The organism is Salmonella sp. SAL4457 (assembly GCF_046548235.1).
In the GTDB taxonomy this organism is placed as follows: Bacteria; Pseudomonadota; Gammaproteobacteria; order Enterobacterales; family Enterobacteriaceae; genus Salmonella; species Salmonella enterica.
In genome coordinates this window covers 863,107-918,187 of record NZ_JBGDZO010000001.1, presented here as the reverse complement: position 1 = coordinate 918,187, position 55,081 = coordinate 863,107, and the positions used below count along the sequence as shown (strand labels likewise).

At 48.4% G+C, this 55,081-nt stretch carries 65 protein-coding genes and 2 tRNA genes (2 of these 67 running past the window's edge); 44 read left to right on the top strand and 23 right to left on the bottom strand.

Annotation, left to right across the window (positions count from 1 at the left end; translation table 11 throughout):
• On the top strand, window position 1 holds a 1-nt sliver of the coding sequence (fumD, locus tag ACLJNW_RS04760; RefSeq protein ID WP_000165779.1) for a fumarate hydratase FumD. Its footprint begins 212 nt before the window's first position; just 1 of its 213 coding nucleotides falls inside the window; its start codon lies beyond the left edge, outside the window; its stop codon straddles the left edge of the window (only 1 of its three bases is visible, at window position 1).
• Between the two features lie 95 nt (window positions 2–96).
• Here fumD and mlrB read toward each other — a convergent pair whose 3' ends face one another.
• From mlrB to ACLJNW_RS04740, 4 genes are all read right to left on the bottom strand, one after another.
• Window positions 97–1,056, bottom strand: coding sequence for a transcriptional regulator MlrB (mlrB, locus tag ACLJNW_RS04755; RefSeq protein WP_023204417.1), 960 nt, complete (start codon window positions 1,054–1,056; stop codon window positions 97–99).
• Window positions 1,057–1,227: 171 nt separating this feature from the next.
• A complete protein-coding gene (locus tag ACLJNW_RS04750) occupies window positions 1,228–1,956 on the bottom strand; it encodes a MerR family transcriptional regulator (RefSeq protein WP_000122320.1) in 729 nt (242 codons plus the stop codon).
• Between the two features lie 178 nt (window positions 1,957–2,134).
• Window positions 2,135–2,773 (bottom strand): two component system response regulator, encoded by a 639-nt coding sequence (locus tag ACLJNW_RS04745; RefSeq protein WP_000666335.1) that lies wholly within the window; start codon window positions 2,771–2,773, stop codon window positions 2,135–2,137.
• A gap of 30 nt (window positions 2,774–2,803) precedes the next feature.
• The gene (locus tag ACLJNW_RS04740) at window positions 2,804–5,566 is read right to left on the bottom strand and encodes a two component system sensor kinase (protein WP_024154577.1); all 2,763 of its coding nucleotides are present in this window, start codon (window positions 5,564–5,566) and stop codon (window positions 2,804–2,806) included.
• A gap of 400 nt (window positions 5,567–5,966) precedes the next feature.
• Here ACLJNW_RS04740 and spiC point away from each other — a divergent pair, with 400 nt between their 5' ends.
• The 30 genes from spiC (at window position 5,967) to ssaU (ending at window position 27,456) form a co-directional block, all read left to right on the top strand.
• Window positions 5,967–6,368, top strand: coding sequence for an SPI-2 type III secretion system protein SpiC (spiC, locus tag ACLJNW_RS04735; protein WP_001539910.1), 402 nt, complete (start codon window positions 5,967–5,969; stop codon window positions 6,366–6,368).
• A gap of 1 nt (window position 6,369) precedes the next feature.
• Window positions 6,370–7,863, top strand: coding sequence for an SPI-2 type III secretion system protein SpiA (spiA, locus tag ACLJNW_RS04730; protein ID WP_000261293.1), 1,494 nt, complete (start codon window positions 6,370–6,372; stop codon window positions 7,861–7,863).
• The gene (gene ssaD / locus ACLJNW_RS04725; protein ID WP_000323791.1) at window positions 7,844–9,055 is read left to right on the top strand and encodes a SctD family type III secretion system inner membrane ring subunit SsaD; all 1,212 of its coding nucleotides are present in this window, start codon (window positions 7,844–7,846) and stop codon (window positions 9,053–9,055) included. The genes spiA and ssaD overlap by 20 nt, the downstream gene beginning before the upstream one ends.
• 7 nt (window positions 9,056–9,062) lie before the next feature.
• Window positions 9,063–9,305, top strand: coding sequence for a YscE family type III secretion system co-chaperone SsaE (ssaE, locus tag ACLJNW_RS04720; protein ID WP_000210201.1), 243 nt, complete (start codon window positions 9,063–9,065; stop codon window positions 9,303–9,305).
• Between the two features lie 262 nt (window positions 9,306–9,567).
• Window positions 9,568–9,894 (top strand): SPI-2 type III secretion system chaperone SseA, encoded by a 327-nt coding sequence (gene sseA, locus ACLJNW_RS04715; RefSeq protein ID WP_000972855.1) that lies wholly within the window; start codon window positions 9,568–9,570, stop codon window positions 9,892–9,894.
• A gap of 6 nt (window positions 9,895–9,900) precedes the next feature.
• A complete protein-coding gene (sseB, locus tag ACLJNW_RS04710; protein WP_000094435.1) occupies window positions 9,901–10,491 on the top strand; it encodes an SPI-2 type III secretion system translocon protein SseB in 591 nt (196 codons plus the stop codon).
• On the top strand, window positions 10,488–10,961 hold the full coding sequence (gene sscA, locus ACLJNW_RS04705) for a SycD/LcrH family type III secretion system chaperone SscA (RefSeq protein ID WP_000711026.1): 474 nt from the start codon (window positions 10,488–10,490) through the stop codon (window positions 10,959–10,961). The genes sseB and sscA overlap by 4 nt, the downstream gene beginning before the upstream one ends.
• 2 nt (window positions 10,962–10,963) lie before the next feature.
• Window positions 10,964–12,418, top strand: coding sequence for an SPI-2 type III secretion system translocon protein SseC (gene sseC, locus ACLJNW_RS04700; protein WP_001079751.1), 1,455 nt, complete (start codon window positions 10,964–10,966; stop codon window positions 12,416–12,418).
• Window positions 12,419–12,433: 15 nt separating this feature from the next.
• Window positions 12,434–13,021, top strand: a complete 588-nt coding sequence (sseD, locus tag ACLJNW_RS04695) for an SPI-2 type III secretion system translocon protein SseD (RefSeq protein WP_000388329.1) — start codon at window positions 12,434–12,436, stop codon at window positions 13,019–13,021.
• A 2-nt stretch (window positions 13,022–13,023) separates the two neighbouring features.
• Window positions 13,024–13,440, top strand: coding sequence for an LcrR family type III secretion system chaperone SseE (sseE, locus tag ACLJNW_RS04690; protein ID WP_000249606.1), 417 nt, complete (start codon window positions 13,024–13,026; stop codon window positions 13,438–13,440).
• A gap of 51 nt (window positions 13,441–13,491) precedes the next feature.
• Complete coding sequence (sscB, locus tag ACLJNW_RS04685; RefSeq protein WP_000979963.1) at window positions 13,492–13,926, top strand: SycD/LcrH family type III secretion system chaperone SscB; 435 nt, start codon at window positions 13,492–13,494, stop codon at window positions 13,924–13,926.
• A 15-nt stretch (window positions 13,927–13,941) separates the two neighbouring features.
• Window positions 13,942–14,724 carry a type III secretion systems effector SseF gene (sseF, locus tag ACLJNW_RS04680; protein ID WP_000690720.1) on the top strand — a complete coding sequence of 261 codons (783 nt, stop codon included), beginning with the start codon at window positions 13,942–13,944 and terminating at the stop codon, window positions 14,722–14,724.
• Window positions 14,721–15,410, top strand: a complete 690-nt coding sequence (gene sseG, locus ACLJNW_RS04675) for a pathogenicity island 2 effector protein SseG (RefSeq protein WP_000805846.1) — start codon at window positions 14,721–14,723, stop codon at window positions 15,408–15,410. Before sseF ends, sseG begins: the two co-directional genes overlap by 4 nt.
• Before the next feature lie 93 nt (window positions 15,411–15,503).
• Window positions 15,504–15,719: a type III secretion system needle filament protein SsaG gene (gene ssaG / locus ACLJNW_RS04670; protein ID WP_000350226.1), complete on the top strand. Its 216-nt coding sequence runs from the start codon at window positions 15,504–15,506 to the stop codon at window positions 15,717–15,719.
• Window positions 15,697–15,987 (top strand): EscG/YscG/SsaH family type III secretion system needle protein co-chaperone, encoded by a 291-nt coding sequence (locus ACLJNW_RS04665; protein WP_000444713.1) that lies wholly within the window; start codon window positions 15,697–15,699, stop codon window positions 15,985–15,987. The genes ssaG and ACLJNW_RS04665 overlap by 23 nt, the downstream gene beginning before the upstream one ends.
• Before the next feature lie 11 nt (window positions 15,988–15,998).
• Window positions 15,999–16,247 carry a SctI family type III secretion system inner rod subunit SsaI gene (ssaI, locus tag ACLJNW_RS04660; protein ID WP_023204056.1) on the top strand — a complete coding sequence of 83 codons (249 nt, stop codon included), beginning with the start codon at window positions 15,999–16,001 and terminating at the stop codon, window positions 16,245–16,247.
• Window positions 16,244–16,993 carry an SPI-2 type III secretion system apparatus lipoprotein SsaJ gene (gene ssaJ / locus ACLJNW_RS04655; RefSeq protein WP_000862874.1) on the top strand — a complete coding sequence of 250 codons (750 nt, stop codon included), beginning with the start codon at window positions 16,244–16,246 and terminating at the stop codon, window positions 16,991–16,993. Before ssaI ends, ssaJ begins: the two co-directional genes overlap by 4 nt.
• A 17-nt stretch (window positions 16,994–17,010) precedes the next feature.
• On the top strand, window positions 17,011–17,559 hold the full coding sequence (locus tag ACLJNW_RS04650; RefSeq protein ID WP_001531605.1) for a type III secretion system domain-containing protein: 549 nt from the start codon (window positions 17,011–17,013) through the stop codon (window positions 17,557–17,559).
• Complete coding sequence (gene ssaK / locus ACLJNW_RS04645) at window positions 17,556–18,230, top strand: SPI-2 type III secretion system apparatus protein SsaK (RefSeq protein WP_000011203.1); 675 nt, start codon at window positions 17,556–17,558, stop codon at window positions 18,228–18,230. Before ACLJNW_RS04650 ends, ssaK begins: the two co-directional genes overlap by 4 nt.
• Window positions 18,196–19,212 (top strand): SPI-2 type III secretion system apparatus protein SsaL, encoded by a 1,017-nt coding sequence (gene ssaL / locus ACLJNW_RS04640; protein WP_000238880.1) that lies wholly within the window; start codon window positions 18,196–18,198, stop codon window positions 19,210–19,212. The genes ssaK and ssaL overlap by 35 nt, the downstream gene beginning before the upstream one ends.
• A gap of 57 nt (window positions 19,213–19,269) precedes the next feature.
• On the top strand, window positions 19,270–19,638 hold the full coding sequence (gene ssaM, locus ACLJNW_RS04635) for an SPI-2 type III secretion system apparatus protein SsaM (protein WP_000383702.1): 369 nt from the start codon (window positions 19,270–19,272) through the stop codon (window positions 19,636–19,638).
• Window positions 19,623–21,668, top strand: coding sequence for an SPI-2 type III secretion system apparatus protein SsaV (ssaV, locus tag ACLJNW_RS04630; RefSeq protein ID WP_001258231.1), 2,046 nt, complete (start codon window positions 19,623–19,625; stop codon window positions 21,666–21,668). Before ssaM ends, ssaV begins: the two co-directional genes overlap by 16 nt.
• Complete coding sequence (gene ssaN / locus ACLJNW_RS04625; RefSeq protein ID WP_000787216.1) at window positions 21,658–22,959, top strand: SctN family type III secretion system ATPase SsaN; 1,302 nt, start codon at window positions 21,658–21,660, stop codon at window positions 22,957–22,959. Before ssaV ends, ssaN begins: the two co-directional genes overlap by 11 nt.
• Window positions 22,960–22,961: 2 nt before the next feature.
• Window positions 22,962–23,339 carry an SPI-2 type III secretion system apparatus protein SsaO gene (gene ssaO, locus ACLJNW_RS04620; protein ID WP_000449089.1) on the top strand — a complete coding sequence of 126 codons (378 nt, stop codon included), beginning with the start codon at window positions 22,962–22,964 and terminating at the stop codon, window positions 23,337–23,339.
• Window positions 23,320–23,694, top strand: coding sequence for an SPI-2 type III secretion system apparatus protein SsaP (ssaP, locus tag ACLJNW_RS04615; protein ID WP_001223304.1), 375 nt, complete (start codon window positions 23,320–23,322; stop codon window positions 23,692–23,694). The genes ssaO and ssaP overlap by 20 nt, the downstream gene beginning before the upstream one ends.
• Window positions 23,675–24,643, top strand: coding sequence for an SPI-2 type III secretion system cytoplasmic ring protein SsaQ (gene ssaQ, locus ACLJNW_RS04610; protein ID WP_000944195.1), 969 nt, complete (start codon window positions 23,675–23,677; stop codon window positions 24,641–24,643). The genes ssaP and ssaQ overlap by 20 nt, the downstream gene beginning before the upstream one ends.
• A 67-nt stretch (window positions 24,644–24,710) precedes the next feature.
• Window positions 24,711–25,358, top strand: coding sequence for an SPI-2 type III secretion system export apparatus protein SsaR (gene ssaR, locus ACLJNW_RS04605; protein WP_000056367.1), 648 nt, complete (start codon window positions 24,711–24,713; stop codon window positions 25,356–25,358).
• On the top strand, window positions 25,355–25,621 hold the full coding sequence (gene ssas, locus ACLJNW_RS04600) for an SPI-2 type III secretion system apparatus protein SsaS (protein WP_000999982.1): 267 nt from the start codon (window positions 25,355–25,357) through the stop codon (window positions 25,619–25,621). Before ssaR ends, ssas begins: the two co-directional genes overlap by 4 nt.
• Window positions 25,622–26,401, top strand: coding sequence for an SPI-2 type III secretion system apparatus protein SsaT (gene ssaT / locus ACLJNW_RS04595; RefSeq protein WP_000068760.1), 780 nt, complete (start codon window positions 25,622–25,624; stop codon window positions 26,399–26,401).
• Complete coding sequence (ssaU, locus tag ACLJNW_RS04590; protein WP_001291716.1) at window positions 26,398–27,456, top strand: SPI-2 type III secretion system apparatus protein SsaU; 1,059 nt, start codon at window positions 26,398–26,400, stop codon at window positions 27,454–27,456. The genes ssaT and ssaU overlap by 4 nt, the downstream gene beginning before the upstream one ends.
• A 157-nt stretch (window positions 27,457–27,613) precedes the next feature.
• Here the strand turns inward: ssaU and ACLJNW_RS04585 are convergent.
• The 3 genes from ACLJNW_RS04585 to mdtK all read right to left on the bottom strand — a co-directional run bounded on the left by ACLJNW_RS04585 (window position 27,614) and on the right by mdtK (window position 29,302).
• Window positions 27,614–27,690 (bottom strand) — tRNA-Val (locus ACLJNW_RS04585).
• Window positions 27,691–27,700: 10 nt separating this feature from the next.
• Window positions 27,701–27,777 (bottom strand) — tRNA-Val (locus ACLJNW_RS04580).
• Between the two features lie 151 nt (window positions 27,778–27,928).
• On the bottom strand, window positions 27,929–29,302 hold the full coding sequence (gene mdtK / locus ACLJNW_RS04575; protein WP_001175077.1) for a multidrug efflux MATE transporter MdtK: 1,374 nt from the start codon (window positions 29,300–29,302) through the stop codon (window positions 27,929–27,931).
• Window positions 29,303–29,517: 215 nt separating this feature from the next.
• Here mdtK and ACLJNW_RS04570 point away from each other — a divergent pair, with 215 nt between their 5' ends.
• A complete protein-coding gene (locus ACLJNW_RS04570) occupies window positions 29,518–30,159 on the top strand; it encodes a riboflavin synthase (protein ID WP_000493971.1) in 642 nt (213 codons plus the stop codon).
• Between the two features lie 41 nt (window positions 30,160–30,200).
• On the opposite strand, the gene cfa is transcribed toward ACLJNW_RS04570, so the two are convergent.
• Window positions 30,201–31,349: a cyclopropane fatty acyl phospholipid synthase gene (gene cfa, locus ACLJNW_RS04565; protein ID WP_000098879.1), complete on the bottom strand. Its 1,149-nt coding sequence runs from the start codon at window positions 31,347–31,349 to the stop codon at window positions 30,201–30,203.
• Between the two features lie 289 nt (window positions 31,350–31,638).
• A complete protein-coding gene (punC, locus tag ACLJNW_RS04560; RefSeq protein WP_001182315.1) occupies window positions 31,639–32,844 on the bottom strand; it encodes a purine nucleoside transporter PunC in 1,206 nt (401 codons plus the stop codon).
• Between the two features lie 112 nt (window positions 32,845–32,956).
• Here punC and punR point away from each other — a divergent pair, with 112 nt between their 5' ends.
• Window positions 32,957–33,889 carry a DNA-binding transcriptional activator PunR gene (gene punR / locus ACLJNW_RS04555; RefSeq protein ID WP_024154578.1) on the top strand — a complete coding sequence of 311 codons (933 nt, stop codon included), beginning with the start codon at window positions 32,957–32,959 and terminating at the stop codon, window positions 33,887–33,889.
• Here the strand turns inward: punR and purR are convergent.
• Window positions 33,886–34,911 (bottom strand): HTH-type transcriptional repressor PurR, encoded by a 1,026-nt coding sequence (gene purR, locus ACLJNW_RS04550; protein ID WP_000190993.1) that lies wholly within the window; start codon window positions 34,909–34,911, stop codon window positions 33,886–33,888. The two genes, punR and purR, sit on opposite strands and share 4 nt — an antisense overlap.
• Window positions 34,912–35,206: 295 nt before the next feature.
• On the opposite strand from purR, the gene ACLJNW_RS04545 reads away from it, so the two are divergent.
• Window positions 35,207–35,296 (top strand): YnhF family membrane protein, encoded by a 90-nt coding sequence (locus ACLJNW_RS04545; RefSeq protein ID WP_000102277.1) that lies wholly within the window; start codon window positions 35,207–35,209, stop codon window positions 35,294–35,296.
• An 82-nt stretch (window positions 35,297–35,378) separates the two neighbouring features.
• On the opposite strand, the gene sodB is transcribed toward ACLJNW_RS04545, so the two are convergent.
• Window positions 35,379–35,960: a superoxide dismutase [Fe] gene (sodB, locus tag ACLJNW_RS04540; protein WP_000007300.1), complete on the bottom strand. Its 582-nt coding sequence runs from the start codon at window positions 35,958–35,960 to the stop codon at window positions 35,379–35,381.
• A gap of 126 nt (window positions 35,961–36,086) precedes the next feature.
• Window positions 36,087–36,908, bottom strand: coding sequence for a C40 family peptidase (locus ACLJNW_RS04535; protein WP_001520344.1), 822 nt, complete (start codon window positions 36,906–36,908; stop codon window positions 36,087–36,089).
• Between the two features lie 334 nt (window positions 36,909–37,242).
• Here ACLJNW_RS04535 and grxD point away from each other — a divergent pair, with 334 nt between their 5' ends.
• The gene (gene grxD / locus ACLJNW_RS04530; protein ID WP_000108176.1) at window positions 37,243–37,590 is read left to right on the top strand and encodes a monothiol glutaredoxin 4; all 348 of its coding nucleotides are present in this window, start codon (window positions 37,243–37,245) and stop codon (window positions 37,588–37,590) included.
• 77 nt (window positions 37,591–37,667) lie between these two features.
• On the opposite strand, the gene rnt is transcribed toward grxD, so the two are convergent.
• From rnt to ACLJNW_RS04510, 4 genes are all read right to left on the bottom strand, one after another.
• A complete protein-coding gene (gene rnt, locus ACLJNW_RS04525; protein WP_001282267.1) occupies window positions 37,668–38,315 on the bottom strand; it encodes a ribonuclease T in 648 nt (215 codons plus the stop codon).
• 100 nt (window positions 38,316–38,415) lie between these two features.
• On the bottom strand, window positions 38,416–38,823 hold the full coding sequence (gloA, locus tag ACLJNW_RS04520; protein WP_001237787.1) for a lactoylglutathione lyase: 408 nt from the start codon (window positions 38,821–38,823) through the stop codon (window positions 38,416–38,418).
• 68 nt (window positions 38,824–38,891) lie between these two features.
• Window positions 38,892–39,989: an alkene reductase gene (locus ACLJNW_RS04515; RefSeq protein ID WP_024154579.1), complete on the bottom strand. Its 1,098-nt coding sequence runs from the start codon at window positions 39,987–39,989 to the stop codon at window positions 38,892–38,894.
• A gap of 58 nt (window positions 39,990–40,047) precedes the next feature.
• Complete coding sequence (locus tag ACLJNW_RS04510; protein ID WP_001041819.1) at window positions 40,048–40,647, bottom strand: TetR/AcrR family transcriptional regulator; 600 nt, start codon at window positions 40,645–40,647, stop codon at window positions 40,048–40,050.
• Between the two features lie 102 nt (window positions 40,648–40,749).
• On the opposite strand from ACLJNW_RS04510, the gene ACLJNW_RS04505 reads away from it, so the two are divergent.
• From ACLJNW_RS04505 to sodC2, 3 genes are all read left to right on the top strand, one after another.
• Entirely contained in the window at window positions 40,750–40,989 is a 240-nt protein-coding gene (locus tag ACLJNW_RS04505; RefSeq protein ID WP_001519323.1) for a DUF1289 domain-containing protein, read from the top strand.
• Window positions 40,990–41,039: 50 nt separating this feature from the next.
• Window positions 41,040–41,936, top strand: coding sequence for an aldo/keto reductase family oxidoreductase (locus tag ACLJNW_RS04500; protein ID WP_000250717.1), 897 nt, complete (start codon window positions 41,040–41,042; stop codon window positions 41,934–41,936).
• A 79-nt stretch (window positions 41,937–42,015) separates the two neighbouring features.
• A complete protein-coding gene (sodC2, locus tag ACLJNW_RS04495; protein ID WP_000826820.1) occupies window positions 42,016–42,537 on the top strand; it encodes a superoxide dismutase [Cu-Zn] SodC2 in 522 nt (173 codons plus the stop codon).
• On the opposite strand, the gene ACLJNW_RS04490 is transcribed toward sodC2, so the two are convergent.
• The 3 genes from ACLJNW_RS04490 to ACLJNW_RS04480 are packed head-to-tail and all read right to left on the bottom strand — an operon-like array spanning window position 42,513 to window position 45,651.
• Window positions 42,513–44,552, bottom strand: coding sequence for an FUSC family protein (locus ACLJNW_RS04490; protein ID WP_000777625.1), 2,040 nt, complete (start codon window positions 44,550–44,552; stop codon window positions 42,513–42,515). The two genes, sodC2 and ACLJNW_RS04490, sit on opposite strands and share 25 nt — an antisense overlap.
• Window positions 44,552–45,412: an HlyD family secretion protein gene (locus tag ACLJNW_RS04485; RefSeq protein WP_001531609.1), complete on the bottom strand. Its 861-nt coding sequence runs from the start codon at window positions 45,410–45,412 to the stop codon at window positions 44,552–44,554. Before ACLJNW_RS04485 ends, ACLJNW_RS04490 begins: the two co-directional genes overlap by 1 nt.
• Window positions 45,413–45,414: 2 nt before the next feature.
• Window positions 45,415–45,651 (bottom strand): DUF1656 domain-containing protein, encoded by a 237-nt coding sequence (locus ACLJNW_RS04480; protein WP_000649755.1) that lies wholly within the window; start codon window positions 45,649–45,651, stop codon window positions 45,415–45,417.
• A gap of 194 nt (window positions 45,652–45,845) precedes the next feature.
• On the opposite strand from ACLJNW_RS04480, the gene slyA reads away from it, so the two are divergent.
• Complete coding sequence (slyA, locus tag ACLJNW_RS04475) at window positions 45,846–46,286, top strand: transcriptional regulator SlyA (RefSeq protein WP_000764553.1); 441 nt, start codon at window positions 45,846–45,848, stop codon at window positions 46,284–46,286.
• Window positions 46,287–46,333: 47 nt separating this feature from the next.
• On the opposite strand, the gene slyB is transcribed toward slyA, so the two are convergent.
• Entirely contained in the window at window positions 46,334–46,801 is a 468-nt protein-coding gene (gene slyB, locus ACLJNW_RS04470; protein ID WP_000597179.1) for an outer membrane lipoprotein SlyB, read from the bottom strand.
• 271 nt (window positions 46,802–47,072) lie between these two features.
• Here slyB and anmK point away from each other — a divergent pair, with 271 nt between their 5' ends.
• The 5 genes from anmK (at window position 47,073) to pdxY (ending at window position 51,647) form a co-directional block, all read left to right on the top strand.
• Window positions 47,073–48,194, top strand: coding sequence for an anhydro-N-acetylmuramic acid kinase (gene anmK / locus ACLJNW_RS04465; protein WP_000835011.1), 1,122 nt, complete (start codon window positions 47,073–47,075; stop codon window positions 48,192–48,194).
• A gap of 87 nt (window positions 48,195–48,281) precedes the next feature.
• Window positions 48,282–48,611 carry a C-type lysozyme inhibitor gene (gene mliC, locus ACLJNW_RS04460; RefSeq protein ID WP_001132086.1) on the top strand — a complete coding sequence of 110 codons (330 nt, stop codon included), beginning with the start codon at window positions 48,282–48,284 and terminating at the stop codon, window positions 48,609–48,611.
• Window positions 48,612–48,669: 58 nt separating this feature from the next.
• Window positions 48,670–49,326, top strand: coding sequence for a pyridoxamine 5'-phosphate oxidase (pdxH, locus tag ACLJNW_RS04455; RefSeq protein ID WP_001282334.1), 657 nt, complete (start codon window positions 48,670–48,672; stop codon window positions 49,324–49,326).
• Between the two features lie 126 nt (window positions 49,327–49,452).
• Complete coding sequence (gene tyrS, locus ACLJNW_RS04450; protein ID WP_000168626.1) at window positions 49,453–50,727, top strand: tyrosine--tRNA ligase; 1,275 nt, start codon at window positions 49,453–49,455, stop codon at window positions 50,725–50,727.
• 59 nt (window positions 50,728–50,786) lie between these two features.
• Window positions 50,787–51,647: a pyridoxal kinase PdxY gene (gene pdxY / locus ACLJNW_RS04445; RefSeq protein ID WP_000789736.1), complete on the top strand. Its 861-nt coding sequence runs from the start codon at window positions 50,787–50,789 to the stop codon at window positions 51,645–51,647.
• 58 nt (window positions 51,648–51,705) lie between these two features.
• Here pdxY and gstA read toward each other — a convergent pair whose 3' ends face one another.
• The 3 genes from gstA to nth all read right to left on the bottom strand — a co-directional run.
• The gene (gstA, locus tag ACLJNW_RS04440) at window positions 51,706–52,311 is read right to left on the bottom strand and encodes a glutathione transferase GstA (RefSeq protein WP_000765727.1); all 606 of its coding nucleotides are present in this window, start codon (window positions 52,309–52,311) and stop codon (window positions 51,706–51,708) included.
• A gap of 104 nt (window positions 52,312–52,415) precedes the next feature.
• Complete coding sequence (dtpA, locus tag ACLJNW_RS04435) at window positions 52,416–53,921, bottom strand: dipeptide/tripeptide permease DtpA (protein WP_000100911.1); 1,506 nt, start codon at window positions 53,919–53,921, stop codon at window positions 52,416–52,418.
• 601 nt (window positions 53,922–54,522) lie between these two features.
• Window positions 54,523–55,081, bottom strand: partial view of an endonuclease III gene (gene nth, locus ACLJNW_RS04430; protein WP_001030318.1) — the 3' portion only. The gene runs 77 nt beyond the window's last position; only the last 559 of its 636 coding nucleotides appear in the window; its start codon lies off the right edge, out of view; the stop codon is at window positions 54,523–54,525.

The window sequence follows — 55,081 nt, the reverse complement described above, 5'->3', positions numbered from 1 at the left end:
GCCGCTATCAGGGTGGCAATAACGAAATCGCCTTTGAATCGTCGCGATTGTCACCATGGCGGGCGGGTTGCCCGCCGTTAGCGATGCGCAGGGTTATCAGGTGATGGCTAAGCGCAGCCCTAATGTATCAGGGTACGGCTCAAAATAATTCTGGCTGCGTAGATAGTCATCCGGATGTTCCGCCAGATAGTGCTTCAGCAGCGTTAACGGTGCCAGGATAGGTAGTCGGCCCGCCCGGTAGCCGAGAATCACCTCGCGTAATTCCGCGCGTTGCCTGCTGTTCAACGCGCGGTGAAAATAGCCCTGGATATGCATCAGCACATTGGTGTGATTTTTACGTGAAGCGGGGTGGCGCAGGATAGCCATCAGTTTTTCTCTGTATCGGACAAAGAAGGCATCCAGATCGTCCCACTCATGCAGACGCGCGACGAAAGGGCCAATTTCGCGGTAGCCGGCCTGGTGGTGGGCGAGAAGCTGAAGTTTATATCGGCTATGAAACGCGAGCAAACTGTGACGACTCAAGCCCAGCGCGCGTAGCGCATTTAATTCATGTAGCGCGAAAATACGTGCGATGAAATTTTCGCGTAGTACCGGATCGTGCAGGCGACCATCTTCCTCTATCGGCAGCCAGGGATATTTGTCCATCATCGCGGCGGTAAACAGCCCCGTGCCAGCTTTGCGGCCCCTGTTACCCTTTTCATCATACAGGCGAACGCGCTCCATTCCGCAACTGGGCGATTTTGCACACACAATAAACCCCGCCAGTTCGCCTATTGTTGGCAGAAACCGATCGGCAAAGGCATTCATTCGCTCGGTGACGTCATCGTGCGGGGCATGGCTATAGCGCATCCGAATGTCGCCACAGGTCGTCTGGATAAGACGCAGCGCAGGGCGGGGCACGGGCAGGCCGATCGCCAGCTCCGGGCAGATCGGTTTGTAGGCCACCCACGGTGCCAGAGAGTTCATGACAAAATCCATACGCTTATGTCCGCCATCAAAGCGTACCGCGGCGCCAGTCAGACATCCGCTAATGCCGACTACGGGTTTGTTATTCATGATTCCCCCTTATTGAAAGTACGACGACTGACGCCAATGGCGCAAAATGTTATCTCACGCTGATTTAAAACTTACACAACTTTGTTTTTTTGTCTAAGTTTTCGCGGAGATTTTTTTGATGTACTTAAATATCAATAAGATAGAATTAGGGGAAGAAATCTATTTCAGCGCTTATAGTGTGATAACCTCCAGCGAAGCGACCACGTTGCGCCACTGGGCAAGCTGTTTTTTCTGTCCGGCAGTGAGCTTTCCGGTGGTCACCAGGAACCATTTTCTCTGGGCGAACAGCTCGGGCGCCAGCACGGCTGGTGGAGAGGGAAGCACATTGAGCCGCAGCTCTTGTCCGGTACGAGTCAACGCTTCCAGCCAGATTTCACAGTGATCCGAGAGATGCCATCCGCTAATAAAGGCATTGTTGCCAGGCGCTTTTCTGTCGCCTTCAAGGCAAAAAGAGGTGTAGGCAATAATGATGCCATCCAGTATTTCGCGCAGCGTCATCACGGCGGGAAGGTGCGCGGACACTTTGCTGCGCAACGGACGCAATAAATGGGTCACCAGTTCTGCGCGAGGATATTCCCGGCCACAGTCATAAATCAACTGCCGCAGCGCGTCAATTCGCCCTTCGTGGAGATGTTGGAGCATCGTCTCCTGGATCGTTATCCAGTTATCGCCCAGGCGAATGACCGGACGCGACAGTAAGGGTTTGACCTGGCTTATCGGTACGCCTTTTCTCACCCAGTCGAGGATGCTAAGCGCTTGTCGAATATCGTCATCGCTGTATAAGCGATGCCCGCCATCAGTACGCTGCGGTTTCAATAAACCATAGCGTCGCTGCCATGCCCTTAGCGTGGCGGCATTGATACCGCATAGTCTGGCAAATTCGCCGATAGAATACGACATGGTAAAGCCCGTTAAATAAGGGGATTCTACTATATCATGATCAAATGAAGACTAAGGTAGTGATAAATGGTGCGGCATACCAGGGCATCCGTATGGATTTTGTCGATGATGAGCAATACTGCGTGGCGTAAGGCTCATCAAAATATGACCAATGCTTAATATCATCGGACGCCCCTGGTTAATACTCTATTAACCTCATTCTTCGGGCACAGTTAAGTAACTCTGTCACTTTATGAACCTGTAGCTTTCTCATCATATTCATCCGGTGTGTTTCGACGGTTTTTATACTGATATGTAGCTTTTCGCTGATCCCATGATTGGTATACCCCTCGTCAATAAGTTTAAGAACCTGACGCTCGCGCAAAGTAAGCAGTTGATGATTGGTCGTGTCAGCGTTTAATTCAGCCAGGATAGCTTCCCGATTCAACGTTGGGTCAATGTAACGCTTGTTTACTGCTACTGTTTGCAATGCCGCTAACAGAACTTGCTGACTACTGCTTTTTAAAACATAGCCATTAGCACCTGCGGCTAAAGTTTTAATGGTCATATACTCTTGTTGGTATGCTGTGTAAACCAGAATATTCATTGCTGGCCAACGCTGATGTAATTGAGGAATGATATCCAGGCCATTGATGCCAGGTAGACTAAGATCAAGGATAAGTATGTCAGGCTCGTATGCACAACAGGCATTATAAACCTCAAGACCATTTTTAACATGCTCTACAATTTTAAAATGAGGCCAGGGTAATAAGGCATTCATAATGCCGTTAATGATGATTTCATGATCGTCTACTAATAAGATCTTATATTCTTTCATTTTGCTGCCCTCGCGAAAATTAAGATAATATTAAGTAATGGTGTAGTTTTTGAAGATCATACGTATTTTCTGGCGTAAGTCGGTTAGTTCCTCCAGCGCGATGATTTTCCCCATTTTTACGCGATTCTCAATGTCTATGACATAGCATACCAATTCAGTCTGCCCTATTTGACCTAAACAGCCTTTTAATGTGTGAATTAACTGATCGATTTTTTCTCCAGCCGATACGGCATTTTCAATATCAGCCAGCAAGAGGTCCAGTGATTGGAAAATCTTGCTATTAATGACCATATCATCTGTCGCCAGTAGCGCTGAGCAGCGACTTGGATCCTGCTCCTGTAGCTCTATATTTCGTAAAAGTTGGTATTCTGCGGCAATACTGATATAGCGAGCTAAGGTAGCCAACGTCACTGGTTTGGTAATGTAATGATGAATCCCATTTTTTTTACAACGATGAATATCTTCTGTCGCTACGCTAGCGGATAGCGCCACAAACATGCAGTCAGGATCTAAATTATTCGGCTCATCGTGCCATAATTGTACACATTCAATACCATCTATTTCTGGCATTCTAATGTCAATCAGTACTAAATCGAATCGTTGCTGTTGTGATAAAGTCAGAGCCTCGTTACTACTGGCGGCAACAGTGACGTGTTGTCCCAGGCTGACAAGCATTTTGCCGATGATATCCCGATTAATATCGGCATCATCAACCAAAAGAATCTGCAACTGCCAGGGAGGTAACAAATTATTTATTACTGGTATATTTGGTGTACACAATATTAACTGTTGCGCCAGGTCGTAGAGTTTTCCGGGGAAATACAAAAGCTCTGCGTTGAGAAGCGCATTTTGCTGGTGGGGTGGTTCGCCGCGTATTCCCCAGCAAGCCAGTTGCCGATGCAGGCAGAACGGCGCTGATAGTGTCCCTTTAATTGGTTGAGGCGGCTGGAATTCTTGTAAGGGTAATACTAGCGAGACACAGGTTCCAACCCCGGGGACACTTTTTAGTGTCAGATTACCGCCCATCATTTTAGCCAGGCTTGACGCAATAGTCAGTCCAATTCCTGTACCTTGCGAATTTGTGTCTGCTTGATAAAAAGCAGTAAAGATTTGAGACTGCTGCTGTATTTCAATCCCTTTACCGCTATCGCTAACCAGAAATATTAATTGTTCCTCATGACGCTTGACCGTCAGACGTATCCCTCCGGTTTCGGTAAATTTTACCGCGTTCCCGAGTAAATTAACCAAAATTTGCCGTAAACGGATACTGTCGGTATGAAAATAGAGAGGGACATGTTGACCGACAAAAGTACGTAATGACAGTTTTTTGCTTTGCGCTGGCCCCTGGATGGTTTGCATTGCCTGGTCCAGTAACGGCAGTAACGCTGTTTCTTCCATATGTAATGTGAAATGACCAGACTCGATGCGTGAAAAATCCAGCAGATTATTAATAATAGCTAACAAAGACAGTGTACAATTTCTGGCGGTATCAGCTAATCCTTGTTGCTCTATGTTTAAAGGGGTGGTTTGTAATAATTCAATTGCACCGAGTACGCCATTCATCGGAGTACGTAACTCATGACTTATTACCGTAAGATGAATGCTTTTACGTTTGTTAGCTCGCTCAGCGCGTTTTTTTGCTTCATTTAGCGCCTGGGTGCGCTCTGCGACTTTGTTTTCCAGATTGTCGTATTGGACTTGTAGAGTATCAAGCAGTTGGTTAAAAGCACCGGCAATACTATCTAATTCATCCAGTCGTTGTGCTGGTAAACGTGTGCTCAGCGGTGCAGTTGCGGTTTTATTAATGACATCGACAAAACGCCATAACGGTTTGGCCAGTGAGCGATGTAGTAACCAGCAAAAAGCCGACGTCATCAACACCAATGCTGTTAATGTAAAGGGGATTTGTTGAAGGATAATTTTTAAGATGCGATTATGTAGATTACCGTATGGGTACAGCGTAACCAGACTCCATCCGGGGCCATGCAAGGTTGTGCGTAATATCAGAAATCCGGGAATTTGCTGCCATCCATCATGCAGCGTTACATTTTCTAACTGTGTACGTATTTTTTGCGGGATGTATGAAAACGGCAATAAGTGGTTGTTTTGATCCAGCCATACTCGAATACTATCATCTAATGGTAGGTGGCTCTTAGTAATGAGATCGGGAAGTTTAACCGTCACCCCAAAAAATACGCCTTGCTGATCGGCAACCGCAACGGAAGCGTGCCATCCTTTGCCGTTTATGTATTCTGGTTCACTCCAGTAAAACCCGGCATGGGTTGGGTATAAAGGAAAGCTTTTTCGCGTTAAAGGCTGTAGAGTTGAATAATCTGAAGGGTTATCAGTAGATAATAACGAAATCTCATTTTTATGATTAAGAATAAAACTATCGCGACGAAAGCTTTTTTCATCGATATCAGAGGACTGCAGAAAGAGACGGTGCTTCTCTCCGTTTAGCGTCGGCGTGCAATTTGAAGGACCGACAGATAGATGCCGGCTCACCTCATGGAAAATATCGTTATGATGAATCTCAGTCGCTAATGAGCATTGATACATTAAATTTTTAGCGTCACGTTCAGCCTCTTCAAACCGTTGATTGCTTAGTACAATATTCATCTCGGATAGAACGGATAAATCCTCTATTATATGCTGCCGTTTCTGAACCATTGATATATAAGCTGCGGTAAGCACAGATAGCATCCAAATAATTATTGTTGTTAATAAAAATAAAAAAGTTAGCCTGATTACTAAAGATGTTTGCAGCGTATTCTTGAGATTGAGCAAATTCATAATGCTTCCCTCCAGTTGCCTGTTGCAAAATCTTTGGCACTTGATCACTATCGCAGTACATATAGTTTCATCAGAAGATTAATCGATGGTGTTATCATTAGGAAGATAAATTTCTTCATATATAACCCAGTCGATGACTACAATTACTTTTTAATAAGATGGCGATGTAAAAACATCGTAACAGTTTATTTAATAAATAATTTTTCAAATTGTAATTTTTTATGTCAATGCTGAAAGTGTAATTGTGAATTTATCGGAAAATCCGAATGATAGAATCGCCTGTGACAAGGTATATGTAGACAGCATCCTGATATTGTACAAGAAGAGTATAGTCGAAATAAATGTGAATCAGGCTTTTTACGGATGTGGTTGTGAGCGAATTTGATAGAAACTCCCATTTATGTCTGAGGAGGGATTCATGCTGGCAGTTTTAAAAGGCATTCCATTAATTCAGGATATCAGGGCCGAAGGTAATAGCCGATCCTGGATAATGACTATTGATGGGCATCCTGCCAGAGGAGAAATCTTCTCAGAAGCATTTTCTATTTCTTTGTTCTTAAATGACCTGGAAAGCTTACCTAAGCCTTGTCTTGCCTATGTGACACTACTGCTTGCAGCACACCCGGACGTCCATGATTATGCTATACAGCTCACAGCGGATGGGGGATGGTTAAACGGTTATTATACCACAAGTAGTAGCTCTGAGCTTATTGCTATTGAGATAGAAAAACACCTGGCTTTAGCTTGCATTTTAAAAAATGTAATACGCAATCACCATAAACTTTATTCGGGTGGGGTATAAAATGGTAGTAAATAAACGTTTAATCTTAATTTTACTATTTATACTCAATACAGTAAAGAGTGATGAGTTATCATGGAAAGGTAATGACTTCACCCTTTATGCCAGACAAATGCCATTAGCAGAGGTTTTACATCTGCTCTCAGAGAACTATGATACGGCTATTACTATTAGCCCATTGATAACAGCTACATTTAGTGGAAAAATTCCGCCTGGACCACCAGTCGATATTTTGAATAACCTGGCAGCACAATATGATTTGCTTACCTGGTTTGATGGCAGCATGTTATATGTATATCCTGCATCGTTATTAAAACATCAGGTTATCACTTTCAATATTTTATCTACTGGACGGTTCATTCATTACTTACGCAGCCAGAATATCCTTTCATCACCGGGATGCGAGGTTAAAGAAATTACCGGTACCAGAGCTGTGGAGGTGAGCGGTGTTCCCAGCTGTCTGACTCGTATTAGTCAATTAGCTTCCGTGCTGGATAATGCGTTAATCAAACGAAAAGACAGTGCGGTGAGTGTAAGTATATACACGCTTAAGTATGCCACTGCGATGGATACCCAATACCAATATCGCGATCAGTCCGTCGTGGTTCCAGGGGTCGTTAGTGTATTGCGTGAGATGAGTAAAACCAGCGTCCCGACGTCATCGACGAACAATGGTTCACCCGCTACACAGGCATTGCCCATGTTTGCTGCCGACCCACGCCAGAATGCAGTGATCGTTCGTGATTATGCGGCCAATATGGCCGGGTATCGGAAACTCATCACAGAATTAGATCAACGCCAGCAGATGATAGAGATTTCGGTGAAAATTATCGATGTTAATGCTGGAGATATTAACCAGTTAGGCATCGACTGGGGAACGGCAGTGTCGCTGGGTGGCAAGAAAATTGCGTTCAATACAGGTTTGAATGACGGTGGTGCTAGCGGTTTTTCAACGGTAATCAGCGATACCTCAAACTTTATGGTGCGTTTGAATGCCCTGGAAAAAAGCTCTCAGGCTTATGTACTTTCCCAGCCATCTGTGGTGACTTTAAATAATATCCAGGCTGTGCTGGATAAAAATATTACTTTCTATACCAAACTGCAGGGAGAAAAAGTGGCTAAACTTGAATCCATCACTACGGGTTCTTTGTTGCGCGTTACACCTCGCTTGTTAAATGATAATGGCACGCAAAAAATAATGCTTAATCTTAATATTCAGGATGGACAACAAAGTGATACGCAAAGCGAAACAGACCCACTGCCCGAAGTGCAAAATTCTGAAATTGCTTCGCAGGCCACATTATTGGCCGGGCAAAGTCTATTGCTGGGAGGATTTAAACAAGGTAAACAAATCCACTCGCAAAATAAAATTCCTTTATTGGGCGATATTCCTGTCGTAGGTCATTTGTTTCGCAATGATACGACTCAAGTACATAGTGTAATCAGGCTTTTTTTGATTAAAGCCTCAGTAGTAAATAATGGCATATCTCATGGTTAATCCAAAGAGCTCCTGGAAAATACGTTTTTTAGGTCACGTTTTACAAGGCCGGGAAGTATGGCTGAATGAAGGTAACCTGTCACTGGGGGAGAAAGGATGCGATATTTGTATTCCGCTTACTATAAATGAAAAAATTATTCTGAGAGAACAGGCAGATAATTTATTTGTTGATGCCGGGAAAGCCAGAGTTAGAGTTAATGGCCGCAGATTTAATCCAAATAAGCCGCTACCATCCAGTGGGGTTTTGCAGGTTGCGGGAGTGGCTATCGCGTTTGGTAAACAGGATTGTGAACTTGCTGATTATCAAATACCCGTTTCCAGATCAGGCTACTGGTGGTTGGCTGGCGTATTCTTGATTTTTATCGGTGGAATGGGGGTCCTGTTAAGTATTAGTGGTCAGCCTGAAACGGTAAATGACTTACCTTTGCGGGTTAAGTTTTTATTAGACAAAAGCAATATTCATTATGTGCGGGCGCAATGGAAGGAAGATGGCAGCCTGCAGTTGTCCGGTTATTGCTCGTCAAGCGAACAGATGCAAAAGGTGAGAGCGACTCTCGAATCATGGGGGGTCATGTATCGGGATGGTGTAATCTGTGATGACTTATTGGTACGAGAAGTGCAGGATGTTTTGATAAAAATGGGTTACCCGCATGCTGAAGTATCCAGCGAAGGGCCGGGGAGCGTGTTAATTCATGATGATATACAAATGGATCAGCAATGGCGTAAGGTTCAACCATTACTTGCAGATATTCCCGGGTTATTGCACTGGCAGATTAGTCACTCTCATCAGTCTCAGGGGGATGATATTATTTCTGCGATAATAGAGAACGGTTTAGTGGGGCTTGTCAATGTTACGCCAATGCGGCGCTCTTTTGTTATCAGTGGTGTACTGGATGAATCTCATCAACGCATTTTGCAAGAAACGTTAGCAGCATTAAAGAAAAAGGATCCCGCTCTTTCTTTAATTTATCAGGATATTGCGCCTTCCCATGATGAAAGCAAGTATCTGCCTGCGCCAGTGGCTGGCTTTGTACAGAGTCGCCATGGTAATTACTTATTACTGACGAATAAAGAGCGTTTACGTGTAGGGGCATTGTTACCCAATGGGGGAGAAATTGTCCATCTGAGTGCCGATGTGGTAACGATTAAACATTATGATACTTTGATTAACTATCCATTAGATTTTAAGTGAGTGGAAAATGACAACTTTGACCCGGTTAGAAGATTTGCTGCTTCATTCGCGTGAAGAGGCCAAAGGCATAATTTTACAATTAAGGGCTGCCCGGAAACAGTTAGAAGAGAACAACGGTAAGTTAAAGGATCCGCAGCAATATCAGCAAAACACCTTATTGCTTGAAGCGATCGAGCAGGCCGAAAATATCATCAACATTATTTATTATCGTTACCATAACAGCGCACTTGTAGTGAGTGAGCAAGAGTAAAGTAAAAATATCTTAGAGCCTATCCCACCAGGCGTTATTGGTGTAGCCAGCCTGGACACGGACAGCGTGCAAAAACCGGAGCGTACACGTAGCACGTGAGGTTTGACTCGCTACGCTCGCCCTTCGGGCCGCCGCTAGCGGCGTTCAAAACGCTAACGCGTTTTGGCGAGCACTGCCCAGGACCAAAATGGCAAGTAAAATAGCCCTAATGGGATAGGCTCTTAGTTAGCACGTTAATTATCTATCGTGTATATGGAGGGGAATGATGATAAAGAAAAAGGCTGCGTTTAGTGAATATCGTGATTTAGAGCAAAGTTACATGCAGCTAAATCACTGTCTTAAAAAATTTCACCAAATCCGGGCTAAGGTGAGTCAACAGCTTGCTGAAAGGGCAGAGAGTCCCAAAAAGAGCAGAGAGACAGAGAGTATTCTTCATAATCTATTTCCACAAGGCGTTGCCGGGGTTAATCAGGAGGCCGAGAAGGATTTAAAGAAAATAGTAAGTTTGTTTAAACAACTTGAAGTACGACTGAAACAACTTAATGCTCAAGCCCCGGTGGAAATACCGTCAGGAAAAACAAAAAGGTAAAGCATAATGTCTTCAGGAAACATCTTATGGGGAAGTCAAAACCCTATTGTGTTTAAAAATAGCTTCGGCGTCAGTAACACTGATACAGGAAGTCAGGATGACTTATCTCAGCAAAATCCGTTTGCCGAAGGGTATGGTGTTTTGCTTATTCTCCTTATGGTTATTCAGGCTATCGCAAACGATAAATTTATTGAAGTCCAGAAGAACGCTGAACGTGCCAGAAATACCCAGGAAAAGTCAAATGAGATGGATGAGGTGATTGCTAAAGCAGCCAAAGGGGATGCTAAAACCAAAGAGGAGGTGCCTGAGGACGTAATTAAATACATGCGCGATAATGGTATTCTCATCGATGGTATGACCATTGATGAATATATGGCTAAATATGGCGATCATGGGAAGCTGGATAAAGGTGGTCTACAGGCGGTCAAAGCGGCTTTGGATAATGACGCCAACCGGAATACCGATCTTATGAGTCAGGGGCAGATAACAATTCAAAAAATGTCTCAGGAGCTTAACGCTGTCCTTACCCAACTGACAGGGCTTATCAGTAAGTGGGGGGAAATTTCCAGTATGATAGCGCAGAAAACGTACTCATGAAAAAAGACCCGACCCTACAACAGGCACATGACACGATGCGGTTTTTCCGGCGTGGCGGCTCGCTGCGTATGTTGTTGGATGACGATGTTACACAGCCGCTTAATACTCTGTATCGCTATGCCATGCAGCTTATGGAGGTAAAAGAGTTCGCCGGCGCAGCGCGACTTTTTCAATTGTTGACGATATATGATGCCTGGTCATTTGACTACTGGTTTAGGTTAGGGGAATGCTGCCAGGCTCAAAAACATTGGGGGGAAGCGATATACGCTTATGGACGCGCGGCACAAATTAAGATTGATGCGCCGCAGGCGCCATGGGCCGCAGCGGAATGCTATCTCGCGTGTGATAACGTCTATTATGCAATCAAAGCGTTAAAGGCCGTGGTGCGTATTTGCGGCGAGGTCAGTGAACATCAAATTCTCCGACAGCGTGCAGAAAAGATGTTACAGCAACTTTCTGACAGGAGCTAAAAATGAATCGAATTCACAGTAATAGCGATAGCGCCGCAGGAGTAACCGCCTTAACACATCATCACTTAAGCAATGTCAGTTGCGTTTCCTCGGGTTCGCTGGGAAAGCGCCAGCATCGTGTGAATTCTACTTTTGGCGATGGCAACGCCGCGTGTCTGCTATCCGGGAAAATTAGTCTTCAGGAGGCAAGCAATGCGTTGAAGCAACTGCTTGATGCCGTACCCGGAAATCATAAGCGTCCATCATTGCCTGACTTTTTGCAGACCAATCCCGCGGTTTTATCAATGTTGATGACGACATTAATACTCAGCGTTTTTGGTAATAACGCTCAATCGTTATGCCAACAGCTTGAGCGGGCAACTGAGGTGCAAAATGCATTACGTGATAAGCAGGTAAAGGAGTATCAGGAGCAGATCCAGAAAGCGATAGAGCAGGAGGATAAAGCGCGTAAAGCGGGCATTTTTGGCGCTATTTTTGACTGGATTACCGGCATATTTGAAACCGTGATTGGCGCCTTAAAAGTTGTGGAAGGTTTTCTGTCCGGTAATCCCGCAGAAATGGCTAGCGGCGTAGCTTATATGGCCGCAGGTTGTGCAGGAATGGTTAAAGCCGGAGCCGAAACGGCAATGATGTGCGGTGCTGACCACGATACCTGTCAGGCGATTATTGACGTGACAAGTAAGATTCAATTTGGTTGTGAAGCCGTCGCGCTGGCACTGGATGTTTTCCAGATTGGCCGTGCTTTTATGGCGACGAGAGGTTTATCTGGCGCAGCTGCAAAAGTGCTTGACTCCGGTTTTGGCGAGGAAATGGTTGAGCGTATGGTAGGTGCAGGGGAAGCAGAAATAGAGGCGTTGGCTGAAAAGTTTGGCGAAGAAGTGAGCGAAAGTTTTTCCAAACAATTTGAGCCGCTTGAACGTGAAATGGCTATGGCGAATGAGATGGCAGAGGAGGCTGCCGAGTTTTCTCGTAACGTAGAAAATAATATGACGCGAAGCGCGGGAAAAAGCTTTACGAAAGAGGGGGTGAAAGCCATGGCAAAAGAAGCGGCAAAAGAAGCCCTGGAAAAATGTGTGCAAGAAGGGGAAAAGTTTCTGTTAAAAAATTTTCGTAATAAAGTTCTCTTCAATATGTTCAAAAAAATCCTGTATGCCTTACTGAGGGATTGTTCATTTAAAGGCTTACAGGCTATCAGATGTGCAACCGAGGGTGCCAATCAGATGAATACTGGCATGGTTAACACAGAAAAAGCGAAGCTTGAAAAGAAAATAGAGCAATTAATAACTCAGCAACGGTTTCTGGATTTCATAATGCAACAAACGGATGACCAAAAAAAGATAGAACAAAAACGCTTAGAGGAGCTTTATAAGGGTAGCGGTGCCGCGCTTAGAGATGTATTAGATACCATTGATCACTATAGTAGCGTTCAGGCGAGAATAGCTGGCTGGCGCGCTTAATCTGAGGATAAAAATATGGAAGCGAGTAACGTAGCACTGGTATTACCAGCGCCTTCCTTGTTAACGCCTTCTTCCACTCCATCTCCCTCCGGGGAGGGAATGGGTACTGAATCAATGCTTCTGTTATTTGATGATATCTGGATGAAGCTAATGGAGCTTGCCAAAAAGCTGCGCGATATCATGCGCAGCTATAACGTAGAAAAACAACGACTGTCCTGGGAACTGCAAGTCAATGTTTTGCAGACGCAAATGAAAACAATTGATCAAGCGTTTAAAGCATCAATGATTACTGCGGGTGGCGCCATGTTGTCGGGAGTGCTGACGATAGGATTAGGGGCTGTAGGCGGGGAAACCGGTCTTATAGCGGGTCAAGCCGTAGGACACACCGCTGGGGGAGTCATGGGCCTGGGGGCCGGTGTAGCGCAACGTCAAAGTGATCAAGATAAAGCGATTGCCGACCTGCAACAAAATGGGGCCCAATCTTATAATAAATCCCTGACGGACATTATGGAGAAAGCAACTGAAATTATGCAGCAAATCATCGGCGTGGGGTCGTCACTGGTCACGGTTCTTGCTGAAATACTCCGGGCATTAACGAGGTAAATATGGTGCAAGAAATAGAGCAATGGTTGCGTCGGCATCAGGTGTTTACTGAGCCTGCATATTTAGGGGAGACCGCCATATTACTTGGGCAGCAGTTTATATTATCGCCTTACCTGGTGATCTATCGTATTGAGGCAAAAGAAATGATTATTTGTGAGTTTAGACGCCTGACGCCCGGGCAACCTCGACCACAGCAATTGTTTCACTTACTGGGACTTTTACGCGGGATATTTGTGCATCACCCGCAGTTAACATGTTTAAAGATGTTGATAATCACCGACGTTCTGGATGAAAAAAAAGCCATGCTACGCAGGAAATTATTGCGCATCCTGACAGTAATGGGAGCGACCTTTACACAGCTTGATGGCGATAACTGGACAGTTTTATCCGCCGAGCATCTTATCCAGCGACGTTTTTAAATGACCTTCCTGACGTAAATCATTATCACGTGAAAATAACAATCAATAGGTATGATGATGAAAGAAGATCAGAAAAATAAAATACCCGAAGACATTCTGAAACAGCTATTATCCGTTGATCCGGAAACCGTTTATGCCAGTGGTTACGCCTCATGGCAGGAGGGGGATTATTCGCGCGCCGTAATCGATTTTAGTTGGCTGGTGATGGCCCAGCCATGGAGTTGGCGTGCCCATATTGCATTGGCTGGCACCTGGATGATGCTTAAAGAATACACGACGGCCATTAATTTCTATGGACATGCCTTGATGCTGGATGCCAGCCATCCAGAACCGGTTTACCAAACGGGCGTCTGTCTCAAAATGATGGGGGAACCCGGGTTGGCGAGAGAGGCTTTTCAAACCGCAATCAAGATGAGTTATGCGGATGCCTCATGGAGTGAGATTCGCCAGAATGCGCAAATAATGGTTGATACTCTTATTGCTTAAATAACAGAACGAAATATGAAAATTCATATTCCGTCAGCGGCAAGTAATATAGTCGATGGTAATAGTCCTCCTTCCGATATACAAGCGAAGGAGGTATCGTTTCCTCCCCCTGAAATTCCAGCGCCTGGCACCCCCGCAGCCCCTGTGCTGCTTACGCCTGAACAAATAAGGCAGCAGAGGGATTATGCGATACATTTTATGCAATACACTATTCGTGCGCTGGGTGCGACAGTCGTGTTTGGGTTATCGGTTGCTGCAGCGGTAATTTCTGGCGGGGCAGGATTACCCATTGCTATTCTTGCGGGGGCGGCGCTCGTGATTGCTATTGGGGATGCTTGCTGTGCGTATCATAATTATCAATCGATATGTCAGCAAAAGGAGCCATTACAAACCGCCAGTGATAGCGTTGCTCTTGTGGTCAGTGCGCTGGCCTTAAAATGTGGGGCAAGTCTTAACTGCGCTAACACCCTTGCTAATTGTCTTTCTTTATTAATACGTTCAGGAATCGCTATTTCTATGTTGGTTTTACCCCTACAGTTTCCACTGCCCGCGGCTGAAAATATTGCGGCCTCTTTGGACATGGGGAGTGTAATTACCTCCGTTAGCCTGACGGCGATAGGTGCGGTACTGGATTATTGCCTTGCCCGCCCCTCTGGCGACGATCAGGAAAATTCTGTTGATGAACTTTATGCCGATCCCAGTGCGTTATTGGCGGAACAAATGGCATCGCTCTGCCAATCTGCTACTACACCTGCATTAATGGACAGTTCTGGTCATACATCTCGGGGAGAACCATGAAACCTGTTAGCCCAAATGCTCAGGTAGGAGGGCAACGTCCTGTTAACGCGCCTGAGGAATCACCTCCATGTCCCTCATTGCCACATCCGGAAACCAATATGGAGAGTGGTAGAATAGGTCCTCAACAAGGAAAAGAGCGGTTATTGGCCGGACTTGCGAAACGAGTGATAGAGTGTTTTCCAAAAGAAATTTTTAGTTGGCAAACGGTTATTTTGGGCGGACAGATTTTATGCTGTTCCGCTGGAATAGCATTAACAGTGCTAAGTGGTGGAGGCGCGCCGCTCGTAGCCCTGGCAGGGATTGGCCTTGCTATTGCCATCGCGGATGTCGCCTGTCTTATCTACCATCATAAACATCATTTGCCTATGGCTCACGACAGTATAGGCAATGCCGTTTTTTATATTGCTAATTGTTTCGCCAATCAACGCAAAAGTATGGCGATTGCTAAAGCCGTCTCCCTGGGCGGTAGATTAGCCTTAACCGCGACGGTAATGACTCATTCATACTGGAGTGGTAGTTTGGGACTACAGCCTCATTTATTAGAACGTCTTAATGATATTACCTATGGACTAATGAGTTTTACTCGCTTCGGTATGGATGGGATGGCAATGACCGGTATGCAGGTCAGCAGCCCATTATATCGTTTGCTGGCTCAGGTAACGCCAGAACAACGTGCGCCGGAGTAATCGTTTTCAGGTATATACCGGATGTTCATTGCTTTCTAAATTTTGCTATGTTGCCAGTATCCTTACGATGTATTTATTTTAAGGAAAAGCATTATGGATATTGCACAATTAGTGGATATGCTCTCCCACATGGCGCACCAGGCAGGCCAGGCCATTAATGACAAAATGAATGGTAATGATTTGCTCAACCCAGAATCGATGATTAAAGCGCAATTTGCCTTACAGCAGTATTCTACATTTATTAATTACGAAAGTTCACTGATCAAAATGATCAAGGATATGCTTAGTGGAATCATTGCTAAAATCTGAAGTTATTAGCGACGATGTTCGACGGTTGCTGCTGGAAATCATGTTTGCGGGCGTTAACCATAGCCTGATTTCCCAGGTACATGCGATGTTACCAGCGCTAACGGTTATTGTTCCGGATAAAAAATTACAGTTGGTATGTCTGGCATTATTGTTGGCGGGTTTAAATGAGCCGCTAAAAGCCGCGAAAATTTTATCGGATATTGATTTGCCAGAGGCTATGGCGCTGCGTCTGTTATTTCCTGCACCAAATGAGGGGTTTGAAAATTGAATATTTCTGATATGAGCGTAGTGCCTGTAAGCACTCAATCTTATGTAAAGTCCTCTGTAGAACCGAGCCAGGAGCAAATTAATTTTTTTGAACAATTGCTGAAAGATGAAGCATCCACCAGTAACGCCAGTGCTTTATTACCGCAGGTTATGTTGACCAGACAAATGGATTATATGCAGTTAACGGTAGGCGTCGATTATCTTGCCAGAATATCAGGCGCAGCATCGCAAGCGCTTAATAAGCTGGATAACATGGCATGAAGGTTCATCGTATAGTATTTCTTACTGTCCTTACGTTCTTTCTTACGGCATGTGATGTGGATCTTTATCGCTCATTGCCAGAGGATGAGGCGAATCAAATGCTGGCATTACTTATGCAGCATCATATTGATGCGGAAAAAAAACAGGAAGAGGACGGTGTTACCTTACGTGTCGAGCAGTCGCAGTTTATTAATGCGGTTGAGCTACTTAGACTTAATGGTTATCCGCATCGTCAGTTTACAACGGCGGATAAGATGTTTCCGGCTAATCAGTTAGTGGTATCACCCCAGGAAGAACAGCAGAAGATTAATTTTTTAAAAGAACAAAGAATTGAAGGAATGCTGAGTCAGATGGAGGGCGTGATTAATGCAAAAGTGACCATTGCGCTACCGACTTATGATGAGGGAAGTAACGCTTCTCCGAGCTCAGTTGCCGTATTTATAAAATATTCACCACAGGTCAATATGGAGGCCTTTCGGGTAAAAATTAAGGATTTAATAGAGATGTCAATCCCTGGGTTGCAATACAGTAAGATTAGTATCTTGATGCAGCCTGCTGAATTCAGAATGGTAGCTGACGTACCCGCGAGACAAACATTCTGGATTATGGACGTTATCAACGCCAATAAAGGGAAGGTGGTGAAGTGGTTGATGAAATACCCTTATCCGTTGATGTTATCGTTGACAGGACTGTTATTAGGAGTGGGCATCCTGATCGGCTATTTTTGCCTGAGACGCCGTTTTTGAGCCGACCTGATCCCGAGGTGTTGCAACTTTATCGTTATTTTTGGCAACCTGCTCGTTACGCTGTACCGGAATGGCTGGATAAGCTGGGTTTTCATCCTTCAAACTGCTGGCGTTATGGCGATCGGCCCGAGTTGGATCGTCTTCTTGACAGAGCGTTAAATAGACTAAGAGGAAGCTCTGTTATTCCAGCCTGTTTAAATGACAGGCAAAAACGGCAGGTTCGTCTTGCGCCGCGTATATCGGCATTTGCCTTTGGGCTGGGATTATTCAAACTCAGGTGTAGTGACTATTTTATGCTACCAGAGTATCGGCAATTGCTTCTACAGTGGTTTAGCGAGGATGAGATCTGGCAGCTATATGGTTGGTTGGGGCAAAGAGATGGCAAATTACTTCCTCCGCAAGTGATGCAACAAACTGCATTGCAGATCGGTACCGCCATTCTTAATCGGGAAGCGCATGACGATGCGGTTTTACATGCGCTATTAGTATTATTACCCCCTCCGCAGCGTATACTTTGGCCGAAGACTTCTCTTACCGAGATTATCTTCATGGAGCATTTGCTATGAGTTTTACTTCACTTCCTCTGACGGAAATTAACCATAAGCTACCCGCTCGAAATATTATTGAGTCACAGTGGATAACATTACAATTAACTTTATTTGCGCAAGAGCAACAAGCTAAGAGAGTTTCACATGCTATTGTGAGCTCCGCTTACCGTAAGGCTGAAAAAATCATCCGAGACGCCTATCGTTATCAGCGTGAACAGAAAGTTGAGCAGCAACAAGAACTAGCGTGCTTGCGTAAAAATACGCTGGAAAAAATGGAAGTGGAATGGCTGGAACAGCATGTAAAACATTTACAAGAAGATGAAAATCAATTTCGTTCATTGGTCGATCACGCAGCGCATCATATTAAAAATAGTATAGAACAGGTTCTGTTGGCCTGGTTCGACCAACAGTCGGTAGACAGTGTTATGTGCCATCGTCTGGCACGCCAGGCCACGGCTATGGCGGAAGAGGGAGCGCTTTATTTGCGTATTCATCCTGAAAAAGAGGCATTGATGCGTGAAACTTTTGGCAAGCGGTTTACGTTGATTATCGAGCCTGGTTTCTCTCCCGATCAGGCTGAACTTTCCTCAACACGATATGCCGTTGAGTTTTCACTTTCTCGTCATTTCAACGCGTTACTGAAATGGTTACGTAATGGTGAAGATAAAAGAGGTAGCGATGAATATTAAAATTAATGAGATAAAAATGACGCCCCCTACAGCATTTACCCCTGGCCAGGTTATAGAGGAACAAGAGGTTATTTCGCCTTCAATGTTAGCTCTCCAGGAGTTACAGGAAACGACGGGGGCAGCGCTCTATGAGACGATGGAAGAAATAGGAATGGCGCTGAGTGGTAAACTGCGCGAAAGTAATAAATTCACTGATGCTGAGAAACTGGAGCGCAGGCAGCAGGCTTTGCTGCGTTTGATAAAACAAATACAGGAGGATAATGGGGCAGCGTTGCGTCCGCTTACCGAAGAGAATAGTGATCCTGATTTACAGAATGCGTATCAAATTATCGCTCTTGCAATGGCGCTTACTGCCGGCGGGTTGTCAAAAAAGAAAAAACGCGATTTGCAATCGCAACTGGATACGCTTACAGCGGAGGAGGGATGGGAACTTGCCGTTTTTAGTTTACTGGAACTTGGCGAAGTGGATACCGCTACGCTGTCCTCGCTGAAGCGTTTTATGCAACAGGCGATAGACAACGATGAAATGCCCTTATCGCAGTGGTTCAGACGCGTGGCAGACTGGCCGGATCGCTGTGAACGGGTCCGTATTTTGCTAAGAGCAATAGCCTTTGAACTTAGCATATGCATCGAACCCTCGGAGCAAAGTCGTTTGGCCGCAGCATTAGTACGTTTGCGTCGTTTGCTGTTATTCCTTGGCCTTGAAAAAGAGTGCCAGCGTGAGGAGTGGATTTGCCAGTTGCCGCCTAATACATTACTGCCGCTACTACTCGATATTATTTGTGAGCGCTGGCTTTTCAGTGATTGGTTGCTTGATAGACTTACCGCTATAGTTTCTTCATCGAAGATGTTCAATCGGTTACTCCAACAACTTGATGCGCAGTTTATGCTGATACCCGATAACTGTTTTAACGACGAAGATCAACGTGAACAAATTCTCGAAACGCTTCGTGAAGTAAAGATAAATCAGGTTTTATTCTGATACCTGGCTTTCAATATTTAGGTAAATTGGCTTTCTGGCTCATCATGAGGCGTCAGGATGGATTGGGATCTCATTACTGAACGTAATATTCAGCTTTTTATTCAATTAGCAGGATTAGCTGAACGGCCTTTAGCGACCAATATGTTCTGGCGGCAAGGACAATATGAAACCTATCTAAACTATCATAACGGTCGTATTCACTTATGTCAGATACTCAAGCAAACCTTCTTAGACGAAGAACTGCTTTTTAAAGCGTTGGCTAACTGGAAACCCGCAGCGTTCCAGGGTATTCCTCAACGATTATTTTTGTTGCGCGATGGGCTTGCAATGAGTTGTTCTCCACCTCTTTCCAGCTCCGCCGAGCTCTGGTTACGATTACATCATCGACAAATAAAATTTCTGGAGTCGCAATGCGTTCATGGTTAGGTGAGGGAGTCAGGGCGCAACAGTGGCTCAGTGTATGCGCGGGTCGGCAGGATATGGTTCTGGCGACGGTGTTATTAATCGCTATTGTGATGATGCTGTTACCTTTGCCGACCTGGATGGTTGATATCCTGATTACTATCAACCTTATGTTTTCAGTGATCCTGCTCTTAATTGCTATTTATCTTAGTGACCCTCTCGATTTATCGGTATTTCCGTCTTTATTACTTATTACTACATTATATCGTTTGTCACTCACAATCAGCACATCACGGCTGGTACTGTTACAACATAATGCCGGTAATATTGTGGATGCTTTCGGTAAGTTTGTCGTAGGAGGAAATCTCACCGTTGGGTTGGTCGTATTTACCATCATTACTATCGTGCAATTTATTGTCATTACAAAAGGTATCGAGAGGGTGGCGGAAGTTAGCGCACGTTTCTCGCTTGATGGGATGCCAGGCAAACAAATGAGTATCGATGGCGATTTGCGTGCCGGAGTTATCGATGCAGACCATGCCCGTACATTAAGACAGCATGTCCAGCAGGAAAGCCGTTTTCTCGGTGCGATGGACGGTGCGATGAAATTTGTTAAAGGCGATACGATTGCCGGTATTATTGTTGTTCTGGTGAACATTATCGGCGGTATCATTATCGCTATCGTACAATATGATATGTCGATGAGTGAGGCTGTTCACACTTATAGCGTACTGTCAATCGGAGATGGTTTATGTGGGCAAATTCCATCGCTGCTGATTTCCCTTAGCGCGGGAATTATTGTCACCCGTGTCCCGGGTGAGAAACGCCAGAACCTGGCGACAGAGTTGAGTTCTCAAATTGCCAGACAACCTCAGTCGCTCATATTAACCGCTGTGGTTTTAATGCTCCTCGCTTTAATTCCTGGCTTTCCTTTTATCACTCTCGCTTTCTTTTCAGCGTTGTTAGCATTGCCAATTATCCTCATTCGCCGCAAAAAGTCTGTGGTTTCCGCAAATGGCGTCGAAGCACCGGAAAAAGATAGTATGGTTCCCGGCGCATGTCCTCTAATCTTACGTCTTAGCCCGACGTTACATTCTGCCGACCTGATTCGTGATATTGACGCCATGAGATGGTTTTTATTTGAGGATACCGGCGTCCCTCTCCCTGAGGTGAATATTGAGGTTTTGCCTGAACCCACCGAAAAATTGACGGTACTGCTATATCAGGAACCCGTATTTAGTTTATCTATTCCCGCTCAGGCGGATTATTTATTGATAGGCGCGGACGCTAGTGTGGTGGGTGACAGCCAGACGTTACCGAACGGGATGGGGCAGATCTGTTGGCTTACAAAAGACATGGCCCATAAGGCGCAAGGTTTTGGACTGGACGTTTTCGCGGGCAGCCAACGTATCTCTGCCTTATTAAAATGTGTCCTGCTTCGGCATATGGGAGAGTTTATTGGTGTTCAGGAAACGCGTTATCTAATGAATGCGATGGAAAAAAACTACTCTGAGCTGGTGAAAGAGCTTCAGCGCCAGTTACCCATTAATAAAATCGCTGAAACTTTGCAACGGCTTGTATCAGAGCGGGTTTCTATTAGAGATTTACGTCTTATTTTCGGCACCTTAATTGACTGGGCGCCACGTGAAAAAGATGTCCTGATGTTGACAGAATATGTCCGTATCGCGCTTCGTCGTCATATTCTGCGTCGTCTTAATCCGGAAGGAAAACCGCTGCCGATTTTGCGGATCGGCGAAGGTATTGAAAACCTCGTGCGTGAATCCATTCGCCAGACGGCAATGGGGACCTATACTGCGCTGTCGTCTCGTCATAAGACGCAGATCCTGCAACTTATCGAGCAGGCGCTGAAGCAGTCAGCCAAATTATTCATTGTCACTTCTGTCGACACCCGACGTTTCTTGCGAAAAATTACAGAAGCCACCTTGTTCGACGTACCGATTTTGTCATGGCAGGAATTAGGAGAGGAGAGCCTTATACAAGTGGTAGAAAGTATTGACCTTAGCGAAGAGGAGTTGGCGGACAATGAAGAATGAATTGATGCAACGTCTGAGGCTGAAATATCCGCCCCCCGATGGTTATTGTCGATGGGGCCGAATTCAGGATGTCAGCGCAACGTTGTTAAATGCGTGGTTGCCTGGGGTATTTATGGGCGAGTTGTGCTGTATAAAGCCTGGAGAAGAACTTGCTGAAGTCGTGGGGATTAATGGCAGCAAAGCTTTGCTATCTCCTTTTACGAGTACAATCGGGCTTCACTGCGGGCAGCAAGTGATGGCCTTAAGGCGACGCCATCAGGTTCCCGTGGGCGAAGCGTTATTAGGGCGAGTTATTGATGGCTTTGGTCGTCCCCTTGATGGCCGCGAACTGCCCGACGTCTGCTGGAAAGACTATGATGCAATGCCTCCTCCCGCAATGGTTCGACAGCCTATCACTCAACCATTAATGACGGGGATTCGCGCTATTGATAGCGTTGCGACCTGTGGCGAAGGGCAACGAGTGGGTATTTTTTCTGCTCCTGGCGTGGGGAAAAGCACGCTTCTGGCGATGCTGTGTAATGCGCCAGACGCAGACAGCAATGTTCTGGTGTTAATTGGTGAACGTGGACGAGAAGTCCGCGAGTTCATCGATTTTACACTGTCTGAAGAGACCCGAAAACGTTGTGTCATTGTTGTCGCAACCTCTGACAGACCCGCCTTAGAGCGCGTGAGGGCGCTGTTTGTGGCCACCACGATAGCAGAATTTTTTCGCGATAATGGAAAGCGAGTCGTCTTGCTTGCCGACTCACTGACGCGTTATGCCAGGGCCGCACGGGAAATCGCTCTGGCCGCCGGAGAGACCGCGGTTTCTGGAGAATATCCGCCAGGCGTATTTAGTGCATTGCCACGACTTTTAGAACGTACAGGAATGGGGGAAAAAGGCAGTATTACCGCATTTTATACGGTACTGGTGGAAGGCGATGATATGAATGAGCCGTTGGCGGATGAAGTCCGTTCACTACTTGATGGACATATTGTGCTATCCCGGCGGCTTGCAGAGAGGGGGCATTATCCTGCCATTGACGTGCTGGCAACGCTCAGCCGCGTTTTTCCAGTCGTTACCAGCCATGAGCATCGTCAACTGGCGGCGATATTGCGGCGGCGCCTGGCGCTTTACCAGGAGGTTGAACTGTTAATACGCATTGGGGAATACCAGCGAGGAGTTGATACTGATACTGACAAAGCCATTGATACCTATCCGGATATTTGCACATTTTTGCGACAAAGTAAGGATGAAGTATGCGGACCCGAGCTACTTATAGAAAAATTACACCAAATACTCACCGAGTGATCATGGAAACTTTGCTGGAGATAATCGCGCGGCGTGAAAAGCAATTACGCGGCAAGCTTACCGTACTTGATCAGCAGCAACAGGCGATTATTACGGAACAGCAGATTTGCCAGACGCGCGCTTTAGCAGTGTCTACCAGACTGAAAGAATTAATGGGCTGGCAAGGTACGTTATCTTGTCATTTATTGTTGGATAAGAAACAACAAATGGCCGGGTTATTCACTCAGGCGCAGAGCTTTTTGACGCAACGGCAGCAGTTAGAGAATCAGTATCAGCAGCTTGTCTCCCGGCGAAGCGAATTACAGAAGAATTTTAATGCGCTTATGAAAAAGAAAGAAAAAATTACTATGGTATTAAGCGATGCGTATTACCAAAGTTGAGGGAAGTCTTGGGTTGCCATGCCAGTCTTATCAGGATGATAACGAGGCGGAGGCGGAACGTATGGACTTTGAACAACTCATGCACCAGGCATTACCCATTGGTGAGAATAATCCTCCTGCAGCATTGAATAAGAACGTGGTTTTCACGCAACGTTATCGTGTTAGTGGCGGTTATCTTGACGGTGTAGAGTGTGAAGTCTGTGAATCAGGGGGGCTAATCCAGTTAAGAATCAATGTCCCTCATCATGAAATTTACCGTTCGATGAAAGCGCTAAAGCAGTGGCTGGAGTCTCAGTTGCTGCATATGGGGTATATAATTTCCCTGGAGATATTCTATGTTAAGAATAGCGAATGAAGAGCGTCCGTGGGTGGAGATACTTCCAACGCAAGGCGCTACCATTGGTGAGCTGACATTGAGTATGCAACAATATCCAGTACAGCAAGGGACATTATTTACCATAAATTATCATAATGAGCTGGGTAGGGTGTGGATTGCAGAACAATGCTGGCAGCGCTGGTGTGAAGGGCTAATTGGCACCGCTAATCGATCGGTTATCGATCCTGAATTGCTATATGGAATAGCTGAATGGGGGCTGGCGCCGTTATTGCAAGCCAGTGATGCAACCCTCTGTCAGAACGAGCCGCCAACATCCTGCAGTAATCTACCACATCAGCTAGCGTTGCATATTAAATGGACAGTTGAAGAACATGAGTTCCATAGCATTATTTTTACATGGCCAACGGGTTTTTTGCGCAATATAGTCGGAGAGCTTTCTGCTGAGCGACAACAGATTTATCCTGCCCCTCCTGTAGTAGTCCCTGTATATTTAGGCTGGTGCCAGCTTACGTTAATTGAACTTGAGTCTATCGAAATCGGCATGGGCGTTCGGATTCATTGCTTTGGCGACATCAGACTCGGTTTTTTTGCTATTCAACTACCTGGGGGGATCTACGCGAGGGTGTTGCTGACAGAGGATAACACGATGAAATTTGATGAATTAGTCCAGGATATCGAAACGCTACTTGCGTCAGGGAGTCCAATGTCAAAGAGTGACGGAACATCTTCAGTAGAACTTGAGCAGATACCACAACAGGTGCTCTTTGAGATCGGACGTGCGAGTCTGGAAATTGGACAATTACGACAACTTAAAACGGGGGACGTTTTGCCTGTAGGTGGATGTTTTGCGCCAGAGGTGACGATAAGAGTAAATGACCGTATTATTGGGCAAGGTGAGTTGATTGCCTGTGGCAATGAATTTATGGTGCGTATTACACGTTGGTATCTTTGCAAAAATACAGCGTAAACCTGATAAGAAAAATAATATGCAAACAATATAATAGCGTTCCAGGTCGTGTCATGAGAGATACAGTATGTCTTTACCCGATTCGCCTTTGCAACTGATTGGTATATTGTTTCTGCTTTCAATACTGCCTCTCATTATCGTCATGGGAACCTCTTTCCTTAAACTGGCGGTGGTATTTTCGATTTTACGAAATGCTCTGGGTATTCAACAAGTTCCCCCAAATATCGCACTGTATGGCCTCGCACTTGTACTTTCCTTATTCATTATGGGGCCGACGCTATTAGCGGTAAAAGAGCGCTGGCATCCGGTTCAGGTCGCTGGCGCTCCTTTCTGGACGTCTGAGTGGGACAGTAAAGCATTAGCGCCTTATCGACAGTTTTTGCAAAAAAACTCTGAAGAGAAGGAAGCCAATTATTTTCGGAATTTGATAAAACGAACCTGGCCTGAAGACATAAAAAGAAAGATAAAACCTGATTCTTTGCTCATATTAATTCCGGCATTTACGGTGAGTCAGTTAACGCAGGCATTTCGGATTGGATTACTTATTTATCTTCCCTTTCTGGCTATTGACCTGCTTATTTCAAATATACTGCTGGCTATGGGGATGATGATGGTGTCGCCGATGACCATTTCATTACCGTTTAAGCTGCTAATATTTTTACTGGCAGGCGGTTGGGATCTGACACTGGCGCAATTGGTACAGAGCTTTTCATGAATGATTCTGAATTGACGCAATTTGTAACGCAACTTTTATGGATCGTCCTTTTTACGTCTATGCCGGTGGTGTTGGTGGCATCGGTAGTTGGTGTCATCGTAAGCCTTGTTCAGGCCTTGACTCAAATACAGGACCAAACGCTACAGTTCATGATTAAATTATTGGCAATTGCAATAACCTTAATGGTCAGCTACCCATGGCTTAGCGGTATCCTGTTGAATTATACCCGGCAGATAATGTTACGAATTGGAGAGCATGGTTGAATGGCACAACAGGTAAATGAGTGGCTTATTGCATTGGCTGTGGCTTTTATTCGACCATTAAGCCTTTCTTTATTACTTCCCCTATTAAAAAGTGGCAGTTTAGGGGCCGCTCTTTTACGTAATGGCGTGCTTATGTCACTTACCTTTCCCATATTACCAATCATTTACCAGCAGAAGATTATGATGCATATTGGTAAAGATTACAGTTGGTTAGGGTTAGTCACCGGAGAGGTGATTATTGGTTTTTTAATTGGGTTTTGTGCGGCGGTTCCCTTTTGGGCCGTTGATATGGCGGGGTTTCTGCTTGATACTTTACGTGGCGCGACAATGGGTACGATATTCAATTCTACAATAGAAGCTGAAACCTCACTTTTTGGCTTGCTTTTCAGCCAGTTCTTGTGTGTTATTTTCTTTATAAGCGGCGGCATGGAGTTTATATTAAACATTCTGTATGAGTCATATCAATATTTACCACCAGGGCGTACTTTATTATTTGACCAGCAGTTTTTAAAATATATCCAGGCAGAGTGGAGAACGCTTTATCAATTATGTATCAGCTTCTCTCTTCCTGCCATAATATGTATGGTATTAGCCGATCTGGCTTTAGGTCTTTTAAATCGGTCGGCACAACAATTGAATGTGTTTTTCTTCTCAATGCCGCTCAAAAGTATATTGGTTCTACTGACGCTCCTGATCTCATTCCCTTATGCTCTTCATCACTATTTGGTTGAAAGCGATAAATTTTATATTTATCTAAAAGACTGGTTTCCATCTGTATGAGCGAGAAAACAGAACAGCCTACAGAAAAGAAATTACGTGATGGCCGTAAGGAAGGGCAGGTTGTCAAAAGTATTGAAATAACATCATTATTTCAGCTGATTGCGCTTTATTTGTATTTTCATTTCTTTACTGAAAAGATGATTTTGATACTGATTGAGTCAATAACTTTCACATTACAATTAGTAAATAAACCATTTTCTTATGCATTAACGCAATTGAGTCATGCTTTAATAGAGTCACTGACTTCTGCACTGCTGTTTCTGGGCGCTGGGGTAATAGTTGCTACTGTGGGTAGCGTGTTTCTTCAGGTGGGGGTGGTTATTGCCAGCAAGGCCATTGGTTTTAAAAGCGAGCATATAAATCCGGTAAGTAATTTTAAGCAGATATTCTCTTTACATAGCGTAGTAGAATTATGTAAATCCAGCCTAAAAGTTATCATGCTATCTCTTATCTTTGCCTTTTTCTTTTATTATTATGCCAGTACTTTTCGGGCGCTACCGTACTGTGGGTTAGCCTGTGGCGTGCTTGTGGTTTCTTCTTTAATAAAATGGTTATGGGTAGGGGTGATGGTTTTTTATATCGTCGTTGGCATACTGGACTATTCTTTTCAATATTATAAGATTAGAAAAGATCTAAAAATGAGTAAAGATGACGTAAAACAGGAGCATAAAGATCTGGAGGGCGACCCTCAAATGAAGACGCGGCGTCGGGAAATGCAGAGTGAAATACAAAGTGGGAGTTTAGCTCAATCTGTTAAACAATCTGTTGCGGTAGTGCGTAATCCAACGCATATTGCGGTTTGTCTTGGCTATCATCCCACCGATATGCCAATACCACGCGTCCTGGAAAAAGGCAGTGATGCTCAAGCTAACTATATTGTTAACATCGCTGAACGCAACTGCATCCCCGTTGTTGAAAATGTTGAGCTGGCCCGCTCATTATTTTTTGAAGTGGAACGCGGAGATAAAATTCCTGAAACGTTATTTGAACCCGTTGCAGCCTTGTTACGTATGGTGATGAAGATAGATTATGCGCATTCTACCGAAACACCATAAATGCTTTTGGTATGCTTCTTCAGGCCACTGCGAAGGTTAAGAGGGTAATAGCGTATAGAGCAGTGCTTGACGATAAAGGTGAGAGACTGAAAATAATCGCTTTTAGCCTGGCACAAGCACCAGATAGCGTATTATAAAATTAAACAAGATAATGGATTGGTGCGTCTGAATGGACTCGAACCATCGACCCCCACCATGTCAAGGTGGTGCTCTAACCAACTGAGCTACAGACGCATTAAAATGATGGTGCGTTCAATTGGACTCGAACCAACGACCCCCACCATGTCAAGGTGGTGCTCTAACCAACTGAGCTATGAACGCAACGTTGTAGGTGACAACGGGGACGAATATTAGCGTCACAACCGCAATGAGGCAAGAGGGAAATCGCAATTTTCTTCCTGAAATCACCTGATTGCGGTGGAAATATGCAACATGTCGAGAAAATAGCCGCCATGCGACGGCTATCGTCGTATTATCGCGCAGCGCGCTGCAAAATGATGGCGGACGGCTGACGTTGTAGATAGCGCATCCGTAGCATCATTAACACCGCCGCCGAGGTCAGGCCGATGATGAACCCCATCCAGAAGCCTGCCGGTCCCATACGATCCACCACCAAATCCGTTAACGCCAGGATATAACCGCTGGGTAAACCTAACACCCAGTAGGCGGTAAAGGTGATAAAAAAGATGGAACGCGTATCTTTATAACCGCGCAGAATACCGCTGCCGATAACCTGTATAGAGTCGGAAATCTGGTAAACCGCAGCGAGCAGCATTAATTGCGCGGCAAGCGCCACGACCTCAGGGTTGTCATTGTAGAGCAAAGCAATATGCTTACGCAGAGTAACGGTAAAAATAGCGGTAACCACAGCCATACAAATGCCGACGCCTAAACCGGTACGCGCTGCGGTTTGCGCATCCAGCGTTGAGCCCTGGCCCAGACGATAACCCACTCGAATCGTTACCGCCGCAGCCAGCGACATCGGCAGTACGAACATCAGCGAGCTAAAGTTAAGCGCAATCTGATGACCGGCGACATCCACAATACCTAATGGCGAAACCAGCAGCGCAACGACCGCAAATAACGTCACTTCAAAGAACAGCGCCAGCGCAATCGGCAACCCCAGTTGAATCAGGCGCTTCATGACGACGCTATCAGGTTTGCCAAAGCCTTTTTCATTACGAATATCACGCATTGAACGCGCGTGTTTAATGTAAGAAAGCATGGCGATAAACATCACCCAATAGACCGCCGCAGTCGCAACGCCGCAGCCGATACCGCCGAGTTCCGGCATACCAAAATGGCCATAGATAAAAATATAGTTCACCGGAATATTCACCAGCAGGCCCAAAAATCCCATCACCATACCCGGTTTGGTTTTGGCCAGACCTTCGCACTGGTTTCGCGCTACCTGAAAGAAAAGGTATCCTGGCGCGCCCCACAGCAGCGCGCGAAGATAACCCACGGCTTTATCGGCCAGCGCCGGATCAATATTATGCATAGAGCGGATAATGTATCCGGCATTCCACAGGACGATCATCACCAGCACGGAGACAAAGCCCGCCAGCCAGAACCCTTGTCGAACCTGATGCGCGATACGCTCACGACGGCCGGAGCCATTGAGTTGCGCAATCACAGGCGTCAAGGCCAGCAGTAAGCCGTGACCAAACAAAATGGCGGGAAGCCAGATAGAGGTGCCGATAGCGACGGCAGCCATGTCCGTAGCGCTATAGCCTCCCGCCATGACGGTATCGACGAATCCCATTGCGGTCTGTGCCACTTGCGCAAGGATCACCGGTATCGCTAACGCTAATAACTGACGCGCTTCACTGGTATACTTCTGCACGTATTCACCTTTTATTTTGTTGTTATATGAAAGACTAAAAAGCCGCCGTAGTGGCAGCCAAAAGAAATAGCAGGGGAAATTTCAGTCTATTGTAGCGGGGTATTACTATTTCTCCAGTGAAAAAACAGTTGTTAACGGCGCATTGCTGGCAAGCTGTTTTTCCACCTGCTATTGTGCTGAACAGTTCTGCTTTTATTTTTTCAGGAGTTGAAGATATGTTTACGGGGATCGTGCAGGGTACCGCGAAACTGGTATCGATTGATGAAAAACCCAACTTTCGCACCCATGTGGTGACGTTACCGGACTACATGCTGGAGGGGCTGGAGACGGGGGCGTCGGTAGCGCATAACGGATGCTGTTTGACGGTGACTGAAATAAACGGTAACCAGATAAGTTTTGATCTGATGAAAGAAACGTTGCGCATCACCAATCTGGGCGCGTTGAGGGTAGGTGATGAGGTCAACGTAGAGCGCGCCGCCAAATTCAGCGATGAAATCGGTGGTCATCTGATGTCGGGGCATATTATTACGACGGCGGAGATCGCGAAAATCCTGACCTCCGAAAATAACCATCAGGTGTGGTTTAAAGTGCAGGATGCGTCCCTGATGAAGTATATCCTGTACAAAGGCTTTATCGGCGTCGACGGCATCAGTTTGACCGTCGGCGAGGTAACGCCAACGCGCTTCTGCGTGCATCTCATTCCGGAAACGTTGGAACGTACTACGCTTGGCAGAAAAAAACTGGGTGAGCGTGTGAATATCGAGATCGATCCGCAAACGCAGGCGGTTGTCGATACCGTAGAACGCGTACTGGCTGCGCGAGAAAATGCGGTCAGAAATCAGGCCGACATTGGCTAACGGAAAATAAGATTCCCCCGCATGAAATGCGGGGGAGATGATTAGCGAGGAACGCGCAGTCCGTTTTCAACGCCGCGCGTAAATACCACCTGCCAAAGCTGGATATCACGCGCGCGAAACGCACCCGCGCAGGCGTTGAGATAATAGCTGAACATACGTTTAAAGCGCTCGTTATAATTGCCCGCAATCTCTGGCCAGGCATTGATAAAGCGCTCATGCCACGCCATCAGAGTCGTGTCATAGTCGGCGCCAAAGTTATGCCAGTCTTCCATTACAAAGTGTGATTCGCTGGCCTCGGCGATTTGACGAACAGACGGCAAACAACCGTTGGGGAAAATATACTTATTGATCCACGGATCGACATTATGATCGGTTTTTTTAGAACCAATAGTATGGAGCAGGAAAAGACCATCCGGTTTTAAATTCCTGTCAACGACCTCAAAATAGGTGTTGTAGTTTTTTGGCCCGACATGTTCGAACATGCCGACGGAGACGATTCGGTCAAACTGATCGTTAAGGTCGCGATAATCTTCCAGGAGAATGGAGACATCCAGACCTTCGCAACGCGTCTGCGCCATTTTTTGTTGTTCAGCGGAGATCGTTACGCCCACCACGCTAACGCCATAATGGGTCGCCATATATTGCGACAGACCGCCCCAGCCGCAGCCGATATCCAGCACACGCATCCCCGGTTGTAGCTGTAGCTTTTCGCAAATTAATTTCAGCTTGGCTTGCTGTGCCGCTTCCAGCGTATCGGCATCTTTCCAGTAGGCGCAAGAATATTGCATATAGGGATCGAGCATACGGGAAAAAAGGTCATTACCAAGATCGTAATGTTCCTTGCCGACAATCCAGGCGCGTTTTTTACTTTGTAGATTAATCAGACGCGCGCCGAGGATACGGAGCGTATCTTTAACATGGTGGGGGAGTTGATTTTCAAGACCGGCACGTAAGACTTTGCTGAAGAAAATATCCAGACGCTCGCATTCCCACCAGCCATCCATGTAACTCTCACCTAACCCCAACGATCCTTCCTGAAGGACGCGTTTAAAAAAATCGGGATTCTTAACACGAATGTCAGACGGGGCGGAACCATTAATTGTAATATCCGCGCGACTTAACAATTCGTTGGCGATTCGGTACCAGTTATCATCCGGTACGCTGACTTCTTCTATACACGATGAACTCATAGTTTCTCCATCACTGGACGGTGATCAGAACCTTAAAACAGCGTAGACGCTTTTTTGGCTTTGTGAGAAATCCCACGGGCAATTCCGTGAGCCAGTTATCCGACGTAGAACAGAGGAAGGGAGGAGCCCTTGCCGAAAAGGCCATCCATGGTGAATCGGGAACGCTCCGGTTCCCGTTAATGCCTAATAATTATCGTAATATAAACAACCGGGAATCAGTATAGGCCGCAATTTTTGATGATTCAACCGAAAATTGTTAGCGTGCTAATTACCAGCGGTTAACAAGTGTTTAGTGAGACTTGTCGTGGGCGACATTGGCATGGGGAAATTCGGCCTCAGCGCAATCTGCATGAGACTGCATTTTGTAACCTAACGCCGCCAGAACAACGGTAGAGAGCATTACGCTGGTGGTGGTCAGCAGCGGCGTGCTGATGAGCCATGAAACCACCAGGCTTGCCAGGAAACATAACCCCAGTTGCAGCGTATTTTGTAGCGCCGCAGCGCGCCCCGTGGCTTGAGGGAAAGGGCGTAACGCTTGCGCGACGACGATAGGGTAGATGGCGCCATTAGCAATCGCCATTACGCAGAAAGGAATCAGGATCTCCACCAGTGAGGCATTATTCAGAAGGCCCGCTCCCCATGTGGCGATAACGCTCAGCGCGTACAGCCCTAGCAGCCACGGAAGCAATTGGTAGCCCTGCCATTTTTGTAGCGCCGCGCGGCAACCATATCCGCCAATCAGAAAAGCGATGGTTTGCGGAACATAGCTCAGGCCAATCACTGCCGGGCTGTAACCCATCGCGCTGAGAATAAACGGGGACCCTGTTAGCCACGCAAAAAAGCTGGCGGAACAGGCGGCATAAATCAGCACATTACCGCGATAGGTTTTAGAGCGTAACAACGTCGCGAAAGTGAGTTTATCCTGTCCTTCGGTACGCGCTTTTACCGATGGTTTTAAACGCAGCGCCGGCAACATCAGCAACAACGTAATCACGAACAGGGTGGCGAAAATCGCCTGCCATGAGAAATGCGTCAGTATCCAGCTTCCCAGTAAGGGCGCAAGTGCCGGGGATAAGCCCACCAGTGGCATGATAGTGGCGAAGATACGATTAATTTTTTGCGAAGGATAATAATCGGTCACCAGCGCTTGCCAGATTACCGTTGCCGCACAAACGCCGACGGCCTGCACAAAGCGCAGCGTCAGCAGTGCTGCCGCGCTTTCTACCCACAGCATCCCCAGACTTCCGAGTGCAAAGATAGATAACCCCAGCAGTAAAATCGGTTTACGGCCATAACGATCCGATAGCGGTCCCCAAAGTAGTTGCGCGACGGCAAAGCCAGCTAAAAACAGGCTGAGGCTGGCGCTGACCGCGGCGGCAGGCGTTTGTAAATCCGCCTGTATGGCGGCAAACGCGGGCAGGTACATGTCCGTAGCCAGAAATCCCAGCACGCTAAGACCGGCTAACCAGACTAAAAAACCTTTTCCAGGTTGCATATTTGTTTCTCTTTCTTATCAGACAGACATTGTCGCAGAGTGTAGGGAGTGAAATTACGGTTGTGAAACGTTAATATTTGTCCAGTGAATTCAAAATTTTTGTAGGCAAATTATGTGGTCGGAATACTCGCTTGAAGTGGTTGACGCCGTAGCGCGCAATGGCAGTTTTAGCGCGGCGGCGCAGGAACTGCACCGTGTGCCTTCAGCAGTCAGTTACACCGTTCGTCAGTTAGAGGAGTGGCTGGCCGTACCGCTTTTTGTACGACGTCACCGTGATGTTGAACTGACGCCTGCTGGCGTCTGGTTTTTAAAAGAAGGGCGTTCTGTTATCAAAAAAATGCAGATCACTCGCCAACAGTGTCAGCAAATTGCTAATGGCTGGCGCGGGCAGTTAGCTATTGCGGTGGACAATATCGTCAGACCAGAACGTACCCGGCAGATGATCGTCGATTTCTATCGCCATTTTGACGATGTGGAACTGCTGGTTTTTCAGGAGGTGTTTAACGGCGTCTGGGACGCGCTCTCCGACGGGCGTGTCGAACTGGCGATTGGGGCGACGCAGGCGATTCCGGTAGGGGGGCGTTACGCTTTTCGGGATATGGGGACCCTGAGCTGGAGCTGTGTAGTGGCAAGCGATCATCCGCTGGCGTCAATGCCTGGGCCGTTAAGCGATGATACCCTGCGCAACTGGCCGTCGCTGGTCAGGGAAGACACTTCGCGAACCTTACCGAAACGGATTACCTGGCTGCTGGATAACCAAAAAAGGGTCGTCGTACCGGACTGGGAGTCATCGGCAACCTGCCTGTCGGCAGGATTATGCGTGGGAATGGTGCCGACGCATTTTGCCCGACAGTGGATAGACAGCGGAAAATGGGTGGCGCTGATGTTAGAGAATCCGTTTCCCGATGCGGCCTGTTGCGTGACGTGGCAGCAAAACGAGGCCTCGCCCGCGCTGGCATGGCTGCTGGACTATTTGGGCGATAGCGAAACGTTGAATCGGGAGTGGCTGCGGGAGCCAGAAGAGGCTCCCGACAGCGGGGATTAACGCCGATAGTCGCGGAACGGGCCGTCAGCGACCGAGCGACGCTCAACCAGGCGTGGATGAACTTCAATAGACTGTGACTCTTCACGCTTATTGACGATGCGATCCAATAGCATATTAAATGCGGTTTCGCCTAAAGAGTCTTTGGGCTGGTGAATCGTCGTCAGCGCCGGGGTAAAGTAACGGGCGTTACGCACATTGTCATAACCGATCACCGAAACGTCCTGCGGTACGCGAAGCCCCATTTCGTCAGCCGCGCAAAGCGCGCCCATCGCCATAATATCGCCGCCGCAGAAAACGGCGGTAGGGCGATGTGACTGCGATAAAATTTGCTGCATCGCGTGGTAACCGGATTCCGGCTCGAAGTCGCCCTGAACAATCCAGTTGTCCGGCACGTTGATCAGCGCCTCCTCCATGGCTTTCATAAAGCCTGCCAGCCGGCCCGCGCCGGTGTTGCGCTCCAGCGGGCCGGGAATAACGCCGATATCCCGGTGGCCGCGCTCAACCAGATAACGACCCGCCATATAGCCGCCTGCAAAGGCGTTATCAATCACCGTGTCGGTAAAATCGGCCTTCGCCTCGCCCCAGTCCATCACCACCATCGGAATATGGCGATACTCTTCCAGCATGGAAAGCAGAGGTTCTGGATACTCAGAACACATCACCAGCAGGCCATCCACGCGCTTTTGCGCCATCATGGACAGGTAGGCGCGCTGTTTTTCCAGGTTATTCCAGGCGTTGCCTAAAATCAGCGTATAGCCTTTCTGGAAACAGTTTTTTTCAACCGCCTCGATAATTTCGGCAAAATAGGCCGCTTCGCTGCTGGTCGCCAGTAAGCCTATCGACTTGGTATGGTTAACCTTCAGGCTACGCGCGACGGCGCTGGGAGAGTAGTGCAGCTCTTTAATTGCCGCCCAGACCGCGTTACGCGTTTCTTCAGCGACAAAACGCGTTTTGTTGATTACGTGTGATACAGTTGTAGTGGAAACGTTTGCTCGTTTCGCTACATCTTTAATTGTTGCCATTACATTTCACTCCAGACCCTCGCTAAGCTCCTGAGAAACGCCAGGTAAACGTTTGCCTACACACACCCTAATCGCAACATCAGGGTTGCGGCACGCCGGAAAAACGACACGGAACGTCAGGAAGGGGTCAATGGCCGTTACGCTAATTCAGTAAGCCTGGAATTTTGTCTGATCTTGAGGAAAAGGGGAAGCGTTAAAAACAGTTATCAATATAAAACATGAGAGATTTTTGTGCGGGAATGTGCAAAAATGCGCTATATCACTTTTTGTGTGGGAATAAAAAGGAGAAAACTTGATGAGTACCGACCTGAAATTTTCGTTGATTACTACGCTGATTGTTCTGGGCGTGATTGTCGCAGGTGGATTAACGGCCGCTCTGCACTGATTTCCTCTCTTCTGAGGGTGGGCGTCTCCTCTATTCTATCCCTCTCTAAAACGCAGAAGGCGTACCTTCTGCGTACTCAGACTTATGCGGCGAGATTTTTCGCAACAAATTCCCAGTTAACCAGCGCCCAGAAATGCTCCAGATAGTTTGGACGGGCGTTGCGGTAGTCGATGTAATACGCGTGTTCCCACACATCAACCGTCAGCAACGGCGTTGCATCCGTAGTCAGCGGCGTACCGGCATTTGAGGTAGAAACGATAGCCAGTTTGCCATCAGCGCTTTTTACCAGCCATGTCCATCCGGAACCAAAGTTTTTGATAGCGGCATCGGTGAACTGCGCTTTAAATTCCGCGAAGCTGCCAAAAGATGCCGCGATAGCTTCAGCCAGTTTCCCGGTCGGTTCGCCGCCAGCATTTGGCGCCAGGCAGTTCCAGTAGAAGGTGTGGTTCCACACCTGAGCGGCGTTATTAAAGATGCCGCCTTCGGAAGTGCGCACGATCTCTTCCAGCGATTTGCCTTCAAACGCCGTGCCTTTGATCAAATTGTTAAGATTGGTCACGTAAGTCTGATGATGTTTGCCATAGTGATATTCCAGCGTCTCAGCAGAAATATGCGGCGCCAGAGCATCTTTGGCATACGGTAATGCAGGTAATTCGAACGACATTGCTTCTCTCCTTATTATTAATATTGCGCACGCACAATACCCCTGGTGCGCGTAAGGATAGGGTAGCAAATTGAGCGGTGGCGCAAAAGAAGAAGTTATCCTGTCGTTAAACGACAGGATAAAATATTAGCGAATTGTTTTAGGCGTCATCACCCGGCGGGCGCCGACATAATGACGTTGCCAGTACTCTTCGTTCAGTGAGGTGATCTTAATTTCCTGACCGCTGCGCGGGGACTGAATAAACTTACCGTTGCCGACATAGACGCCAACGTGATCGGCGGTGCCGCGCCCCTGCGTACGAAAGAACACCAGATCGCCGTTTTTCAACTCGCTACGCTCAATGGGCGCCGCGTCACGCAGGTGATACATCTCATTCGCCGTTCGGGGGATACGGATCTTCACTAAATCTTTATAGGCATAATAAACCAGACCGCTGCAATCAAAACCGGTGCGCGGCGACGCGCCTCCCCAGTGATACGGTTTACCAATCTGATTCATGAGTTTGGACATCGCGGTTTTCGTCGCTTTTTGTACTTTTGCACGATGCGCATCGGCAATAGAGACCGGCAATGTTCCTTTCCCCTTCACGCAGTGCGGCTTACGGCCTTTACGCGTCGTGCATTTTTCCGTTACGTCGAGGGCGGCGATTGACGTGGGCGCGGTTCTGTTACGACGATGCGTCGTATGACGAGATTTCGTGGAGGCGGTGGTACGTTTTGGCGTAGAAGCGGAAGAAGAACGGCTGGTTTTTGAGGTTTTTTTTACGTTTTTTTTGCTGGTTTTACTGATTTTTTTCGTTGTGCTTTTCTTTTTATCTGCCGTTTTCGTGACATGAGAAACAGCAGGCGTCGCTTTGGCTTGCCTGGAAGCATGGGCCATTGGCGTAAAGGGGAGAGTAGTAAAAAGTAAAGCACAGAGCGTGATCGAGATTTTGTTTATCCGCGCCACTGAGCAATCCTCTGTTAAAGGCAGGCGATTCATGCCTGCGTATGATTTACAAAACCTGATAATTCTAATCTACAAAAGCACAGATTGGTAATTGCTTTTGGTTTCTGAAGCTGTGTTTCGTTAACAGATGTAAAAAAATAGCAATTAATGCTAAACACGAACGCGTTATCTACAAATCACTGCGCGGCAACCCGCTTAAAAGATATTTTGTATACAACTTATTCCCGCAGACGGTAAAATAATAAGGCATGATGAAAATGTTATTTTCCGTTGCCAGCCTGACCCGTTACAATGACAGGCTTCAGTCGTAAAAGTAGTTTAAGGAAGCGAGACAATGAGCACCACTATCGAAAAAATTCAGCGCCAGATCGCTGAAAACCCGATTCTCCTGTATATGAAAGGTTCACCGAAACTGCCAAGCTGTGGTTTCTCTGCGCAGGCCGTTCAGGCGCTTTCAGCCTGCGGGGAACGTTTTGCCTATGTTGATATCCTGCAAAACCCGGATATTCGCGCTGAATTACCGAAATACGCCAACTGGCCGACATTCCCACAACTGTGGGTGGACGGCGAGCTGGTCGGCGGGTGTGATATTGTGATTGAAATGTATCAGCGTGGTGAGTTGCAGCAGCTTATTAAAGAAACTGCGGCAAAATATAAAACTCAGGAGCCGGACGCAGAGTAATCTGTGCAAGGAGAAAGCGACCTGTAAAGGTCGCTTTTTTACCGCCATCGTGAGCAAGAGCGGCGTTGTTAGCCTCGTTATTTGTCCGTCGGCAAAGGTAACGGCCAGCCGCCCAGGCGCTTCCAGCGATTGACAATTTCACAAAACAGCACCGCTGTCCGCTCGGTATCATACAAAGCGGAGTGGGCCTTTTCACCGTCAAACTCCATACCTGCCGCCAGGCACGCTTTTGATAACACCGTTTGTCCCAGCGCCAGTCCGCTCAATGCCGCAGTATCAAAGGTGACGAACGGATGAAACGGGTTACGTTTCAGCGAGGCGCGCTCTGCGGCGGCCATCATAAAACTGTGATCAAAAGTGGCGTTATGCGCGACCATAATGGCGCGGCTACAACCGCTGTCTTTGATACCTTTACGCACCATTTTGAAAATAGCGTGTAGCGCCTCATATTCACTCACCGCGCCGCGTAGCGGGTTAGAGGGATCGATACCGTTAAACGCAAGCGCTTCCGGCTGTAAGTTGGCTCCAGCGAACGGCTCCACATGGAAATGCAGCGTCATGTCCGGCATCAGCCAGCCTTGTTCATCCATTTTCAGCGTGATGGCGGCGATTTCGAGCAGCGCATCGGTTTTAGCGTTAAATCCTGCAGTTTCAACGTCGATGACGACAGGATAAAAACCACGAAAACGGTCGCACAGACCGGAAAGTTGAGCGTTATCGGACATCTGAGTCTCTTAATACGAAAAAATGCAGCGCGTATTATGGCAAATTTTACGCCGGGATGCAGTAAAACAACGGGCGCAGTGACCTGCGCCCGGCGGGGGATCAGTTACCCAGACCGCGGCCTGCGTCTTTAGCTTCAATCAATTCGATTTTATAGCCATCCGGATCTTCAACGAAGGCGATGATGGTCGAACCGCCTTTTACCGGCCCCGCTTCACGGGTCACGTTACCGCCGTTCTGACGAATGCGTTCACAGGCTTCAGCAGCATTGTCAACGCTCAGCGCGATATGCCCATACGCATTGCCCATGTCGTAGCTCTCAACGCCCCAGTTATAGGTTAGTTCGATGACCGCTTCTTCCGTTTCCGGACCATATCCCACAAAGGCCAGCGAGTATTTGTATTCCGGATTCTCACTGGTACGCAGCAATTTCATGCCCAGAACGTTAGTGTAAAAAGCGATGGAACGCTGCAAATCGCCGACGCGCAGCATAGTATGCAATAAACGCATTTTCGTTGTCCTTAAAATAGTCAAGATATTCAAAGTATAGCGGCGATGTGCGGCCGCTATCAATGAAATTACAGAGTAGGGTAGTCAGTGTAGCCTTCCGCGCCGCCGCCATAAAAACTTTCGGGACGCTGTGGATTAAGTTCCGCTTTACGTTGCAGACGCGCTACCAGATCCGGGTTCGCGATGTAATCACGACCAAACGCCACGGCGTCAATCAGCCCTTTTTCGATCAGATCTTCCGCTTTTTCTGGCGTATAGGCGCCAGCGCCGATGATGGGACCGTGGAAACGCGCGCGCACTTTTTCACGGAACGCGTCGCTGTACGGTTCGCCGCCCGCCCAGTCTGGTTCAGACATATGCAGATAAGCGATGCCGCGTTTGCCTAACGCTTCAATCAGATAAAGGGCGTCAGCTTCTTCATTCGGGCCGTTATCGACATTCTGGAAAGTGCCGACAGGAGAAAGGCGGATGCCGATACGGTCCGCGCCCCATTCCTTAATGCCGGCATCAACCACCTCCAGCACCAGACGGGCGCGATTCTCTACGCTGCCGCCGTACCGATCGGTACGGTGATTAGAAGACGGTGAGAGGAACTGGTGCAGCAGATAACCGTGCGCGGAGTGCAGCTCCACCAGATCGAAGCCTGCCTCTCGGGCATTGGCGATAGCCTGGCGGAAATCGTTGACGATCCCGGGGATCTCATGAGTATCCAGCGCGCGCGGCGAGGAAGTTTCTACGCGGATGGCCTGGCCGTTTTCGTCACGCAAAGAGGTGCGGGTTCCCGCATTGATAGCGGATGGCGCGACGGGCGCTTGTCCGCCTGGTTGCAGGCTGGCGTGTGAAATACGGCCCGTATGCCACAGTTGCACCGCCATATGGCCGCCCTGAGCATGAACTCCCTGAGTGATTTTTTTCCAGGCGGCGATCTGCTCATCGCTGTGTAATCCCGGTGCGCCGGCATAGCCTTTCGCCTGTGCGGAGATTTGTGTGGCTTCGCTGATGATCAATCCGGCGCTGGCGCGTTGACGGTAATATTCCGCCATTAACGGCGTAGGAATGTCGCCCGGTTCAATACTCCGCAAACGCGTCAAAGGCGCCATAAATACGCGATTTGTCGCCGTGATGGCACCCACCTTGAGGGGGGTAAACAGTTTTGCTGATGACATAGTGGCTCCTGATATAAGTAGACCGGTCGTCTTGTAATAAAGGAAATAAAAACGCCTGTTATTGCTCAGGCGTTGCAATGATGGTCTTAACATGCGCCAACGCATTTTCCAGCGGCGCGGCGCTACGGGATATTTTGGCCTGCAAATTGGCGCCCAGCCACAGAGCATAAAGTACCTGCGCCTGTGGCAACGGCTGGCCGGTGAAATGTAAACAGTGGCTATTACGGCCCTCTTCCAGCGCGCGTGCAAGCAGTGCCATGATCTCCTGCGCCCCTTTATCCATCGTAGAGCGCATATCCTCCGACAGATCGCAGACCTCCGCTGACAGTTTCACCGTCAGGCAACCGCTAATGGCGCCTTGCTGGCAAAACTGCTTTAACGTTTCCTGATACCAGGCGAGAAGACGATCGCGATGATTACCGGGACCGGAGGTGAAGTGCGCCATAAGACGCTGATGATAGCAGGCGTAATGTCGCTCAAGCATGGCGACGCCGAAGGCTTCTTTCGAGCGAAAGTAGTGATAAAACGACCCTTTAGGCACCTGGGCGGTTTTGAGCAATTCGCTAAGCCCCATGCCGGTAAAACCCCGTTGCATACAAAGCTGCTCGCCGGTGGCCAGCAGATGTTCGCGGGTATCATGTTCGGTTTGCTTATTCATAGCAGGCAGTATAGTAGACCAGTCGGTCTACTGCAAGCAGAGTTGCCATAATGTCAGTTAGCGTCTTCAATAGTCATAAGCGTCAAACGTTGAGGAGGGGATGTGGCCGAGCAGTTGGAGTTTTTTCCTGTAGCAAGCCCATGTCGCGGTATCTGCCAGTCTGATGAGCGTGGCTTTTGTCGGGGCTGTATGCGCAGCCGCGACGAACGGTTTAACTGGCAAAAAATGAGCGATGTCGAGAAACAAAATGTACTGCGGCTTTGTCGCCAGCGTTTCTTGCGTAAAATACGCGCAAATAAGCCTCTCCCATCGGAAGATCCTCAACAACCTTCACTCTTTTAAACGCGGAATTGCGTATACTCAACCTCATTATTCTCTATGAGGAATCTGTTATGGTTCAGCGTGTCACCATCGCTCCACAAGGCCCGGAGTTTTCGCGTTTTGTCATGGGTTACTGGCGTTTGATGGACTGGAATATGTCCGCGCGTCAGTTAGTGAGTTTTATCGAAGAACATCTGGATTTGGGCGTCACTACCGTTGACCATGCGGACATTTATGGCGGTTATCAGTGCGAAGCGGCGTTTGGCGAGGCGCTAACGCTGGCGCCGCATTTGCGGGAAAAACTGCAAATCGTTACCAAATGCGGTATTGCGACCACTGCCAGAGCGGAAAATAAGCTCGGTCATTATATTACCGATCGCCGCCATATTATTCTGAGCGCCGAACAGTCATTAAAAAATCTGGCGACAGATTATCTGGATATGTTGTTAATTCACCGTCCCGATCCGTTAATGGATGCGGATGACGTCGCCGAGGCGTTTCAACATCTGCACCAAAGCGGCAAAGTGCGCCATTTTGGCGTTTCTAATTTTACGCCAGCACAATTTACGTTGCTGCAATCGCGCCTGCCTTTCACCCTGGCGACCAACCAGGTAGAGATCTCGCCGGTTCATCAGCCTTTGTTGCTGGACGGCACATTAGATCAATTACAGCAACTGCGTATTCGTCCGATGGCCTGGTCATGTCTTGGCGGCGGTCGGCTGTTTAATGATGAGGCTTATCAGCCGTTGCGCCAGGAACTTTCCGTTATCGCGCAAGAACTCAACGCCAGTTCTATTGAACAGGTGGTCTATGCCTGGATTTTACGTTTGCCGTCGCAACCGCTGCCGATTATTGGCTCGGGTAAAATCGAACGCGTACGCGCCGCATTAGAAGCGGAAACGCTGTCATTGACGCGTCAACAGTGGTTCCGAATCCGCAAGGCGGCACTGGGTTATGACGTGCCGTAATCGCCAACTCGTTGACTTTCCGTACATGTTTTCGCCAGTGGTTTACACTTAACAGGCGACCACATGTAACGGAGGTTTTATGAAGCGATTAAGTTTAGCGATGGTGACGCTGCTGGCCTGTGCGGGTGCGCAGGCCGCCAGCGAGAAAGTAGAGATGAATCTGGTGACGGCGCAAGGCGTAGGACAGTCTATCGGCACCGTCGTCATCGATGAAACCGAAGGCGGCTTAAAATTTACCCCACACCTTAAAGCGTTGCCGCCGGGCGAGCATGGTTTTCACATTCATGCCAACGGTAGCTGCCAGCCCGCGATTAAAGACGGCAAAGCGGTTGCCGCAGAAGCCGCTGGTGGTCATCTGGACCCACAAAATACCGGCAAGCATGAAGGGCCGGAAGGCCAGGGGCATCTGGGCGACCTCCCGGTGTTAGTCGTTAATAATGATGGTATCGCCACCGAACCGGTTACTGCGCCACGTCTGAAGTCTCTTGATGAAGTGAAAGATAAAGCGCTCATGATCCATGTGGGCGGCGATAACATGTCCGATCAGCCGAAACCGCTCGGCGGCGGCGGAATGCGTTACGCCTGCGGCGTCATTAAATAACCCGGAGACAGTGTTCCCTGCGCTGGAGCCTGTTCCAGCTGCGACAGCGAACAGTGTAAACGCCAGATAATCGCCGCCAGCTCATGCGCGGCGGGTTGATGATGATGTGCGAGCGTGTCGCAGATACGCTGTAATTCCTGTAGCGTGACGGCAAGCGGGCGTTGCTGCACGCCGCGCTCGCTCATCACATCGCGCAGCAGGGATATACAAATATCCCGCACCCGGGAAAGCGGATCGGAACGCGACTCCCAGGCGCGCAGCTGCCACACCACATGCGAGCAGTTCAGCAGCACCACTCCCCAACGTAATAACCACCGGCGCGCCAGCGCATCCTGACTATTGCTGAGCTGACTGACGTGATGATAGGTCAGCGATTCAAACTCGCTTTCGTTATGGGAAGGGTGACGGCTAAGCTGATCGACGAAATCCCGGCGTAGCGCGCGGATATGGCGGCGGCTTTTTACGGCATCGGAACCGGGGCGCAAAATCGCAAACGCCAGCCAGGAAATCGCGACGCCGACGATCTTGGCGGTATTATCGTTAAGGAAGTCGGCGAAGTCGTACACCGGTGGATTGGTCACGGCGATGAATGAGCCCATAAAAACGATAAGCTGCCCCCACAGTCCCGCCAGCTTAGGCATCTGCAGTTTAAGCAGTTGCATCGTGACGAACAGCGGAAAAAGGAAAAGCAAGAATTGCCACAGATCGGTGATTTGCACCATCAGGCCAAATTTCACCACGAAGCTGAATAAGGACAGCAGCACTAAAGTACGCATCAATAAGGAAAGCGACTTAAACGGCGTGGCGACGATGGAGTAGAGGACGCAACTGATCGCCGCCAGGGTTAATGCGCCGGGCCCGGATTCCCATTGCGCGCCAATACTCCAGGCGCCAATCACCGTGAGCGTGCAAAAGGTACGCACGCCGCTCCAGATGGCCTCTGCGTTATCCGTATGCCGCGCAAGGCCGGGAGTGCGGCGGATATGGATTTGATCCACCGGCGCGCCGCTTTCGATCAGATATAACTGACGGCTGCTGCGCAGATATAGCTGACAAAAATAGCGTAATCGCTGCCAGAACGCGAGGTGACGATAATCCTGTTCATCCTGCGGGCGTAGCGGCGCAATAATCCGCGCCACGGTGTAGCTGTCCGCGCGCGGTTTTGCCAACTCAGCTAAGAGTTGTTCAATGACTTCGCGGCTGTTTTCCGGCGGCGTCGGCCAATTTAAAAGCATTCTACGCAGACTGGAGATCACGCTGGTTAGCCGTAATTGCTGGTGTAACAATGCATTTAGCAATGCATTCTGGCGGCGAAAACGGTAGTGACTCCAGAAGGCCTGAATACGCAGCAGGTTCATGGTCAGGATTTGCCCAATGACCCCCTCATGCGCGGAGCGGATAGCGTCGGTAGTCTCCGGCTGCCACAGTAGACTGGCATGTTCCAGCAAGCGCGCATGCATGTTTTTCAACGCGGTGAGCAGGGCGGTACCATCCGATGTGCTGGGTAGGATCATCATCATCATGCCGCCACAGAGGATGCCGACGATAACTTCACATACACGTGCCTGGGCGATATCCCACAACTGCGTGATTTCTACAATATTAACCATCGGGAACGCGATGATCGCCGCCGTGTAGCCGGACAACTGGAAAGCATAAGCGGCATTATTGGTAAAATGCGCGCAGGCCCAGGTACAAAAACCGATCCAGGCGGCCATGCTAAATAAGAACAACCAGGGCTCATTCAGCGTATGGCCAGCAATAATTAACGCGGCGGTCGCGCCGAGTAAACTCCCGGCAATACGCCCCAGACTTTTACTGATTACGCCGCCTACGGTCGGAAAGCTCACCACTGCGGCCGAAGTCATCGCCCAGTAGGGCTCATCCAGATTGAGATAATAAGCGAATGTCAGCGCGAGACACATGGCAATGGTATTGCGCAACGCGTAACGCCACTGGCCGGAGGTCGCTTTAAACCAGGGCGTATTTCGCAGGGCCGGCAGGGAGAGTTTCATTACTGCTGTCCAATGGCTACGCTGCAGGTAGTGCCGGAGACGAGCGTGATATCCTGCGGCAAAGCGTCAAATTCGATACGTACCGGTACGCGTTGCGCCAGACGTACCCACGGTACGTTGGGTTTGATATCGGGCACTAAACCGGAGTCACTTTCCACGCTTTGATCGTAAATAGCGCGCCCGATACTGCCAACGTGACCCTGTAACTTAACATTGCCACTATACAGTGTTATTAATGCAGGCTCACCTTCGCGGATGTGGCGTAGTTTGGTTTCTTCGAAATATCCCATTACATAAAATGAATGGCTATCTACCAGGGCGAAAAGTGGCTTACCGGTGCTGGCATAATCACCGGTACGCGTGGAAAGGTTGGTCACCCAGCCGGATACCGGCGCTTTTACTTCCGTCTGGCTAAGCTGCCACTGCGCCTGTTTTAACGTCGCCAGTGCGACATCTACGCTGGCCTGCATCGCTTTAACATTCAGATTGGCGCTATCCAGATCTTCAGCAGAGATGTAGTTACGCGATAAATGTCGACGTCGATCGGCTTCATTATTCGCTTTTGCCAGATCGGACTGCGCTTTGGCCAACTGCGCCTGCGCGTTAAGTTCTGCAATATGGAAGGGCGTTTTATCAATGACAAAGAGAACGTCCCCGGCGTTGACGAACTGATTATCTTTGATATTGAGTTGGGTAATGCTGCCAGAAACCTGCGGCGTTACGCTGACCTGTTCCGCGCGGATTTTACCATCGCGCGTCCATGGCGATTGCATATAGTAATTCCATAGCCACCACGCGGCCAGAACGGCGACGACGGCGACAATGAGAGTAGAAAAATATTTTATTGTTTTTAACGACATATTTACCACGCGATCAGTAAAACGAGGCCCAGACATACGCAAAGCGTAAAGAGGGAGAGATCCATTAACAGGGGATGCCAGATTTCATCAGAGTATATCCGGTCACGCAGGAGTCGGTGAATAAACAACCAGATAACGAACCCAAGCGCAAAGGCTTTAAAGAATGGCGGAAAGTAAACAGATGCTCCCAACATGAGATCTTGTAAGGGCAATCCTGTGGCGTTGAGTATACACTTCACAAGCAATATTCCTTTGCGTCAGACATCGATGCTTTAGTTTTAGCCAAAACTGAAGCTACAGGTGCCAAGTGCGCACTATGTCTGAAAAAATGTCTATTGGTAAGCAAATTTAGCAATACATTTGTTTTGAGAATACAAATACTGCACACTATTCTAAAATCAGCATAATAACTTAGCAAGCTAATTATAAGGAGATGAAATTGGAATCGCCACTAGGTTCTGATCTGGCACGGTTGGTGCGCATTTGGCGTGCTCTGATTGACCATCGCCTCAAGCCTCTGGAATTGACGCAGACACATTGGGTCACGTTGCACAATATTCATCAATTGCCGCCTGACCAGTCGCAGATTCAATTGGCTAAAGCGATAGGCATTGAGCAGCCATCGCTGGTACGCACGTTGGATCAACTTGAAGATAAGGGGCTAATTTCGCGGCAAACCTGCGCCAGCGATCGTCGCGCTAAGCGGATTAAACTGACCGAAAAAGCGGAGCCGCTGATCGCTGAGATGGAAGAGGTCATTCATAAAACGCGCGGTGAAATTTTGGCTGGGATTTCTTCAGAGGAGATTGAGCTTCTGATTAAACTTATCGCCAAACTTGAACACAATATTATGGAATTGCACTCTCACGATTGAGGTGCAGGGGCATACGTGTGGCCATGTGACCACACGTAAAGCCTGGTTTAGCGTGGAGAGACGGTAACCTGGCTGCCGTTGCTGGCCAGCACGACACGCTGACCTGCCGAGAAACGCGTATTTCCTTGTTTCTGCACAACCATAATGGTGTTGCCATCGTCTTTACGAATTTCCAGTTCCACACCCTGGGTTTTATTCATTGCGCTCTGGACGCCCTGGCCCGCTACGCCGCCAGCCACCGCGCCTGCCGCGGTCGCCAGTGAACGACCCGTACCGCCGCCGATAGTGTTGCCGAGGAATCCGCCCAACACCGCGCCGCCGATAGCGCCAATCACGTTAGAATCATCACCGCCCTGAATTTGAACCGGACGAACGTTAACGATAGTACCGTACGTTACATTCTGAACTTGTTTAGCCTCGGATGCGGTATAAACATCACCCGAAAGGCTATCATTGTTAACACACCCCGCTAGGGATAACCCCATCAGTGAAACGGCCAGTACACGTTTAATCATTTACCCATCTCCTGTTCTTCACGAAACGCTATTTCAGCATCCCTATAGCTAAATTATATGGCATTTATGCAGTTAAGGTCATATCTTCTGCCGAAAGAATGTGAAAATCATAATCAGAAGTTAATTAACCAATCTTAAACGAAGTCGGAAGCAAGAAAAGATAGGTCATTGATATCCGTGGACGACACGGCAAAAAATGTGACGTGGGCATAGCATTACAAAATACGTTATGCCGAGTGTTAAGGCTTAACCCAGCTTAAAAGGAAGAGGTATGAAATCGGGCCGTTTTATTGGCGTTATGTCCGGAACCAGCCTTGATGGCGTGGATGTTGTACTGGCGGCAATTGATGAAACCATGGTTGCGCAACAGGCAAGTCTCACCTGGCCCATTCCCGTTCATCTGAAAAAAGGCATTCTCGATATTTGCCAGGGACAGCCGCTTACGCTCTCGCAACTCGGCCAGCTTGATACCCAGTTAGGCCGGCTTTTTGCACAGGCGGTTAATGCGCTGTTAGCGCAACAACGTTTGCAGCCGCGGGATATCGTCGCCATTGGTTGTCATGGGCAAACGGTCTGGCATGAACCGACCGGCGAGGCCCCGCATACGCTGCAAATTGGCGATAATAATCACATCGTCGCCCATACGGGGATTACAGTGGTCGGCGATTTTCGGCGGCGGGATATTGCGCTGGGCGGACAAGGCGCGCCGTTGGTGCCTGCTTTCCATCACGCGCTGTTGGGACATCCGACGGAAAAACGTATGGTCCTGAATATCGGCGGCATCGCCAATTTATCTCTGCTTTTCCCCGGACAGGCGGTGCGCGGGTACGACACGGGGCCGGGTAATATGTTGATGGATGCGTGGATTTGGCGACAATGCGCGCAGCCCTACGACAAAGACGCGGCATGGGCGAAAGAAGGTCAGGTTATTCTTCCATTGCTGCAAAAGATGTTGCGCGATCCGTACTTTGCTGCGTCGGCGCCCAAAAGTACAGGACGCGAATATTTCAACTATGGCTGGTTAGAGCGCCATCTTGCGGCTTTCCCTGGCGCAGACGCGCGCGATGTACAGGCCACGCTGGCGGAGCTGACGGCGGTCTCCATCGCCCAACAGGTGCTGCTCAACGGCGGCTGCGAGCGGCTGATGGTCTGTGGCGGCGGTGGCCGGAATCCGTTAGTGATGGCCCGTCTGGCGGCGCTGTTGCCAGGTATCGAGGTTTCGACCACCGATAAGGCGGGGATCAGCGGCGATGATATGGAAGCGCTGGCCTTTGCCTGGCTTGCCTGGCGAACGCTCGCGGGCCTGCCGGGAAATTTGCCTTCCGTGACGGGGGCTACAGAAGCCAGTGTTTTAGGCGCTATTTACCCGGCTAACCCAATAACTCAGAGTTAACTGAATTTTTCCCTGACCCTATATCGGTAAACTGGCAAGGTCAGGAAGGGGCGTTTGCCCTTCCAGAAGCAGGAGAGCTTTCGGGATATGCCTATGAAAAAGATCGCAATAATGTGTTTACCTGTGCTGCTGACCGGCTGTAGCGTTTATCAACAATTTGTTGAACGTATGCAAACGGATACGCTGGAATACCAGTGTGATGAGAAGCCGCTTACCGTTAAAGTCAATAACCCGCGTGAAGAGGTCAGTTTTGTTTATGACAATAAGCTGCTGACCCTGAAGCAAGGAATCTCGGCCTCGGGCGCGCGTTATACCGACGGGATTTATGTTTTCTGGTCGCAAGGCGAGAGCGCCACGGTCTATAAACGAGACAGAATTGTGCTTAATAACTGTCAGTTACAAAATCCGAAGCGTTGAGATTTTCAGTATGGGGGCGCACAATAGCGCCACCCACTGATTATTTCTGATCAACGCCATGTCTGATAACGACCAATTGCAGCAGATCGCGCATCTGCGCCGTGAATACACGAAAGGCGGCTTGCGTCGCCGCGATTTACCCGCTGAACCGTTAACCTTATTTGAGCGCTGGCTTGGGCAAGCGTGCGACGCGCGACTGGCCGATCCGACGGCAATGGTCGTGGCGACCGTAGATGACAAGGGGCAACCGTACCAGCGTATTGTATTGCTCAAGCATTATGATGAAAAAGGCCTGGTCTTTTATACCAACCTGGGAAGCCGCAAGGCGCATCAAATTGAGCACAATCCGCGTATCAGCCTGTTATTTCCCTGGCATATGCTTGAACGCCAGGTGATGGTGACAGGCAAAGCCGAGCGTCTCTCCACTCTTGAGGTGGTGAGGTATTTCCACAGCCGTCCGCGCGACAGCCAGATCGGCGCATGGGTCTCTAAACAATCCAGCCGCATTTCCGCGCGCGGTATCCTCGAAAGCAAATTCCTGGAGCTTAAGCAGAAGTTTCAACAGGGCGAAGTGCCGCTACCCAGCTTCTGGGGCGGTTTTCGCGTGAGTATTGAACAGATGGAGTTCTGGCAGGGCGGCGAACATCGTCTGCACGATCGCTTTTTATACCAACGCGACGACGGCGCATGGAAAATCGACCGTCTTGCGCCCTAAAGATGCAAAAATCTTGTTTTAAGCACTGGTGCGGATGAATCCGCCGTTTTATGCTATGTCTCTTTCGCGTCTGGCGAAAAGTCGTGTACCGGCAAAGGTGCAGTCGTTTTATACATGGAGATTTTGATGGCAAGCAGTAACTTGATTAAACAATTGCAAGAGCGGGGGCTGGTAGCCCAGGTGACGGACGAAGACGCGTTGGCAGAGCGACTGGCGCAAGGCCCGATCGCGCTCTATTGCGGCTTCGATCCTACCGCTGACAGCTTGCATTTGGGGCATCTGGTTCCATTGTTATGCCTGAAACGCTTCCAGCAGGCAGGGCACAAACCTGTTGCGCTGGTAGGCGGCGCGACCGGTCTGATTGGCGACCCGAGCTTCAAAGCCGCCGAGCGTAAACTGAACACTGAAGAGACCGTTCAGGAGTGGGTGGCGAAAATTCGTAAACAGGTTGCCCCATTCCTGGACTTTGATTGCGGCGAAAACTCCGCCATCGCGGCCAATAACTATGACTGGTTCGGCAGCATGAATGTGCTGACTTTCCTGCGCGATATCGGTAAACATTTTTCCGTTAATCAGATGATCAACAAAGAAGCGGTGAAGCAGCGTCTGAACCGTGACGATCAGGGTATCTCTTTCACGGAGTTCTCTTATAACCTGCTACAGGGGTACGACTTCGCTTGTCTGAATAAACTGCACGGCGTTGCCTTACAGATTGGCGGTTCTGACCAGTGGGGGAACATCACTTCCGGTATCGACCTGACCCGTCGCCTGCACCAGAATCAGGTATTTGGTTTGACCGTTCCACTGATCACCAAAGCTGACGGCACGAAATTCGGTAAAACCGAAGGCGGCGCTGTCTGGCTGGATCCGAAGAAAACCAGTCCGTACAAATTCTACCAGTTCTGGATTAACACCGCAGATGCCGATGTTTATCGCTTCCTGAAATTCTTCACTTTTATGGACATTGAAGAGATCAATGCCCTGGAAGAAGAAGATAAAAACAGCGGTAAAGCGCCGCGCGCGCAGTATGTGCTGGCCGAGCAGGTGACGCGCCTGGTTCATGGTGAAGAGGGGCTGGTCGCGGCGAAACGGATCACTGAATGCCTGTTCAGCGGTTCACTGAGCGCGCTGAGCGAAGCTGACTTTGAGCAGTTGGCGCAAGACGGCGTACCGATGGTTGAAATGGAAAAAGGCGCCGACCTGATGCAAGCGCTGGTAGACGCCGAACTCCAGCCGTCGCGTGGTCAGGCGCGTAAGACTATCGCCTCCAACGCTGTCACTATCAATGGTGAAAAACAATCCGATCCTGAATACATCTTTAACGATGAGGACCGTCTGTTTGGCCGCTACACCTTATTACGTCGCGGCAAAAAGAACTATTGTCTGATTTGCTGGAAATAAGGCATTAAGTAACAGGGAGTGAGAAATCACTCCCTTATTTTTGATGTTCAGGTAAAAAAATGAAGAATATCCTCGCTATCCAGTCCCATGTTGTTTTCGGACATGCGGGCAACAGCGCCGCCGAATTTCCCATGCGCCGTCTTGGCGCGAATGTTTGGCCGCTGAATACCGTTCAGTTTTCTAACCACACGCAATATGGTAAATGGACCGGCTGTGTCATGCCGCCCAGCCATCTGACTGAGATTGTCCAGGGGATTGCGGACATTGGCCAGTTAGCGCACTGCGACGCCGTACTTAGCGGTTACCTGGGATCTGCCGAGCAGGGAGAACACATTCTCGGTATTGTGCGCCAGGTTAAAGCGGCAAATCCGCAGGCAAAATATTTCTGCGACCCCGTGATGGGGCATCCGGAAAAGGGCTGTATCGTGGCGCCTGGCGTCGCAGAGTTCCATGTGCGTTATGCGCTACCCGCCAGCGATATTATCGCGCCTAACCTGATTGAACTGGAAATTCTCAGCAAACATAGCGTGAATAATGTGAATGACGCCGTGCAGGCGGCGCGAGAACTGATTGCTCAGGGGCCAGAAATTGTACTGGTAAAACATCTCGCCCGCGCCGGTTACAGTTCAGAACGCTTTGAAATGCTGCTGGTGACAGCGCAGGAAGCCTGGCATATTAGCCGTCCGCTGGTGGATTTCGGCTCACGTCAGCCGGTTGGCGTTGGCGATGTCACCAGTGGTTTATTGCTGGTCAAACTTTTGCAGGGCGCGACGTTGCAGCAGGCGCTGGAGCACGTTACGGCGGCAGTCTATGAGATTATGATCGCCACCAAAACGATGCAGGAGTACGAACTGCAGGTCGTGGCGGCCCAGGACAGGATCGCTAACCCTGAACATTACTTCAGCGCAACGCGGCTGTAATTATTGCTGCTAAAAAGAGGCCGGATGGCGGTACAGCGAGCTATCCGGCAACATGACATTAATTCAGTCCTTCCGCTTTAAGCGCTGCCGCAACGGTCGGTCTTTTTGCGACACGCTGCATATAACTTTCAATATGCGTTAACCCGTCCATATTCAGTTTTACGCCATAGGCCCAACGCAATACGGTAAACAGATAAGCGTCTGCAATGGTAAAACGCTGGCCGCAAATCCACTGGTCGTCTGAAAGCGACTCATCCACGTACTGCAATTTCTTTTCCAGACCGGCGCGAACGGCGGGTTTGAGTGTTTCCGGCGTGTCAGGGCGGAACAGCGGGGTAAAGCCTTTATGCAGTTCCGTTGCAATATAGTTGAGCCATTCCAGCGTATGATAGCGAGCAAGACTACTTACCGGCGCCAGAAGCTGGCGGTCGGGAACGCTGTCGGCGAGGTACTGCATAATGGCGACGCCTTCAGTCAACAGTGTGCCGTCATCCAGCAGCAGAGCCGGAACCTGTCCTTTAGGGTTGACTGCCAGGTAATCATCACCGTTTTCCAGGCGTTTTTTTGCGAGATCGACGCCATCAAGCGTAAAGTCTTTGCCAATTTCGCGCAGGGTAATATGGGAAGCAAGAGAGCAGGCACCCGGTTTGTAGAACAGTTTCATCGGTAACTCCTTTTTGCTGAGGTTTAAAGTATGGTAGTGCGGGGACGAGCAAAAAAAAAGCCGCTAACGCACAGTTAGCGGCCTGAATGTTGTTTCCCGGAAAATTAAACTGTAGCGGCTTTAGAGCCTTTTTCAGCGGTATCATCGTCCTGGGTCATACGGTTCAGCTTAGGCGCTGTCAGCAGCATCAGGACGGCGATAACGGCGGTTGCTATGCCAATCTGCATAAATACGCGACCATAGACTTCCAGGGACATCAGTGGGTCAGTCACGTCGCTCGGCACAGCCATCAGGTTGGCGACATAACCGCCGATGATGTTAGCGCCTGCCGTTGTCAGGAACCAGCTACCCATGATGAAACCCATCAGACGCTGCGGAACCAACTGTGCGACCATTGCCAGGCCCAGACCGGAGATCATCAGCTCACCGATACTTTGCAGGCCGTAGCTTGCGATCAGCCAGTTTACGGATACGATGCCGGCATCGTTCGCAAATTTGGCGCCCAGCGGCAGAATCAGGAACGCGCCGGAACACAGCACCATACCAATGGCGAATTTCATCGGCATCGGCAGCGTATCGCCCATCCTGTTATAGATAGCGGCCAGAATCGGGCTGCCGATAATGATCCAGAATGGGTTCAGCGCCTGATACTGTTCCGGTTCGAACGCGATACCGAGAATAGAGTGCTCGACGTTACGAATGGCAAAGAAGTTCAGCGACGTCGGCATCTGGCTGTACAGTACGAAGAAGATAATCGCCTGCAGCATCAAAATAAAGGCGACGATCATTTTACGGCGAGCCGCGCCGTGCATGGAAAACGCTTCTTTACCGAAGATAATGACGATGCCAAGAGCGATTACGCCCAGCACCATACGCGCGATATCCTGGTTGTGCAGCAGCCAGGTGGCGACCGCAATCAGAACGACAATACCCACGATGGTCAGCAGCAGATTACGGAAGTTGATCGGTTCAAAGTCGGGTTTGGAACCGTAGCTTTTCACCCAGCGCTGGCAGAAAGCAAAGTTAACGACGGTTATCAGCATACCGACGACGCTAAGCGCAAACGCGGTGCTCCAGCCATAACGCGCCGCCAGCCACGGCGTCGCCAGCATAGAGAAGAAGGAGCCGATGTTGACGGACATATAATACATCGTAAATGCGCCGTCGAGACGCGGATCATCCTTCGCGTAACAGGTAGACAGCAGGGAAGACGGGTTAGCTTTAAACAGACCGTTACCCACAGCGATAGCCGCCATGCCCATATAGACGATGCCAGCGTCATGACCAGACCATGCGACCAGCGCATAACCGATAGCCAGCACCACGGCACCCAACATAATAACGCGTTTGGTGCCCAGAATTTTATCACCTAACCAACCGCCAATGGCGACCAGGCCGTACACCAGCGCACTGAAGGAAGAGAAAAGGGTGATGGAATCCGCTTCTGACATACCCAGTTGTTTTACCAGGTAGACGGCCATAATGCCTTGCAGGCCGTAATAACCAAAACGCTCCCATAACTCTATCGAGAAGATGAGATAGAACGCCTTCGGTTGTTTGAAAGCGTTCAAACTGACGCTTTCAGTTGGTTTTTTGTTTGCAGTAGACACTTTTACCTCTTTTTTACGCCCCGTATTAACAGGGATTGTCTGGCGCGTGATGAGTCAGACTCATCCGTCCGATTGTTATATTGGAGGGGAAACGGCAGGTAATGTTCACTATCTTTCCTCTCCAGACAAGAGCTTTGTAATAATCTGTTACATATAACTCTTCTGGTTGAATCGTCCGATGTCAGAAATGTTATCCAGCGTTAAATTTCTTCATTTGAAGAATGGCAGATTTTTACACTGCAAAAAGGCCATTAGTTTGGGTGAAAGGCGATATCTTCTGCTATTTAAGGTGAAAAGCAGTGATATAGGCCATTATCTGAAAAAATGGCAGAGTAATGTTTTGTAGTGAAAACGGGGCGTCAGTCTATCCGGTTGTAAATGTAACCTTAGATGTCATTAAATTTCACATGAAGTTATCAAAGTGATCCTGATCACGGATAGATAGAAATTTTTGCGATTAAAAAAATGATTAACCTGACGTGGAGGGAAAACGAAAGCACATTACATCAGAAAAAGGACAGAGACTGGAATGATTGATGGCTAAAATAGATCCAGGCCGAAGGTGGGAGCGCGCTGGCGTGACGGACGCACTCCGACCATATCAAATATCGACTTTTTCTTTGTATTCGCAAAGATCTTCAATGAGGCAGGAGCCGCAGCGGGGTTTTCGGGCGATACAGGTATAGCGGCCATGCAAAATTAACCAGTGATGGCAGTCCACTTTGAACTCATTCGGCACCACTTTCAGCAACTTCTCTTCTACCTGCTCGACATTTTTACCCGGCGCGAACTGTGTTCGGTTGCATACACGAAATATATGCGTATCAACGGCGATGGTCGGCCAGCCGAAGGCGGTATTTAGTACTACGTTAGCGGTTTTACGCCCCACGCCGGGAAGCGCTTCCAGCGCCGCCCGATCCTCCGGCACTTCGCCATTATGCTTGTCCAGTAAAATACGGCAGGTCTTAATCACGTTTTCCGCTTTACTGTTAAATAAACCGATGGTTTTGATATAGGATTTCACGCCTTCTACGCCCAGTTCCAGCATCGCGGCTGGCGTATTGGCGACCGGGTAAAGTTTGGCGGTAGCCTTGTTCACGCTGACGTCGGTTGCCTGCGCGGAAAGCAACACGGCAATCAGCAACTCAAACGGCGACGTG

What these genes read in the sequence shown, in the direction of transcription:
- mlrB (WP_023204417.1), bottom strand. Translation starts at nt 1,056, where the DNA reads ATGAATAACAAACCCGTAGTCGGCATTAGCGGATGTCTGACTGGCGCC.
- ACLJNW_RS04750 (WP_000122320.1), bottom strand. Translation starts at nt 1,956, where the DNA reads ATGTCGTATTCTATCGGCGAATTTGCCAGACTATGCGGTATCAATGCC.
- ACLJNW_RS04745 (WP_000666335.1), bottom strand. Translation starts at nt 2,773, where the DNA reads ATGAAAGAATATAAGATCTTATTAGTAGACGATCATGAAATCATCATT.
- ACLJNW_RS04740 (WP_024154577.1), bottom strand. Translation starts at nt 5,566, where the DNA reads ATGAATTTGCTCAATCTCAAGAATACGCTGCAAACATCTTTAGTAATC.
- spiC (WP_001539910.1), top strand. Translation starts at nt 5,967, where the DNA reads ATGTCTGAGGAGGGATTCATGCTGGCAGTTTTAAAAGGCATTCCATTA.
- spiA (WP_000261293.1), top strand. Translation starts at nt 6,370, where the DNA reads ATGGTAGTAAATAAACGTTTAATCTTAATTTTACTATTTATACTCAAT.
- ssaD (WP_000323791.1), top strand. Translation starts at nt 7,844, where the DNA reads ATGGCATATCTCATGGTTAATCCAAAGAGCTCCTGGAAAATACGTTTT.
- ssaE (WP_000210201.1), top strand. Translation starts at nt 9,063, where the DNA reads ATGACAACTTTGACCCGGTTAGAAGATTTGCTGCTTCATTCGCGTGAA.
- sseA (WP_000972855.1), top strand. Translation starts at nt 9,568, where the DNA reads ATGATGATAAAGAAAAAGGCTGCGTTTAGTGAATATCGTGATTTAGAG.
- sseB (WP_000094435.1), top strand. Translation starts at nt 9,901, where the DNA reads ATGTCTTCAGGAAACATCTTATGGGGAAGTCAAAACCCTATTGTGTTT.
- sscA (WP_000711026.1), top strand. Translation starts at nt 10,488, where the DNA reads ATGAAAAAAGACCCGACCCTACAACAGGCACATGACACGATGCGGTTT.
- sseC (WP_001079751.1), top strand. Translation starts at nt 10,964, where the DNA reads ATGAATCGAATTCACAGTAATAGCGATAGCGCCGCAGGAGTAACCGCC.
- sseD (WP_000388329.1), top strand. Translation starts at nt 12,434, where the DNA reads ATGGAAGCGAGTAACGTAGCACTGGTATTACCAGCGCCTTCCTTGTTA.
- sseE (WP_000249606.1), top strand. Translation starts at nt 13,024, where the DNA reads ATGGTGCAAGAAATAGAGCAATGGTTGCGTCGGCATCAGGTGTTTACT.
- sscB (WP_000979963.1), top strand. Translation starts at nt 13,492, where the DNA reads ATGATGATGAAAGAAGATCAGAAAAATAAAATACCCGAAGACATTCTG.
- sseF (WP_000690720.1), top strand. Translation starts at nt 13,942, where the DNA reads ATGAAAATTCATATTCCGTCAGCGGCAAGTAATATAGTCGATGGTAAT.
- sseG (WP_000805846.1), top strand. Translation starts at nt 14,721, where the DNA reads ATGAAACCTGTTAGCCCAAATGCTCAGGTAGGAGGGCAACGTCCTGTT.
- ssaG (WP_000350226.1), top strand. Translation starts at nt 15,504, where the DNA reads ATGGATATTGCACAATTAGTGGATATGCTCTCCCACATGGCGCACCAG.
- ssaI (WP_023204056.1), top strand. Translation starts at nt 15,999, where the DNA reads ATGAGCGTAGTGCCTGTAAGCACTCAATCTTATGTAAAGTCCTCTGTA.
- ssaJ (WP_000862874.1), top strand. Translation starts at nt 16,244, where the DNA reads ATGAAGGTTCATCGTATAGTATTTCTTACTGTCCTTACGTTCTTTCTT.
- ssaK (WP_000011203.1), top strand. Translation starts at nt 17,556, where the DNA reads ATGAGTTTTACTTCACTTCCTCTGACGGAAATTAACCATAAGCTACCC.
- ssaL (WP_000238880.1), top strand. Translation starts at nt 18,196, where the DNA reads ATGGTGAAGATAAAAGAGGTAGCGATGAATATTAAAATTAATGAGATA.
- ssaM (WP_000383702.1), top strand. Translation starts at nt 19,270, where the DNA reads ATGGATTGGGATCTCATTACTGAACGTAATATTCAGCTTTTTATTCAA.
- ssaV (WP_001258231.1), top strand. Translation starts at nt 19,623, where the DNA reads ATGCGTTCATGGTTAGGTGAGGGAGTCAGGGCGCAACAGTGGCTCAGT.
- ssaN (WP_000787216.1), top strand. Translation starts at nt 21,658, where the DNA reads ATGAAGAATGAATTGATGCAACGTCTGAGGCTGAAATATCCGCCCCCC.
- ssaO (WP_000449089.1), top strand. Translation starts at nt 22,962, where the DNA reads ATGGAAACTTTGCTGGAGATAATCGCGCGGCGTGAAAAGCAATTACGC.
- ssaP (WP_001223304.1), top strand. Translation starts at nt 23,320, where the DNA reads ATGCGTATTACCAAAGTTGAGGGAAGTCTTGGGTTGCCATGCCAGTCT.
- ssaQ (WP_000944195.1), top strand. Translation starts at nt 23,675, where the DNA reads ATGTTAAGAATAGCGAATGAAGAGCGTCCGTGGGTGGAGATACTTCCA.
- ssaR (WP_000056367.1), top strand. Translation starts at nt 24,711, where the DNA reads ATGTCTTTACCCGATTCGCCTTTGCAACTGATTGGTATATTGTTTCTG.
- ssas (WP_000999982.1), top strand. Translation starts at nt 25,355, where the DNA reads ATGAATGATTCTGAATTGACGCAATTTGTAACGCAACTTTTATGGATC.
- ssaT (WP_000068760.1), top strand. Translation starts at nt 25,622, where the DNA reads ATGGCACAACAGGTAAATGAGTGGCTTATTGCATTGGCTGTGGCTTTT.
- ssaU (WP_001291716.1), top strand. Translation starts at nt 26,398, where the DNA reads ATGAGCGAGAAAACAGAACAGCCTACAGAAAAGAAATTACGTGATGGC.
- ACLJNW_RS04570 (WP_000493971.1), top strand. Translation starts at nt 29,518, where the DNA reads ATGTTTACGGGGATCGTGCAGGGTACCGCGAAACTGGTATCGATTGAT.
- cfa (WP_000098879.1), bottom strand. Translation starts at nt 31,349, where the DNA reads ATGAGTTCATCGTGTATAGAAGAAGTCAGCGTACCGGATGATAACTGG.
- punC (WP_001182315.1), bottom strand. Translation starts at nt 32,844, where the DNA reads ATGCAACCTGGAAAAGGTTTTTTAGTCTGGTTAGCCGGTCTTAGCGTG.
- punR (WP_024154578.1), top strand. Translation starts at nt 32,957, where the DNA reads ATGTGGTCGGAATACTCGCTTGAAGTGGTTGACGCCGTAGCGCGCAAT.
- purR (WP_000190993.1), bottom strand. Translation starts at nt 34,911, where the DNA reads ATGGCAACAATTAAAGATGTAGCGAAACGAGCAAACGTTTCCACTACA.
- ACLJNW_RS04545 (WP_000102277.1), top strand. Translation starts at nt 35,207, where the DNA reads ATGAGTACCGACCTGAAATTTTCGTTGATTACTACGCTGATTGTTCTG.
- sodB (WP_000007300.1), bottom strand. Translation starts at nt 35,960, where the DNA reads ATGTCGTTCGAATTACCTGCATTACCGTATGCCAAAGATGCTCTGGCG.
- grxD (WP_000108176.1), top strand. Translation starts at nt 37,243, where the DNA reads ATGAGCACCACTATCGAAAAAATTCAGCGCCAGATCGCTGAAAACCCG.
- rnt (WP_001282267.1), bottom strand. Translation starts at nt 38,315, where the DNA reads ATGTCCGATAACGCTCAACTTTCCGGTCTGTGCGACCGTTTTCGTGGT.
- gloA (WP_001237787.1), bottom strand. Translation starts at nt 38,823, where the DNA reads ATGCGTTTATTGCATACTATGCTGCGCGTCGGCGATTTGCAGCGTTCC.
- ACLJNW_RS04515 (WP_024154579.1), bottom strand. Translation starts at nt 39,989, where the DNA reads ATGTCATCAGCAAAACTGTTTACCCCCCTCAAGGTGGGTGCCATCACG.
- ACLJNW_RS04510 (WP_001041819.1), bottom strand. Translation starts at nt 40,647, where the DNA reads ATGAATAAGCAAACCGAACATGATACCCGCGAACATCTGCTGGCCACC.
- ACLJNW_RS04500 (WP_000250717.1), top strand. Translation starts at nt 41,040, where the DNA reads ATGGTTCAGCGTGTCACCATCGCTCCACAAGGCCCGGAGTTTTCGCGT.
- sodC2 (WP_000826820.1), top strand. Translation starts at nt 42,016, where the DNA reads ATGAAGCGATTAAGTTTAGCGATGGTGACGCTGCTGGCCTGTGCGGGT.
- ACLJNW_RS04490 (WP_000777625.1), bottom strand. Translation starts at nt 44,552, where the DNA reads ATGAAACTCTCCCTGCCGGCCCTGCGAAATACGCCCTGGTTTAAAGCG.
- ACLJNW_RS04485 (WP_001531609.1), bottom strand. Translation starts at nt 45,412, where the DNA reads ATGTCGTTAAAAACAATAAAATATTTTTCTACTCTCATTGTCGCCGTC.
- slyA (WP_000764553.1), top strand. Translation starts at nt 45,846, where the DNA reads ATGAAATTGGAATCGCCACTAGGTTCTGATCTGGCACGGTTGGTGCGC.
- slyB (WP_000597179.1), bottom strand. Translation starts at nt 46,801, where the DNA reads ATGATTAAACGTGTACTGGCCGTTTCACTGATGGGGTTATCCCTAGCG.
- anmK (WP_000835011.1), top strand. Translation starts at nt 47,073, where the DNA reads ATGAAATCGGGCCGTTTTATTGGCGTTATGTCCGGAACCAGCCTTGAT.
- mliC (WP_001132086.1), top strand. Translation starts at nt 48,282, where the DNA reads ATGCCTATGAAAAAGATCGCAATAATGTGTTTACCTGTGCTGCTGACC.
- pdxH (WP_001282334.1), top strand. Translation starts at nt 48,670, where the DNA reads ATGTCTGATAACGACCAATTGCAGCAGATCGCGCATCTGCGCCGTGAA.
- tyrS (WP_000168626.1), top strand. Translation starts at nt 49,453, where the DNA reads ATGGCAAGCAGTAACTTGATTAAACAATTGCAAGAGCGGGGGCTGGTA.
- pdxY (WP_000789736.1), top strand. Translation starts at nt 50,787, where the DNA reads ATGAAGAATATCCTCGCTATCCAGTCCCATGTTGTTTTCGGACATGCG.
- gstA (WP_000765727.1), bottom strand. Translation starts at nt 52,311, where the DNA reads ATGAAACTGTTCTACAAACCGGGTGCCTGCTCTCTTGCTTCCCATATT.